The 57,671-nt window shown below is 56.9% G+C and carries 44 protein-coding genes; 28 read left to right on the top strand and 16 right to left on the bottom strand.

Features of this window, described 5'->3' with window-relative positions; translation table 11 throughout:
- Window positions 1–39: 39 nt before the first annotated feature.
- From AC2FEB_RS10035 to rfbA, 5 genes are all read left to right on the top strand, one after another.
- The gene (locus AC2FEB_RS10035; protein ID WP_496884012.1) at window positions 40–2,088 is read left to right on the top strand and encodes a dockerin type I domain-containing protein; all 2,049 of its coding nucleotides are present in this window, start codon (window positions 40–42) and stop codon (window positions 2,086–2,088) included.
- 378 nt (window positions 2,089–2,466) lie between these two features.
- The gene (gene rfbC / locus AC2FEB_RS10030) at window positions 2,467–3,036 is read left to right on the top strand and encodes a dTDP-4-dehydrorhamnose 3,5-epimerase (RefSeq protein WP_299901871.1); all 570 of its coding nucleotides are present in this window, start codon (window positions 2,467–2,469) and stop codon (window positions 3,034–3,036) included.
- Window positions 3,033–4,073 (top strand): dTDP-glucose 4,6-dehydratase, encoded by a 1,041-nt coding sequence (rfbB, locus tag AC2FEB_RS10025; protein ID WP_496672864.1) that lies wholly within the window; start codon window positions 3,033–3,035, stop codon window positions 4,071–4,073. Before rfbC ends, rfbB begins: the two co-directional genes overlap by 4 nt.
- The gene (rfbD, locus tag AC2FEB_RS10020; RefSeq protein ID WP_496672867.1) at window positions 4,070–4,933 is read left to right on the top strand and encodes a dTDP-4-dehydrorhamnose reductase; all 864 of its coding nucleotides are present in this window, start codon (window positions 4,070–4,072) and stop codon (window positions 4,931–4,933) included. The genes rfbB and rfbD overlap by 4 nt, the downstream gene beginning before the upstream one ends.
- Before the next feature lie 18 nt (window positions 4,934–4,951).
- Window positions 4,952–5,818, top strand: coding sequence for a glucose-1-phosphate thymidylyltransferase RfbA (rfbA, locus tag AC2FEB_RS10015; protein WP_117873695.1), 867 nt, complete (start codon window positions 4,952–4,954; stop codon window positions 5,816–5,818).
- A 73-nt stretch (window positions 5,819–5,891) separates the two neighbouring features.
- Here rfbA and AC2FEB_RS10010 read toward each other — a convergent pair whose 3' ends face one another.
- Entirely contained in the window at window positions 5,892–6,746 is an 855-nt protein-coding gene (locus tag AC2FEB_RS10010; RefSeq protein ID WP_496672872.1) for a glycosyltransferase family 2 protein, read from the bottom strand.
- A gap of 883 nt (window positions 6,747–7,629) precedes the next feature.
- Here AC2FEB_RS10010 and AC2FEB_RS10005 point away from each other — a divergent pair.
- The 3 genes from AC2FEB_RS10005 (at window position 7,630) to AC2FEB_RS09995 (ending at window position 11,216) form a co-directional block, all read left to right on the top strand.
- Entirely contained in the window at window positions 7,630–8,544 is a 915-nt protein-coding gene (locus AC2FEB_RS10005) for a class I SAM-dependent methyltransferase (protein WP_162896900.1), read from the top strand.
- Window positions 8,544–9,809: a glycosyltransferase WbsX family protein gene (locus AC2FEB_RS10000; RefSeq protein WP_117873687.1), complete on the top strand. Its 1,266-nt coding sequence runs from the start codon at window positions 8,544–8,546 to the stop codon at window positions 9,807–9,809. Before AC2FEB_RS10005 ends, AC2FEB_RS10000 begins: the two co-directional genes overlap by 1 nt.
- 129 nt (window positions 9,810–9,938) lie before the next feature.
- Window positions 9,939–11,216, top strand: coding sequence for a glycosyltransferase WbsX family protein (locus AC2FEB_RS09995; protein ID WP_496672877.1), 1,278 nt, complete (start codon window positions 9,939–9,941; stop codon window positions 11,214–11,216).
- 94 nt (window positions 11,217–11,310) lie between these two features.
- On the opposite strand, the gene AC2FEB_RS09990 is transcribed toward AC2FEB_RS09995, so the two are convergent.
- Entirely contained in the window at window positions 11,311–12,252 is a 942-nt protein-coding gene (locus AC2FEB_RS09990; RefSeq protein ID WP_496672880.1) for a LysR family transcriptional regulator, read from the bottom strand.
- A 103-nt stretch (window positions 12,253–12,355) separates the two neighbouring features.
- Between AC2FEB_RS09990 and AC2FEB_RS09985 the strand changes: the two genes are divergently transcribed.
- Both AC2FEB_RS09985 and AC2FEB_RS09980 read left to right on the top strand, forming a co-directional pair.
- Window positions 12,356–13,390, top strand: a complete 1,035-nt coding sequence (locus AC2FEB_RS09985) for a phosphotransferase family protein (RefSeq protein WP_496672883.1) — start codon at window positions 12,356–12,358, stop codon at window positions 13,388–13,390.
- Window positions 13,391–13,401: 11 nt separating this feature from the next.
- On the top strand, window positions 13,402–14,643 hold the full coding sequence (locus AC2FEB_RS09980) for an acyl-CoA dehydrogenase family protein (protein ID WP_496672886.1): 1,242 nt from the start codon (window positions 13,402–13,404) through the stop codon (window positions 14,641–14,643).
- 93 nt (window positions 14,644–14,736) lie between these two features.
- On the opposite strand, the gene AC2FEB_RS09975 is transcribed toward AC2FEB_RS09980, so the two are convergent.
- A complete protein-coding gene (locus tag AC2FEB_RS09975) occupies window positions 14,737–16,332 on the bottom strand; it encodes a GMC family oxidoreductase (protein ID WP_496672889.1) in 1,596 nt (531 codons plus the stop codon).
- A gap of 109 nt (window positions 16,333–16,441) precedes the next feature.
- Between AC2FEB_RS09975 and AC2FEB_RS09970 the strand changes: the two genes are divergently transcribed.
- From AC2FEB_RS09970 to AC2FEB_RS09955, 4 genes are all read left to right on the top strand, one after another.
- A complete protein-coding gene (locus AC2FEB_RS09970; protein WP_117873674.1) occupies window positions 16,442–17,680 on the top strand; it encodes a TRAP transporter substrate-binding protein in 1,239 nt (412 codons plus the stop codon).
- A gap of 64 nt (window positions 17,681–17,744) precedes the next feature.
- Window positions 17,745–18,410 (top strand): TRAP transporter small permease, encoded by a 666-nt coding sequence (locus tag AC2FEB_RS09965; protein ID WP_496672892.1) that lies wholly within the window; start codon window positions 17,745–17,747, stop codon window positions 18,408–18,410.
- Window positions 18,410–19,768: a TRAP transporter large permease gene (locus tag AC2FEB_RS09960; RefSeq protein WP_496672895.1), complete on the top strand. Its 1,359-nt coding sequence runs from the start codon at window positions 18,410–18,412 to the stop codon at window positions 19,766–19,768. Before AC2FEB_RS09965 ends, AC2FEB_RS09960 begins: the two co-directional genes overlap by 1 nt.
- Window positions 19,769–19,779: 11 nt before the next feature.
- On the top strand, window positions 19,780–20,559 hold the full coding sequence (locus AC2FEB_RS09955) for an IclR family transcriptional regulator (protein WP_117873668.1): 780 nt from the start codon (window positions 19,780–19,782) through the stop codon (window positions 20,557–20,559).
- A gap of 436 nt (window positions 20,560–20,995) precedes the next feature.
- Here the strand turns inward: AC2FEB_RS09955 and AC2FEB_RS09950 are convergent, their stop codons facing one another.
- The 5 genes from AC2FEB_RS09950 to AC2FEB_RS09930 all read right to left on the bottom strand — a co-directional run bounded on the left by AC2FEB_RS09950 (window position 20,996) and on the right by AC2FEB_RS09930 (window position 29,707).
- Window positions 20,996–22,732 carry a Mur ligase family protein gene (locus AC2FEB_RS09950; RefSeq protein ID WP_496672899.1) on the bottom strand — a complete coding sequence of 579 codons (1,737 nt, stop codon included), beginning with the start codon at window positions 22,730–22,732 and terminating at the stop codon, window positions 20,996–20,998.
- A 14-nt stretch (window positions 22,733–22,746) separates the two neighbouring features.
- The gene (gene cphA, locus AC2FEB_RS09945) at window positions 22,747–25,548 is read right to left on the bottom strand and encodes a cyanophycin synthetase (RefSeq protein ID WP_496672902.1); all 2,802 of its coding nucleotides are present in this window, start codon (window positions 25,546–25,548) and stop codon (window positions 22,747–22,749) included.
- A gap of 54 nt (window positions 25,549–25,602) precedes the next feature.
- Window positions 25,603–26,457 (bottom strand): cyanophycinase, encoded by an 855-nt coding sequence (locus AC2FEB_RS09940; RefSeq protein ID WP_117873661.1) that lies wholly within the window; start codon window positions 26,455–26,457, stop codon window positions 25,603–25,605.
- A 628-nt stretch (window positions 26,458–27,085) separates the two neighbouring features.
- Window positions 27,086–28,582: an L-piperidine-6-carboxylate dehydrogenase gene (gene amaB, locus AC2FEB_RS09935; protein ID WP_496672951.1), complete on the bottom strand. Its 1,497-nt coding sequence runs from the start codon at window positions 28,580–28,582 to the stop codon at window positions 27,086–27,088.
- Between the two features lie 18 nt (window positions 28,583–28,600).
- Entirely contained in the window at window positions 28,601–29,707 is a 1,107-nt protein-coding gene (locus tag AC2FEB_RS09930) for a saccharopine dehydrogenase family protein (RefSeq protein WP_496672905.1), read from the bottom strand.
- A 594-nt stretch (window positions 29,708–30,301) separates the two neighbouring features.
- Between AC2FEB_RS09930 and AC2FEB_RS09925 the strand changes: the two genes are divergently transcribed.
- The 3 genes from AC2FEB_RS09925 to AC2FEB_RS09915 all read left to right on the top strand — a co-directional run bounded on the left by AC2FEB_RS09925 (window position 30,302) and on the right by AC2FEB_RS09915 (window position 36,713).
- Window positions 30,302–32,776, top strand: coding sequence for a CoA transferase (locus AC2FEB_RS09925; protein ID WP_496672908.1), 2,475 nt, complete (start codon window positions 30,302–30,304; stop codon window positions 32,774–32,776).
- A gap of 241 nt (window positions 32,777–33,017) precedes the next feature.
- The gene (locus AC2FEB_RS09920) at window positions 33,018–34,268 is read left to right on the top strand and encodes an aminotransferase class V-fold PLP-dependent enzyme (protein WP_496672911.1); all 1,251 of its coding nucleotides are present in this window, start codon (window positions 33,018–33,020) and stop codon (window positions 34,266–34,268) included.
- Window positions 34,269–34,295: 27 nt separating this feature from the next.
- A complete protein-coding gene (locus AC2FEB_RS09915; RefSeq protein WP_496672914.1) occupies window positions 34,296–36,713 on the top strand; it encodes a GcvT family protein in 2,418 nt (805 codons plus the stop codon).
- A gap of 62 nt (window positions 36,714–36,775) precedes the next feature.
- On the opposite strand, the gene AC2FEB_RS09910 is transcribed toward AC2FEB_RS09915, so the two are convergent.
- Both AC2FEB_RS09910 and AC2FEB_RS09905 read right to left on the bottom strand, forming a co-directional pair.
- A complete protein-coding gene (locus tag AC2FEB_RS09910) occupies window positions 36,776–37,393 on the bottom strand; it encodes a UbiX family flavin prenyltransferase (RefSeq protein ID WP_496672917.1) in 618 nt (205 codons plus the stop codon).
- Entirely contained in the window at window positions 37,390–38,898 is a 1,509-nt protein-coding gene (locus AC2FEB_RS09905) for a UbiD family decarboxylase (RefSeq protein ID WP_496884059.1), read from the bottom strand. Before AC2FEB_RS09905 ends, AC2FEB_RS09910 begins: the two co-directional genes overlap by 4 nt.
- Before the next feature lie 137 nt (window positions 38,899–39,035).
- Here AC2FEB_RS09905 and ubiT point away from each other — a divergent pair, with 137 nt between their 5' ends.
- The 3 genes from ubiT to ubiV are packed head-to-tail and all read left to right on the top strand — an operon-like array spanning window position 39,036 to window position 41,477.
- On the top strand, window positions 39,036–39,578 hold the full coding sequence (gene ubiT, locus AC2FEB_RS09900) for a ubiquinone anaerobic biosynthesis accessory factor UbiT (RefSeq protein WP_496672920.1): 543 nt from the start codon (window positions 39,036–39,038) through the stop codon (window positions 39,576–39,578).
- Window positions 39,578–40,555 carry a ubiquinone anaerobic biosynthesis protein UbiU gene (ubiU, locus tag AC2FEB_RS09895; protein WP_496672956.1) on the top strand — a complete coding sequence of 326 codons (978 nt, stop codon included), beginning with the start codon at window positions 39,578–39,580 and terminating at the stop codon, window positions 40,553–40,555. The genes ubiT and ubiU overlap by 1 nt, the downstream gene beginning before the upstream one ends.
- 4 nt (window positions 40,556–40,559) lie before the next feature.
- Window positions 40,560–41,477, top strand: coding sequence for a ubiquinone anaerobic biosynthesis protein UbiV (gene ubiV, locus AC2FEB_RS09890; protein ID WP_496672924.1), 918 nt, complete (start codon window positions 40,560–40,562; stop codon window positions 41,475–41,477).
- A 48-nt stretch (window positions 41,478–41,525) separates the two neighbouring features.
- On the opposite strand, the gene AC2FEB_RS09885 is transcribed toward ubiV, so the two are convergent.
- The 3 genes from AC2FEB_RS09885 to AC2FEB_RS09875 all read right to left on the bottom strand — a co-directional run bounded on the left by AC2FEB_RS09885 (window position 41,526) and on the right by AC2FEB_RS09875 (window position 45,302).
- On the bottom strand, window positions 41,526–42,794 hold the full coding sequence (locus AC2FEB_RS09885) for an MFS transporter (protein ID WP_299901875.1): 1,269 nt from the start codon (window positions 42,792–42,794) through the stop codon (window positions 41,526–41,528).
- 178 nt (window positions 42,795–42,972) lie between these two features.
- Window positions 42,973–44,145: a diaminopropionate ammonia-lyase gene (locus AC2FEB_RS09880; RefSeq protein ID WP_496672927.1), complete on the bottom strand. Its 1,173-nt coding sequence runs from the start codon at window positions 44,143–44,145 to the stop codon at window positions 42,973–42,975.
- A 14-nt stretch (window positions 44,146–44,159) separates the two neighbouring features.
- Complete coding sequence (locus tag AC2FEB_RS09875) at window positions 44,160–45,302, bottom strand: amidohydrolase (protein ID WP_496672930.1); 1,143 nt, start codon at window positions 45,300–45,302, stop codon at window positions 44,160–44,162.
- A 108-nt stretch (window positions 45,303–45,410) separates the two neighbouring features.
- On the opposite strand from AC2FEB_RS09875, the gene AC2FEB_RS09870 reads away from it, so the two are divergent.
- Complete coding sequence (locus AC2FEB_RS09870; RefSeq protein WP_299637544.1) at window positions 45,411–45,872, top strand: Lrp/AsnC family transcriptional regulator; 462 nt, start codon at window positions 45,411–45,413, stop codon at window positions 45,870–45,872.
- Between the two features lie 132 nt (window positions 45,873–46,004).
- Here AC2FEB_RS09870 and AC2FEB_RS09865 read toward each other — a convergent pair whose 3' ends face one another.
- Together AC2FEB_RS09865 and AC2FEB_RS09860 are read right to left on the bottom strand one after the other, a co-directional pair.
- Window positions 46,005–48,023: a CocE/NonD family hydrolase gene (locus tag AC2FEB_RS09865; RefSeq protein WP_496672933.1), complete on the bottom strand. Its 2,019-nt coding sequence runs from the start codon at window positions 48,021–48,023 to the stop codon at window positions 46,005–46,007.
- Between the two features lie 88 nt (window positions 48,024–48,111).
- Window positions 48,112–50,151: an oxidoreductase gene (locus tag AC2FEB_RS09860; RefSeq protein WP_496672936.1), complete on the bottom strand. Its 2,040-nt coding sequence runs from the start codon at window positions 50,149–50,151 to the stop codon at window positions 48,112–48,114.
- Between the two features lie 523 nt (window positions 50,152–50,674).
- Here AC2FEB_RS09860 and AC2FEB_RS09855 point away from each other — a divergent pair.
- A complete protein-coding gene (locus AC2FEB_RS09855; protein ID WP_496884011.1) occupies window positions 50,675–51,019 on the top strand; it encodes a RidA family protein in 345 nt (114 codons plus the stop codon).
- Window positions 51,020–51,097: 78 nt separating this feature from the next.
- On the opposite strand, the gene AC2FEB_RS09850 is transcribed toward AC2FEB_RS09855, so the two are convergent.
- The gene (locus AC2FEB_RS09850) at window positions 51,098–52,024 is read right to left on the bottom strand and encodes a LysR family transcriptional regulator (RefSeq protein ID WP_496683900.1); all 927 of its coding nucleotides are present in this window, start codon (window positions 52,022–52,024) and stop codon (window positions 51,098–51,100) included.
- A gap of 157 nt (window positions 52,025–52,181) precedes the next feature.
- On the opposite strand from AC2FEB_RS09850, the gene AC2FEB_RS09845 reads away from it, so the two are divergent.
- From AC2FEB_RS09845 to AC2FEB_RS09820, 6 genes are all read left to right on the top strand, one after another.
- Window positions 52,182–53,198 (top strand): TRAP transporter substrate-binding protein, encoded by a 1,017-nt coding sequence (locus AC2FEB_RS09845; protein WP_117873631.1) that lies wholly within the window; start codon window positions 52,182–52,184, stop codon window positions 53,196–53,198.
- 68 nt (window positions 53,199–53,266) lie between these two features.
- Window positions 53,267–53,833, top strand: coding sequence for a TRAP transporter small permease (locus tag AC2FEB_RS09840; protein WP_117873629.1), 567 nt, complete (start codon window positions 53,267–53,269; stop codon window positions 53,831–53,833).
- Window positions 53,833–55,173: a TRAP transporter large permease gene (locus AC2FEB_RS09835; RefSeq protein WP_117873627.1), complete on the top strand. Its 1,341-nt coding sequence runs from the start codon at window positions 53,833–53,835 to the stop codon at window positions 55,171–55,173. Before AC2FEB_RS09840 ends, AC2FEB_RS09835 begins: the two co-directional genes overlap by 1 nt.
- 31 nt (window positions 55,174–55,204) lie before the next feature.
- Window positions 55,205–55,708, top strand: a complete 504-nt coding sequence (locus AC2FEB_RS09830) for a universal stress protein (RefSeq protein WP_117873625.1) — start codon at window positions 55,205–55,207, stop codon at window positions 55,706–55,708.
- A 21-nt stretch (window positions 55,709–55,729) separates the two neighbouring features.
- Entirely contained in the window at window positions 55,730–56,116 is a 387-nt protein-coding gene (locus tag AC2FEB_RS09825; RefSeq protein ID WP_117873623.1) for a nuclear transport factor 2 family protein, read from the top strand.
- 37 nt (window positions 56,117–56,153) lie between these two features.
- Window positions 56,154–57,557 carry an NAD(P)/FAD-dependent oxidoreductase gene (locus AC2FEB_RS09820; RefSeq protein WP_496677660.1) on the top strand — a complete coding sequence of 468 codons (1,404 nt, stop codon included), beginning with the start codon at window positions 56,154–56,156 and terminating at the stop codon, window positions 57,555–57,557.
- Window positions 57,558–57,671: the final 114 nt, after the last annotated feature.

Genomic DNA, 57,671 nt, shown 5'->3' with positions numbered 1-57,671 from the left:
CCGTAACTGCCAGGGGTGGCGTGTGAGGTGATGGCTGTGATGCTTCAGTTCGAAAGTGTAGTGGCAACGGGGAGCACGGCGCTCGATTCAGGTATCGGCGATACGGCTTTAAAAACGCTTAACGGGAATACGTATCTCTACACGGTGACCGGTCCGGGTGGCGGCGTCGCAGTCTGGCGGTTGGCCGAAGGTGCCCTGCCGCAGCTGGTTGACACAGAATATTACAGCGGTTCGATCACCTTCCAGGTGGGGCGCAGTGCCACGCCGATAACGCTGGCGGGAACCGAGCAGATTGCGCTCGATATCAACACTGCCGCGGGCCTGGTCGGGTATGACGTGAACGCGGACGGAACGATCGGTAGCCTGAAAGAAACAGGAACGCTCAACGGAGGCGGAGATATCTCGGCCATCGTACAGTTTTCACTTGGGTCTTCGGATGTCCTTGCGATGGCGCATGCGGATACCGACAATATCGGAACCTATCATGTTAACGCGAACGGGACGCTCAGTCTTGCGGATTTGATTGCCGGCACAGCGGATGCCATGCAGACATTGCGGTCGGGTTCGGAACATTTTCTGATCTCAAGTGACGCGGCAACAGACTCTGTCGCGACGTACCGCATCGACTCCGGCACGGGCACGTTAACCGAGATCAACAATGATTCGGCACTCGGAACCCTTGGTGTTTCAACCCCAACGGATGTCGAGACCGTAGAGGCATACGGTAAATCCTGGGTTGTGGTGGCGGGGTCCGGCAGCAACTCCCTCAGTGTTCTTCAATTGAACAGCGATGGAAGTTTGAAGGCGACGGACCATGTGCTTGATACGCTTCATACGCGGTTTGAATCGGTTCAGGATCTGGCGGTCATAGACGTGAACGGGCGAGTCTTTGTGGTTGCAGGCGGCGGCGATGATGGCCTGTCTCTGTTCACTCTGACACCCGAAGGTCAACTGGTTCATCTGGACAGTTTCGCGGACACGGTGGCGAGTGGGTTGCAGAATGTCGAATCGATCAGCGTTGCGCATGTGGGTGATGAGTTGCAAATTTTCGTAACATCGCAACAGGATGCCGGAGTGACTGTCCTGATTGTTCCGGTTGATGATCTGGGTGCGGTAAGAAAAGGGTTCGGTACGGTGAACGGGAGTGCGTCGGACGATATCCTGAGCGGCAGTATTCTGGACACGACCCTACTGGGAGGCGCCGGAGACGACATTCTCATCGTGGGGAAGGGTGCGACGACGATGTCGGGTGGTGCAGGGGCCGACATCTTCGTGATGCAGTCCGGTAGTGGTCTGACCACAATAACCGATTTTCAGGCGGGCTTGGATCGACTGGATATGTTCGACTACCTTCTGTTGCGGTCGCCTCAGCAACTGACCTTTACCAGCACGGCAAACGGGGCTCAGATCGAATATCGTGGCGAGACCGTGCAGGTCCAATCCGCCTCGGGCGGTGCTTTGACAAGCACGGATATCTTTGGCGCAGGCTTCGCCGGACCGGATCACATCCCGGTAGATTTCGGGGACCTGGGCGGGCAGACACCGGGCAGCTCTGATGGATTGGTCGGGCAGATTACGGTGGACAGCGAGGCCGCAAATCCGGGGCTGACGGACGCGGAAATCCGGTTCACGCCAGACGGCGGGGGTACGGTATCCGCTACCGCAGATGATCAGGGGCGGTTCGAACTGGAATTGCCGGATGGCACCTTTCCCGGAGTGCTGGACATCACCAAACACTATTCCACGGCAAGCGGGAGGATTGACGCGCTGGACGCTTTGCAAGTTTTGCGTATCTCGGTTGGTCTTGATCCGACATGGGGTCCAGCGACCTCGGAAAACCTGATAGCCGCAGACGTCAACAGGGATGGCACCGTCAACGCCCTGGATGCGCTTGCAATTTTGCAAGTCGCCGTCGGACAGCCCACGGCCCATGACCCTGAATGGGTATTTCTGGATGAAAACGCGGACCTTTCCGGAATATCCAAGGACAATGTAGCCTATCAAACGGGTATCGATGTTGTGGCCTTGGATGGGGTTATCAACGCGGACATGACGTCTATCTTATTGGGTAATCTCGAAGCGACCTGAACGTCGAGTGATGTCTCGGGTGAAGCAAGGTTTGTAACACTAAAAACGGGATGGCACTGGCTGGCTTTTACGGCCAAATTGACACGTCCCAGGCTCAGCGCTCGAATGCCATCCCACATTGTGGTGCTTTTGGTTTCGGCCCAAGCGTTGTCGCGCCTGCGGCTTCGTTATCTGTTCCATCCCTGTGTTTTCATGTGGAGATGGCCCAGTATTTTCAATGGATTCTACCAGAATCGCAATTTGCCTGTGATAATCGCCTGACCTTTAGAACCGATAAGCCGCTCAAATTGCTGATCGGACAACATAGGTCTTGGCGTCGGTGGAGCAAATGTGACATAGCAGGCCGAGACTTCAACACAGAGATGAAAACTAGTAACAATGGAAATATTGGCGCTTTCCATTCCGGAAGTGAAACTGATTACCCCGAAGCGTTTTGGCGATCATCGCGGGTTCTTTGAGGAAACCTACAATGCCGACGGCTTTGCGGCACAAGGGATTCATACGCAATTCGTTCAGGACAATCATTCCCTTTCGAGCACGGTGAACACGGTACGCGGACTGCATTTTCAAGCTCCGCCAAAGGCGCAGGCTAAACTGGTGCGCTGCGGTCGTGGGCGGCTGTTTGATGTCGCGGTCGATATCCGCAAAGGCTCGCCCACCTATGGTCACTGGGTCGGTGAAGAACTGAGTTTCGAGAATGGGCGGATGCTGTTGGTTCCGGTGGGATTCGCGCATGGGTTTGTGACGTTGGAGCCGGAGACCGAGATCGTCTACAAGTGTTCTGATACCTACGCGCCGGAAACTGAAGGTGCGGTTTGTTGGGACGATCCCGATATCGGCATTAAATGGCCACAGAACAATTCAGAACCCCAGCTGTCCGAGAAAGATCGGATCGCACCACTTCTGCGCGAAATTGAATCACCTTTCGTATTCGAGGGCACACAATGAAAATTCTGGTTACGGGCGGGGCGGGCTTTATCGGCTCTGCCGTTATCCGTCGCGCGATTGCCGATGGGCATTCGGTCGTCAATGTCGATGCCCTGACCTACGCGGCCTGTCTGGACAATGTTGCCGCTGTCGCAGATGTGCCGGAATACGTTTTTGAACATGCGGATATCCGGGATGCGGCCGCGATGTCGGCAATTCTGAACACGCACCAGCCCGACGCGATCATGCATCTGGCCGCTGAAAGCCATGTTGACCGTTCGATCGATGGCCCGGCAGCGTTCATCGACACGAACCTGACCGGTACTTATGTATTGTTGGAAGCCGCACGCACCTATTGGGTGGGTGCAGGCCGACCCGAGCATTTCCGGTTTCATCATATTTCAACCGATGAAGTCTTTGGATCCTTGGGTGAAACTGGGTTTTTCACCGAAGACAGCCCATACCAGCCGAACTCACCTTATTCGGCCTCGAAAGCGGGATCGGATCATCTCGTGCGGGCGTGGCGTGAAACATACGGCCTGCCAGTGGTTCTTACCAATTGCTCCAATAATTACGGCCCTTACCAGTTCCCGGAAAAGCTGATCCCCGTGGTCATCCTCAGCGCGCTGGCAGGCAAACCGATCCCGATTTACGGGAAAGGTGACAATATTCGCGACTGGCTGCACGTCGACGACCATGCCGAAGCCCTGTTGCTGGTTCTCGAAAAGGGCGAACTGGGCCGCAGCTACAACATCGGTGGCGAGAATGAGATGACCAATCTTGATCTTGTCAGAATGCTATGCGCAATTCTGGATCGCCTCAAGCCGGGTGAAACTCCCTATGCGGATTTGATCACGTTCGTCGCTGATCGCCCCGGTCACGATCAGCGCTATGCCATTGACCCGACCCGGATTCGCACGGAACTGAACTGGCGCCCTTCCTATACGCCTGAAACTGGTCTGGAACAGACAGTCCAGTGGTATCTGGACAACAGCGCGTGGTTAAACGCCCTGCAGGCCCGCAGCGGTGTGGGTGAGCGACTGGGTGTTGCCAAATGAAGGCGCTGGTATTCGGCCGCGGGGGGCAGGTGGCGACCGAGTTGCGACGTCGCGGACAGGCACATGATGTCTTGGTTGAATCCCTGGATCGCGCCGCGGCGGATTTGTCGGATCCGACGCAATGTGCAGAAGCCATCCGGAACACGGATGCGGACGTGATCATCAATGCAGCAGCCTATACTGCCGTAGACCAGGCCGAAGAAGAAAGAGAGCTGGCGAAGCGGATCAACGGAGATTCACCCGGAGCAATGGCGCGTGCCGCCGCGGCCCGAGACCTGCCCTTTCTGCATATTTCCACAGACTACGTTTTTGACGGTTCTGGAACGACCCCTTGGAGCACCGATAATCCGACCGGGCCGTTGGGAGCCTACGGTCAAACCAAACTGGACGGCGAACGCCAGATTGCAGCGGCTGGTGGACAGCACGCCATTTTGCGCACAAGCTGGGTTTTTTCGGCCCACGGAAAGAACTTTGTAAAGACCATTATCCGACTGGCAGCGACCCGTGACAAGCTGACCATTGTCGCAGATCAGATCGGTGGGCCAACACCTGCTGCCGACATTGCCGACACCTTGCTTGAAATGGCCAAGGCCGGCCCTGAAGCCAAAGGCGGCGTGTTCCACTATTCCGGTGCACCCGATGCCAGCTGGGCGGATTTCGCCCGTGAAATTGTTTCTCAATCCGGCTTGTCGGTTCAGATCGAAGATATTCCAACCGAAGCGTACCCAACGCCTGCGCCCAGGCCGCTGAACTCACGTATGGATTGTTCGCGGCTTGAAAATGTGTTCGGAATTCACAGGCCCGACTGGAAAGCTGGACTGGCCGAGATATTGAGCGAGTTGAAGTCAGCGACCAGCTGAACCTTGAAAGGACAGATTATGCAGCGCAAAGGCATTATTCTTGCCGGTGGGTCCGGAACCCGGCTTTACCCGATTACCATGGCGATATCGAAGCAGTTGCTGCCGATCTACGACAAGCCGATGATCTTTTACCCTCTGAGTGTTTTGATGCTGTCGCAGATCCGCGAAATCGCGATCATCACCACCCCTCAGGATCAGGATCAGTTTCAGCGCCTGTTGGGGGATGGCAGTCAATACGGGTTGTCCTTGACCTGGATTGTGCAACCGTCTCCTGATGGTCTGGCGCAGGCTTATACACTGGCCGAGGATTTTCTGGATGGTGCCCCGTCTGCATTGATTCTGGGTGATAACATTTTCTTCGGACATGGCCTTCCGGACCTGCTGCTCGAGGCGGATCAACTGGAGCGCGGCGGTACGGTTTTTGCGTATCGGGTCGCTGATCCCGAACGCTACGGCGTTGTGGATTTCGAAGGAAACAAAGCCCGCGCGATCGTCGAAAAACCAAAGGTACCTCCGTCGAACTACGCGGTGACGGGTCTTTATTTTCTGGATGGCGATGCTCCGGCCCGGGCGCTTGAGGTCAAACCGTCAGATCGCGGCGAGCTGGAAATCACGTCGCTGTTGGAGATGTATCTGGACGAAGGTTTGCTGGATGTGCAGACCATGGGGCGCGGTTTTGCCTGGCTGGATACCGGCACACACGGGTCTTTGCTGGATGCGGGAAACTTCGTGCGCACGATCACGGAACGTCAGGGTATGCAGACCGGCAGCCTGGATGAAATTGCCTGGGCGAATGGCTGGATCGACGACGAGGCTCTTGATACGCGCGCGCGCCTGTTCGCCAAGTCCACGTACGGCACCTATCTGAAGGGGCTTTTGAGCTAGGCCGGGAACTGTCTCATGGTTACGTGTTCAGGCTGGATTTAGCTTGGGCCGCAAACTGCTTCACGCTTTGTGATCAAGGTCTGAACGGGGCTGGTCGGGCATTCCGACCATGCCAAACGCCGCGCAAGAAGGCCCATTGTTTGGCGCGTTTTCTCGCTGAGAACAACACAACCGGTGACAGCATTTGCAGAAGCGCCGATGCCAGGGCTCGACCAAAAGCCATCGGGACTTCATGTTTGCGGGCGACATAAACTCTCGATTGCCCCATATACCAGCCTTTCAGGCCAGCGATGGCTGGGCTTCCTGGAGAAGACTTGCCTCTGGCGTGGCGCATCTGAGCGTTGTGAATATAGTACAGTGGACCGCAGACAGCCTTGAGCCGCAGGCTCAGGTCATCGTCTTCATGATACAGAAAGATCTCGGGATCAAACCCGCCAACCGCTTCGAATGCTTCGCGGCGGACAAGAAACGCGGCGCCGACGAGGACCGGCAATTCAAAGTCGGAATTGGCTGTTTTCCTGGGCAGGGTCTCATTTCGGGGAATGATCACACTGTAGCGCCTGAAACGAGGTGCCCCCTTCCGGTCGAGAATAGCAGGATTGAATGCTGACGCATCCGGATGATTGTCGGCCCCCTCTTGCAGAGCGTCTAACGCTCCGGGCAACAAATGAGAATCCGGGTTCAGAAACAAAAGCAGGTCCGAGGTTGCTTTGGCGGCACCAAGGTTGCAGGCGCGGCCAAATCCAATGTTTTCAGGGTTTTCGACCAGAGTTGCGCCGTGTGCCTTTGCCAATTGCCGCACCGTTTCAATATCATCCGACCCATTGTCGACTAGAATCGTGGGCACGCCTTCGGGGATCGAATTCAGCATCTCAGGCAGGACCCCGGTGCTGTTGTAGCAAACGCTTATGATCGTAATCTGTGACAATCCTGCCCGCCGTATCTGTGGAATGGACCTGATTGTTACTTCCTCTCAAACACAGTTAGGGTCAACCCCGGTTCCAGTGTGACAGGTCTGGGCTGCAGAGTGCACTCTGTGGCCTTGTCCGCTCAGCGACAACAATCTGTGAAGTATTTGAAGCGGTTTGAACCGGTGAAGCCAGGACATAAAACCGATCAACGAGGGTGGCAGGTTGGCGAAAACACGTTGGGAAGTGCTGGGCTTTTTGCTCTGAGCAGTGCGATGTACGTCTTTGTGGTTTTCCGATTTCCGACAAATGAGGTGAGTGAGCAGATTGTTGCCTGTCGTCTAGTTTGAAACCAGGAAGTAGCAGCACGCCTTGAAAGCGATATAGGAATCCCGGTGCAATCCATTTGCCAGAGTAATGCGCATGCGGTGCACCGTAGGTGTTGCAAATGGTTGCAGACGCAAGGGTGCGCGCTTTGTACCAAGCGCGCATCTGACAGACATCATACTGCCTAAACCGCAACCTTCCGCGATATCGGTAAGCTGCGGAAACTATGCAATTATTTCAAGCATGCCTCTGATGGAACGCGGCAGGAAACCACGAAATACGTCTCGACAGTCACGCGTATGTCGACTCTCCAAGGTGAACGGGTTTCGAACCACAATTCAGTCTAAAAGCGTTACTTTGGAAGTGGTTGCGGAGAATCTTCGTTGTCAATGGCCCCAGGCGAGGGGTCATTGCTGCCGGGGAAGTTTTGTGCAACAGTAACCGCCGAAACTGAGTATTATCTGGGTATAACATCTGAAGCCTCATGTATCGGTTTGGTATTGGGGATTGCTGAACCAGACCAAACTATATAGCAGCCGAATTGAAGCACGAAATAAGCATCACGGAAGAATTGCAGTGAGCGATAGACACACTTACGAATACGACATTGATATGAATAGTGATGTAGCACCTGCACGTGTGCTGCGCATGGTAAAGCCCGGGTCCAAGGTGCTTGAGATCGGGGCCGGGCCTGGTTCGATCACGCGCCATCTTTCCGGCACGTTGGAATGTGATGTTGTGGCGCTTGAGATCGACCCTTCGGCGATCGAGAAGCTAAAGCCGTTTGCCCGTTCGGTGTACCCGATGGATCTCAACGATGATTCATGGAGTGACATCGTTCGCGAAAAAGACGGGGTTTTCGATTACGTGATCGCAGCAGACGTTCTGGAACACGTTTACGACCCGTGGAGCGTTCTTTCAGGCATGAAATCGCTTTTGAACGACACGGGGTCGGTGATTCTTTCGCTGCCGCATGTTGGCCATGCAGCGATTGCTGGTTGTCTTGTCGATGAAGATTTCGAGTATCGTGACTGGGGCCTGTTGGATCGAACCCATGTCCGGTTTTTCGGCGTCAAAAATGTTCAGCACCTGCTGTCTTCGCAGGGTATGAGCATTGAACAAGCCGAGTTTGTGGTTCGTTCGCCAGAGATGACGGAGTTTTGCCACCGGTGGAGTCGTTTGCCTCAGGATGTTCAGGCTGCATTGCAGCGCAATCGCTATTCTCATGTGTTCCAAGTCGTGAGCAGATCGGTCCCGAAAGAACGCGCGGTAAATGATATCTACCTGATGGGTTTACCCGTCGAACAACCCGATGAAGAAACCAGACAGCATTGGACCAACATGATGGCTGGTTTGCCTCTGTCCGAGGACGTTGACCTGCAATCAACGATCGGTCCCGTTAACTCAGGTACAGGTTCGCGCGTTGATCCGGGCCCACTGGCCAAGAAGAAAAAAAAATCGCTTGCGCGGATGTTGGGGTTGAAGAAGTAATGTCCACGAGCATCGCCAATCGTGAATTTGGCAGTATCAGGACTATTGCCTTCTACCTACCTCAGTTCCATCCGATCCCGGAAAACGATGAGTGGTGGGGCAAGGGCTTCACCGAGTGGACAAATGTCGCAAAAGCCAAGCCACTTTTCACCGGGCACTATCAAACTCATCTTCCTACAGATCTGGGGTTTTATGACTTGCGGGTCCGTGAAACGCGGCTTGAGCAGATTGAAATGGCCAAAGCCAGCGGAATTGATGGATTCTGCTACCATTACTACTGGTTTTCCGGAAAGCGACTGCTCGAACGTCCCGTCGACGAAATGCTTGCGGATCCTGAAAGCGATATGCCGTTTTGTCTTTGCTGGGCGAATGAGAACTGGACGCGCCGCTGGGATGCGGCTGAACACGAGATCCTCATTGAGCAGAAGTACAAGCCCGAAGACGATCTGGAATTCATTAAGTCGATCGAGCCTTTTTTTCGTGACCCTCGCTACATAACAGTAGATGGCGCTCCGTTCCTGATTGTGTATCGTCCACAACATCTGAAGAACTCGCGCAAAACCGTTCAGGTCTGGCGAGACTATTGCGCGTCTGTTGGAATCCCCAAAATACATCTGGCCTGTGCGCTTACGCACCGTAACTGGGACTACGCGTCATACGGGTTTGATTCCGGTGTGGAATTCCCGCCCCACAGCATCAACGTGCCCAACCTCTCGCCAGAGGTGGATTTGTTCGACGATTTCCAAGGCCATTGCGTCGACTTTTCCGCGATCGCAGAACAGTACCTGGGTCACAACTATGGACCGGAAAACAACGTTCATCGATCGGTTTTTCCGTCCTGGGACAACACTGCCCGGCGGAAAGAAAATGCCATGATTGTTTTGAACGGAACGCCACAGAACTATGAATATTGGCTCTCGCAAGCCTTGCGCAAAACCGCTCAGGATTTCCCTGACCAGGAACGTTTCGTTTTCGTGAATGCATGGAATGAATGGGCGGAAGGATGTCATCTTGAACCGGATCGGGAGTATGGGCACGCGTTTTTACACGCGACTAAAGCCGCTCTACAGGGGTCAAAGCTGACCGACTGGACGCATGTGGGTGTGCCCGAGATCTCGCGCCGTCGCGAAGCCACCCAAGGTCACGCGCAACCCGTTCCATATGGTGCCAATAAATCATTGGCCAAACGGGCTTTCCGTCTTTTGCGCGATACGGTCAGCGGTCGGTTGCTGAAGCAATGGCTGTCCGCGGCCCGCACAAAATAGAAAACCACGCTGGATTGAGTTGCATGAAAGTTCCAAGTACTCGTCATGCAACTCTGTCTCGTGCTTTGCGTAGAAAAAAAGGTTTTCTTTGTCATAGTCGGCACGACGCGCCTTAGTACGAGAAACTGCATGTCCGTCAAAGATACCCTGCTTTACTATTTGCTGACCGCGGCGTCGAAACTCAGCCCACCTTTGTCGCCACGTACGGCAAGGCGGTTTAGAAATTCAGCCAAGAAAAGAGACCCCAAACGGGGTTGGGACAAACCGGGGCAATCAAACAGGCAGGGATTTGAAGCCGTTGGTCAGGCCGAAGAGTTCAAACCTTTCGACCCGCCTGCGAAAGCTGATCCCGCAGTACGGGCGATCGCGCATTACCTGCCGCAATTTCACCCATTTAAAGAGAATGATGAATGGTGGGGTAAAGGCTTTACCGAATGGACCAATGTCGGAAAGGCCGTTCCGAATTACCCGGGCCATTACCAGCCTCACTGTCCTATTCATCTGGGCTACTACGACTTGCGGTTGCCAGAGATCATGGTCGAACAGGCGCGGATCGCGAAATCTTACGGGATAGGAGGCTTCTCCTATTACTACTATTGGTTCGGCGGAAAGACCCTGATGGAACACCCGCTCGAACAAATGTTGGGCAATCCGGAGGTTGACATGCCTTTTTGCCTGACATGGGCAAATGAAAACTGGACGCGCCGATGGGACGGGCGGGCGCATGACGTTCTTATCGCGCAGAACCATTCGATCGAGGATTCCCTGAACCTTCTCCGCCATATACGCAAGTACTTTGATGATCCGCGCTACATTCGGATTGATGGGAAGCCGGTTTTCATCGTTTACCGTGCGAACATCATACCGAATATCGAAGAAACAACCGCAGCATGGCGAAAAGAGGCGCAGAGCTGGGGCGAATCGGACCTGTATCTCATCGCTGCCCAGACTTTCGATATTGGCGATCCCGAGAAACTGGGTTTCGACGCTGCTATGGAGTTCCCTCCGCATCAGGTAAAGCGCACCGACATCACGGATGAGATGGGGATCTACAATCCAGAGTTCACAGGAGCCGTTCTGGATTATCAAGCCGTGGTCGAGGCAGAGCTTCAAAAGCCGGAACCTGAATACAAGTTGTTTCGGTCCTCCACGCTTTCCTGGGACAATACCGCGCGCAATCAGGATGCTCCTCGGATTATGGGCCGGTTTTCAATCGATGCCTACAGGCGCTGGACGGAACATTTGTGTCGTCAGGTTCTTGCGCAGGAAAAATACAGTGCTGACGAAAAAATCGTTTTCATAAACGCATGGAACGAGTGGGCAGAGGGGACCCATCTGGAGCCTGATCGAAGATACGGCTTTGCTTATCTTCAGGCAACGTATGACGCATTACCCAAAAAAGTCTGAGAGTCAGATCAACACGTGAAGTTTTCGACTTCCCGGTTTCGAGGATCGGAAGGCAAGCTCCTCTGATATCCTGCCGACTCATGTTGCTTATAGTTCAGTCACTACTCTGATCGACCATTTGATGCTGTTCCCAATCGTTTGGTCTGCCAGTGCGACCTGCGATTTGGTCGAACATCCATTGCACTGCTTCGTCGCCGTCAGAACGGATATGCCGATAAAGGCGGAGTTCGATCGGAGGTACTTCAACCGGCAACCTCAACATGCGAAGCCCCATTTCACGCGCGCTGCGTTCGGTCAGCGTGGCAACCATGTCGGTCTTGTGCAGAATGTCCTGGATGTTCTGATAGCTTTGCATCTGAAGCCCGAGTTTTCGCCGCGCGCCCAATTTGCGCAGGACGATGTCGACCGGACTCGCCCCCTGAGGTCGAGAGGAAACATGCAGGTGAGTCAGCTGAAGATAACTCTCCAGCGTCAATGGGTCACTGCCCAGCGGGTGGTCGGGTCGCATGGCACAGACATAACGGTCCTTCATGATGGTCTGGCTGATCAGATCCGAACTGTCCGGCATCGGAATGTCCGACGCGATGTCGATCGTGCCCTGCTGCAACGCCTTGCGCGTATCCCGGCGGGGAATGCGCACGAGGCTGAGTTCGACCTGCGGTGCCGTGCCTTGAAACCCGGACAAAAGCCCGGGCAGGATGATGAGGCTGTGAAGGTCGACCAAACTGACCCGGAACAGCCGTTTGCTGGTAAACGGGTCGAACCGTTCACCCTGTGCCGATGCGGCTTGCAACTGGTGGAGAGCGGCTGAGATCCTGTCCGAAATGCTCTCTGCCAGGGCCGTGGGTTGCATCCCCGTGCCGGTTTTCACGAAAAGCGGGTCGTTCAGTGTCTTGCGCAACCGGGTCAGGGCGTTGCTGACGGCCGGTTGCGTGATCGACAGGCGTTCGGCAACACGGGTCAGGTTTCGCTCGGTATAGATGGCGTCGAAAACAACAAAAAGATTCAGGTCGATCTTGTTGAGCTTGGTCGTCATGTCATTCACCAGATTTATGCTGACGATCATGCAAGTAAATTTCACAAATGTCATTGGTGGCGGTAAGCTGTAAGACATCCTGGCGGAAAACGGAGATTTGTGCATGACATCATCCGGCCTCGAACTCGATACCGAGCGGCTTTCGACATATTTGGGGCGCCACATCGAAGGTTTCGCCGGTCCGTTGTCCTATCGGAAGTTTTCAGGTGGGCAGTCGAACCCAACCTATCTGCTGAAGGCCGGTGGTTCGAAATACGTGCTGCGCCGCAAACCGCCGGGCGACCTGCTGCCTTCGGCCCATGCCGTGGATCGGGAATATCGTGTTCTCAAGGCACTTCATGGCACTGCGGTTCCGGTCGCCAAACCTTACGTGTTGTGTGAGGACACGGATGTCATCGGTTCCATGTTCTATGTCATGAGCTTCCAGGAGGGTCGGATCTTCTGGAACCCGGCGCTTCCTGAGTTGGACGTGACGGACCATCGCCCGATTTTCGACGAAATGATCCGCGTTCTGGCTGCGCTGCATTCGGTTGACACAGGTGCCGTCGGCCTGTCTGATTTCGGCAAACCGGGGAATTACTTCGAACGCCAGTACAGCCGCTGGACCAAACAGTACCGCGCTGCGGAAACCAGTAATCTTCCAGAGATGGAACAGCTTATGGGCTGGCTGGCCCGCAATTTGCCGGATGGTGACGGTTCGGTCAGTCTGATCCACGGCGATTTTCGCATCGACAACTTTATCTTCACTTCGGATACCCCGCAGATTACTGCGATTCTGGATTGGGAACTGTCGACGCTGGGCCACCCGATGGCTGACCTGGGCTATTTCTGTGTCTGTCTCCGGTTGCCGCCGACCGGTCTGATCCGGGGGTTGCAAGGGCTGGATCGCGCTGCTTTGAACATCCCTTCCGAAGCCGAGATGATCGAGCGGTATTGTTTGCTGCGTGACCTGCCGGAGATTGAGAACTGGACCTTCTATCTGGCGTTTTCCTTCTTCCGGATGGCTGCGATTGCACAGGGTGTTTACAGCCGTGCGCTGGCGGGAAATGCATCGAACGAGAACGCGATGGCGTTCAAGGATCTGGTGGCCCCTCTGGCGCAAATGGCGCTCGACGAAATCGCCGCTGCAACGCACTGAAGAGGATCACAATGGATTTTGCCCCATCGCCACGCGCCGAGGAAATGCACGACCGGCTAAAAGCCTTCATGCAGGCGCATATCTATCCGCGCATTCGCGACCACAAAGAGGAAATAGAAGCCGGCCATTTCCCGGTTTCGTTCATGGAAGACCTCAAGTCGCTGGCCCGCGCCGAGGAGCTTTGGAACATGTTCCTGCCCTCCTTGCGGGATGATGAGCCCGGTACGCGGCTCAGCAATCTTGATTACGCGCCCCTGGCCGAGTTGATGGGGCAGGTGAGCTGGTCTTCGGAAGTGTTCAACTGCAACGCGCCGGATACCGGGAACATGGAATTGCTGCACATGTTCGCCACGCCCGAGCAGCGCGAAGAGTGGTTGGTGCCGCTGTTGAACGGCAAGATCCGCTCGGCCTTTGCCATGACCGAGCCGGATGTGGCGAGTTCGGACGCGACCAACATAACGACATCCATCCGGCGCGCGGGGGATGAATACGTCATCAATGGCCGCAAGTGGTTCATCACCAATGCGTGCCACCCCAACACCAGACTGTTCATCGTCATGGGCAAAACCGACCCGAACGCCGATCGCCATAAACAGCAAAGCATGATCATCGTTCCAAAGAATACGCCCGGTTTGGAGATCGTGCGCAATCCGACGATCCTGAACATGCACGATCCCGAAGGGCATGCTGAACTGGTTTTCAAGGACGTGCGCGTCCCGGCCGGCAATCTGCTGGGTGAAGAGGGCAGCGGCTTTGCACTGGCTCAGGCGCGGCTTGGGCCGGGGCGTATTCATCATTGCATGCGTTCGATCGGGGCGGCGGAAATGGCGCTGAACCTGATGGTGGAACGCGCCCAGGAACGGAAGACATTTGGCAAGCAGCTTTCGGAACAAGGCGTGATCCGTGAATGGATCGCGAAATCCCGGTTAGAGATCGAACAGGCCAGGCTGTTGACCCTGAAGGCGGCCTGGAAGGTAGATCAGGTGGGCGCGAAAAAGGCGTTCCGCGAAATATCTCTGATCAAGGTGGTAGCGCCCCAGGTGCATGCAACGGTTACGGACCGTGCAATGCAGGTTTTTGGCGCTATGGGCATGACGCCTGACACGCCTTTGGCCGACAGTTACACTTGGGCCAGGGCGTTGCGCTACGCCGACGGTCCTGACGAGGTTCATCTTCAGGCTATTGCCAAACAGGAGTTGAAGAATTCCAACTATGGGATGTCCGCGCTATGGCTGACGCCGCCTCCGAGGTAAGTCAGGGCAGGGATGGTATCATCCGAATATCCCGAAGATATGCAAGCCGAGTTGCCCGGATTGCCCGGGCATTTGGACACGGAGCGTGTTGCGCTATGTTCCGGCGGCAAGTAAGTCACTCGCCTTTTCTCCGATCATGATCGCGGGGGCGTTTGTGTTGCCGCTGACGATTTCGGGCATGATCGAACAATCCGCGACCCGCAGGTTTCCGATGCCGTGAACCTTTAGCGCAGGATCTACGACTGCGGTTTCATTCGTACCCATCGCGCAGGTCCCCGTTGGGTGATAGATCGAAACGGAATTCGACCTGACCCAGTCCAGAGTGCCCTCGTAATCGTCGACAGATAGTTGAGATGTCGGGCGGAACTCTTCGGAAATCTTTGATGCCAGCGGATTGTGCTGTGCGATTCTGCGGGCGATGTTCACGCCGTCGACGATGGTCCGGCAATCCGTTTCCGTCGACAGATAGTTCGGAATGATCTTTACATGCTGTGACGGGTCCGGGCCGTTCAGATGCAGTTCACCCCTGCTTTCCGGCCGCAGCTGGCACACGGACATGGTAAAGGCGGAAAACGGGTGTACGCCTTCGCCGGGGCTGTCGGCGGACCATGGTTGTACATGGAACTGAATGTCGGGCGTTTCCACGTCCGGGCGTGTTTTCATGAATCCAGTTGCAAGGCTGGCTGCCATGGTCATCGGACCTGCGCGGAACAACGCGTATTTGAGCGCAATGCGGGCCTGATTGATCAGGCTGCGCACCTCGTCATTCAATGTGGGCTCATTGCATTTGAAAACGAGACGGGCCTGCAAATGATCTTGCAGTCTTTTGCCGACACTGGGCAAGGCATGTACCGGATCGATCCCGTTTTTCTTCAGGTGGTCAGGATCGCCGATACCCGACAACATCAGAATTTGAGGAGAGTTGATTGCACCACCGGACAGGATGATTTCGCGCCGTACTTTGAGGGTTATCTCATTGCCTGCGCGATCCCTATAGACAAGTCCGGTCGCCCGTTTCCCATCCAGCTTTATGCGTGTCACCAGTGCGTTCGTGATGATATTCAGGTTTTGCCTGTTTCGAATTGGTTTCAAATACGCCACGGCTGAACTGCACCTGCGACCATTGCGGGTGGTCAGCTGAAAGTACCCTACGCCTTCCTGATCTGCGCCGTTGTAATCTGGATTGAAAGGGTATCCGGCGGCTTGTGCTGCCGCGACCCATGCGTCGCAGATCGGTCGCTGAATGCGCATGTTCGACACCGATAGCGGCCCGCCGACACCGTGATACGGGTCTTCGCCGCGCTCTTGATCTTCGCTGCGTTTAAACAGCGGCAGCACGTCGTCCCAACCCCAACCGACATTCCCCATCTGGCGCCAGCGGTCATAATCTTCCTTTTGGCCGCGCACATAGAGCAAACCGTTCAGTGAGGATGAGCCGCCGAGCACTTTCCCGCGCGGCCAGTCGATCGAGCGCCCGTTCAGACCTAGATCAGGCTCGGTCCTGTAACACCAGTCCACCGAAGGGTTGTGCATGGTCTTGAAATAGCCAACCGGGATGTGGATCCAGGGGTTGGTGTCGCGGCCGCCGGCCTCCAACAGCGCGACGGTCGTGTTGGGGTCGGCGCTGAGCCGGTTGGCGATGACACAACCCGAAGACCCCGCGCCAACTACCGCATAATCCACTTCCATGACCGCCTCCTTCCAACGTCGTTGAAAAAAACTCTATGCAAGATGCAAGAATTATACTAGTCTTTTTTGATACAAAACGTCTCAATAATTGCGAACAGGGAGGTAAGCAATGGAGATTGGTCGAAAACTGAGTGGTATTTCGCGGCGGGATTTTTTCCGGGTGGCGGGTCGTTACGGCATGAGCTCGACGCTACTTGCGGCAGGAGGATTTGGCGGGGCGATGAGCCTGGCAAATCTGGCGCAAGCGGCAGAATCCACTTACGAAAAACGCTTTTCTAAAGAACCAAAGCACACGTTGAAATTCGGTGCTTCGGGCTTCAACACCCGCAACCTTCTGATTGAACGCGCCGGAGCCATCGAATTCGCGCGCGATCTGGAAGAGAGGACCGATGGTGAGATTCGGATCGAGTTCATCGGCGACAACCAGATCTGCGGACAACTCAGCTGCGTTGAGAAAACGCAGCAGGGAATCGTCGATATATACGCAGCCTCGACCCAAAACTCGGCCGGCGGTGCGCCTTATCTGAACGTTCTGGACTATGCCTACATGTTCCCGAGCCGTGCGGCGCAGTATCATTTCTTCTACAGCCCGGCCAGCCAGCGCATCCTGCGCGACCCGCTGGAAAAGCGGCACGGGTTGAAATTCCTGTTCACCCACTGCGAACTGCGCGGACTGCAAATGGGCTCGACCTTTGCCGACAAGCCGACCGTGACCAAGCTTGAAGAGTTGTTTGGCACCAAGAACCGCGTGACGGGCACGCAGCTGGGTCGGATCGCAATGCAACTGCTGAATCTGAACCCTGTGCCGGTAGCATGGGAAGAAACGCTGGATGCGCTCAAAACCGGTCTAATCGACGGGGCGGAAACCTGGGCTTCGGCGGTGGCGTATGCGAACATGGCACCTGTGGTCTCGCAATCCGTGAACCTGAAGTTCTTCTGCGGCACAGAACATACCTCGATGTCTGCCAAAGTATTCGACGGGCTGGGCGGCGAGTTGCAGGATGCTGTGATGGAGTCGTCCTACTTCACGCAAGCCCTGATCCAGGGCGCGAACGAGGCGGCGCTGCTGAACACCGTTGGTTTCTCGGATCCGCAACTGCCGCATACCATATTTGCGGAAAACGGCGTACGCCCAGCCTTCCTTCCGGATGACCAGATCAAGCTGGCCGAAGAAATGTGTGCCCCGAACTTTAACCCAGAACCGTGGGCGCAGTGGCGCGAACGGCTGAACAAGTGGGCCGGTGGCATCGATACCTACCAGGAGATCTACGACATCGCGCGCGAGATTCCTGCGGACACGCTGCCAGAAAACGTCGAGCCGCGCCGCTGGTGGAAGGGCGAGGCCTGATTAGACTGCCAGAACCGGCCCAAACGGGCCGGTTCAAACAATACCGACTGGGAGGACGGGCTTCATGTCACTTTGGGCAGACATTGGCGCAATTTTCAGCGCTTTTCTCAGCCAGGATTCATTTGAGATACAAATTGCTCTGGAATCCGACGCCGCTTGGATCGTTGGTGCGGTCGTTGCCGCGATCGGGGGTTCGCTGGTCATGCTGATCTATCGAAAAGTCCCGTTGATCGAGCGTCATCTGGAACGTTCGGTCATGGTGTACTCTTATCTTGCTATTGCGCTGATCATTTTCTGGGGCGTGATCGACCGGTTTGTTTTCAACGATCAGGAACCCTGGTCCACTACCATTCCTCCGCTTCTGTTTATGGTAATGGCTTGGTTCGGTGCTTCCTACAACGTGCGACTACGAACGCATCTGAGTTTCAGCGAATTCCGTACGGCCATGCCCCGTGGCGGGCAACTGGCCTGCCTGTTCCTGGACGCCGTGCTGTGGTTCATCTTTGCGGTGATTGTCATCGTGACCACCTCGCGGCTGGTGGCGCTTTCGGCCTCGAACTTTCAGATCGTTCTGGGCACGGACAATATCATGCAGTGGTGGTTCCTGCTGGCAGCACCATTGTCATTCTTTTTGATGGTCGGTCGCGTGTTTCAAAACCTCGCGGATGACTTGCACAACTGGAAAACAGGCGAGCCGCTGATCAAGCAGGCCGTGATCGGGGCAGACTGATGACAGACGGAACACTTGTTACACTAATCTCGCTGGGGGTCACCTTTCTCTTCATGCTGGGCGTGCCGGTGCTGCTGGTCATCGGCTACTGGGTCATCGGATGTTCCTTTGTCCTTGGTCTGACACTGGACAATATGGGGGCCGAACTGCTGAACGTCTTCAACAAGGGCTTCGCACTGTTGGCGATGCCGTTGTTCATCCTGACCGGAGACCTGATCAACAAATCCGGTATCGCGCGACGGCTCAGTGATTTTGCCTATGCCTGCCTGGGCTGGATACGTGGTGGACTAGCAATGGCATCGCTGGGTGCCTGCGGGCTTTTCGCGGCGATTTCCGGGTCGAACTCAGCCACAACGGCGACCATCGGGTCGATGCTTCACCCCGAGATGGTAAAAGGCGGCTATGACGAACGGTTCAGCGCAGCCACCGCTGCTGCGGGCGGCACGGTCGGTATCATCATCCCCCCTTCGATCATCTTCATCGTCTATGGCTTTCTGATGAACCTCCCGATTTCCGAATTGTTCGTCGCCGGTATTCTGCCCGGTGCGCTGATGGTCATCGGGATGCAGCTGGCGTGCTGGATCATCTGCCGCATGAACGGGTGGGGCTATCTGATCCCACTGCAATTGAACCGGGTGCTGAAGACCGCCTTTGGTGCCTGGCTCGGCTTTTTCGCCATCGGTCTTGTGCTCTGGGGCATTTATACTGGCAAGTTTTCTCCGACAGAGGCCGCGGGTGTGACCGTGGGCTTTTGTGTCATTGCGGGGCTGGTCAGCCACCCTATCAACCGGATCATGGGGGCCCGGAACGATATTCCGCCAACCGAAAAGAGTTTCGCCGAAATGTTTGTGGTCGAAGGGTTCACGATTCCTGAGATCCCCTCAATCGTTATCAGGTCTGCCCAGATTACGGGTATCCTGGCACCTTTGATCGCAATTTCGGTGGTGATGCAGCAAATCCTGTCGCTGCTTGGTGCTCAGGAAACAATCGGAAACTTCGTGACCTCCATGGGGGGGTACCATGCGGTTCTGTTCACATCGATGGTGATTGTCTTCTTCTCGGGCATGGTGCTGGAAAGCCTTCCGGTCACGATCATCCTGGCCCCGATCCTCGCGCCGATAGCGGCCTCGGTCGGAGTCGACCCGATTCACTTCTCGGTGATATTCCTTGTCGGGGCATCCATCGGATTTATTACGCCGCCATATGGGCTTAACCTATATGTAGCTTCGGGCGTGACGGGTGTGCCGTACTTCCGGTTGCTGCGCTACACGGTGCCTTACTTGGTGGCCCTGTTATCAGTCTGGATATTGGTGTCGCTGGTCCCCGAACTGGCCTTGATCCTACTGCCAAATAACTAGAATGTGAAGGAATGGCCGAGACGGATACAAAAGACCGAGAACCTCAGATACCCACCAACCTGCGCCTGTTGCTGATCCTTGAAGAGGTGGCACGGCGCGGGGTGGCGGTAAAACCCTCGGACCTGATCGACGCATTGGGATTGGCCAAGCCAACAATCCATCGTTTGCTGCAAACGGCAGAGGCAGAGGGGTTTCTGCAACGTGATCTTGACGGACGGTCTTATGGTCCGGGCAGACGATTGCGGCTGTTGTCCGTGAATACCATGTCCGCCGAACATCTGCGGACCGCGCGTCTTGCCATCCTGCGCGGTGTGGCGGACGAAGTGGGCGAAACATGCAATCTGGCCATCCCGGATCGAGAAGGCATGATCTACCTCGACCGTGTGGAAACCAAATGGCCGTTACGGATCCAATTGCCAATCGGAACCCAAGTGCCGTTCCACTGCACGGCCAGTGGCAAGATGTACCTTTCCACCTTGCGCCCCAAAACTCTGAACGGGTTCTTGTCGGCGGGAAAACTGAAACAGCAGACCACCCGTTCGTTGACAGAGCCGGAGTCTTTGCTGAGCGAAATCAAGATGACGGCCGAGCGGGGATTCTCCACCGACGACGAAGAATTCATGGCAGGTATGGTTGCAATCGCGGTGCCAGTACAGGACGCGCAGGGCAGGCTTGTCGCCACGCTTTCAGTTCATGCCCCAACGCAACGGCATGATGTTGGCAGTCTGATGTCATTTCTCGACACCTTGCGCAGGGGTTCAGAACACCTGTCGCGTCTGTTGGGCGAGTAACTGCGCAGTGGGAAAACCTGCAATCGAATAATGTCAGGATTGAGAAGTTGAACCTGCACGGTGAAGGCTATTCAGCAGCTTTTTCTGCAGAGATAAGCACCTCACGACATTGTCCACCCAAACCGGATCATATCTGTTGAGGGTAAAGGTAGGACGACACCACCCATGCTTTACCGGCCTGATCGATCTGTTCCGCAATGTCTCGGATGATTGTGAAGAGATCACCATTGGCGCCAAGGGTTTGACAACGTCGGCGAGTGAATTGGCTCAGCCTCCGCCGGCGAACTCGAACGATGGATTAAGTCCTCACAATCTGAGAAAATCAATGACCGGGCTGACAGTCCCTCATGGCGGTGATTTCCTGGCCGCCGCAAGCCGATTGTCAGCTTGGTTTGCTTTTCAATCGATCACCGGGATACTCCAACGGGCGTTGCACCTACGCGCCCAGCATCTCAAGTACAGCGTCGCGTTCTGATAGGACAAGCAACAAGGCAAGATCCCCGGGCTCGAGTTGATCCAGAATATTGGCGGCCGCCTGAGAAGGGGATCGGACCCTTTGGATCTGATCAGCCCTGTATCCGTTCTGCAAAGCCGTCCCTTCGATCAGGTCCGGGATTTCGCCCAAGGCCCGGCCTCTCAGATAGCCTTCCAGTTCAGCGGCAACGATCACGTCGGGTTGGAACTTCAAAGCCGTCGCGGTGACGTCCCGAATGTCCTGATCCGATCTGTCACCTGCATGGCTGAGCATGATAAAGCGGCGTTTTGCCGGAAGGCCTGACAGCGCATCGCACACGGCGGAAATCGAGTGAGGGTTATGTGCGAAGTCTACAAAAACACGCGCGTCATTACGATTGAACTCGTTGCAGCGCCCCGGATTGTCCTGTGCATCAGGTTTGAAACCCGCCAGCCCATCCCGCACCGCCTGAAAGGGTAGATCCAGCGCCAGAGCAAGGCACATGGCTGCCAATGCGTTCAGGATATTGTATTTCGCCACCCCGCCCATTGTCAGGGGCACACCTGACACGGCAATAACGTTCCTTTCGGAACTGCCATCAAAATAGATGATGTTGCCTTGGTGCAAATAGGCGCAGCGCCGGCCCGCTTCTCGGGCCTGACGTATCAGATCGTTCTGCCTGTCCAGCGAAAACCACCAGATATTCGCCAACGTGTTTTTTGCCTCGGCCCGAACATACGCGTCGTCAGCGTTCAGGGCCAGCACACCGCCTTCGACCAGCGTTCGGTGAACGGCAAATTTCGCCTGCGCCAGTTCCGGCACGGTATTGACGCCGTATTGGCCCAAATGGTCATTCGCGACGTTGGTGACAGCCGCCGCCGTGGCCGCACGCGTCGGCAGGCCGCGGCGCAGTATCCCCCCACGGGCCACTTCGAGGCATGCGATCTCAAGCCGCTTGTCGCGCAGCAACATCCGGCCGCCCCCGGGGCCCGAGTAATCACCACGGTCCAGAATATCGTCGCCCACGCGCACAAACTCGGTCGAGGTCAACCCTGCGACTTTGCCCGAGGCGCGCGCGATCGCTTCAAGCAATCGGGTCGTCGTGGTCTTGCCATTGGTTCCGGTGATGAACGCAACGGGAATGTTGTGAAGGCTGGACCAGTCCACGTCACCGGGGGCGGGCAGCGCTTCGACCGGCCAGACCTGACTGCCTGTGCCGTGGCCGATTGAAATCTCATCATCGTCACACAGAATGTCCACGCCATGCGCCTCGGCCGCTGTGATCAGCTCGATCAGGCGGGGATTGGCTTCTTTGGCCATGACAGCTTTGACATCCGCCACCATTTGATCAAAGTCACCGGAAGTTGCGCCCAACAATTCGGCGGCACAGAAGTGCCATGCCGTCTGCGCCGCGAAGATCGCAGAATACAGCTGATCCATCGGTGCGGATATCACCAGATTGATGCCGCCGGTAAAGGTGCGATATGTCAGGTCCTGATCCTGCCATCCCAGCGCGTCCAGCACGCGCCGGGCATTTTTCTCCCACAGCGCAGAGACCCGAGATGGGTCAATCTCGGTGAAAAATACATCCATCACTGCCCCGGGTTTATTCCATAGCAGGCCGGGCCCAGTCAGACGCCGGGCGTCATCCACCTGAATATGATCAGCGGTCGCGCTTGCAATGGTCAGCGCGGTTTCAAGCTCTTCAATCCGGTCCATTCCGGCGCCTCCGCTCAGTCGGCGTCTTCGCTGATCTCACGAGCTAAACGCACGCCGCGCTCGTCTCGGATCAGGTTTTGATCGCTTTCGAACATGTCCTCGAACGAATTGTCGGCGGGACTGGTCCTCGGTGCATCCTCGGTATCTGGGGCTTTACTGTCAGAGTTGAAATAGATGATTTGTTTCCAGCAGCGTGTCGTTTCGTCGCCGAAGATCACCAACAGATCCCCCGGCGCTGCTTGCTCCAGCCCGGCTTTTACGGCCTCAACCTCATCCGGGATGATTGTAATGGATGCATCGTCGACTCCGTTGTCGATCAGTGCCTGACGCATCATTTGTGGCACTTCGTCGTGCCCCCGACCCCTGCGGCGGTCATCGGCCTTGCAGATGAAATGGTCAAAATGTCCGGCCAGCGCGGCTGCTCCGTCTACAATATCTTCATTGCGCCGGTCGCCAGGCATGGCAACCACGCAAAGTCTGCGACCCTTGATCTCCAATTGATCGGCCAGCGCAGCCATCGCTTTGAGTGCGGCGGGGTTATGGCCGTAGTCCAAGATCACCTTGAACGAATGCTCGTCATAGACGTTCATGCGCCCCGGAGCCTGGAAATAACTGGTATCGAAGGTGCGCAACCCGTGCCGGATGTTGTCCAGATCAACCCCAAAACTATACGCCATCGCTGCAGCGAACATGGCGTTTTGAACGTTGAAGATTGCCTTGCCTTCCAACGTGGCAGGGATCAGATGCGACCATAGTACCGGAATATGCAGCCCGTTGTCATAAATCGTCAGCATGTCGCCGCTCATGCCCTTTTCCAGCACGATAGCCTTTCCGCCCGCCTTGATATGTTCCTTGACAAGGCCGTGGCCGGGGTTGGTTGTGACATAGAAGATCTGATCTGCCCCGGCATAATCGGCCATTTTCAGACAATTGATGTCATCGGCATTCAGAACCGCTGTATCCGTGGCGCTTTCCACCACCACGCGTTTCACCACAGCCAGTTCCTCGACCGTGTTTATGCCGCCAAGGCCAAGGTGGTCGGCCGAGACGTTCAGGCATGCCGCCACGTTCGAACGCTGGTATCCCAGACCAGACCGCACAAGCCCTCCGCGCGCGGTTTCCATTACGGCGAAGTCAACCATCGGGTCGCGCAAGACGATCTGTGCGGATTTTGGCCCGGTCATGTCACCCTTGACGCTCAGTTTTCCGTCTACATAGACACCGTCGGTAGAGGTCATGCCAACGATCTTGCCGCTGGTCTTCATGATATGCCCGAGCATCCGTGACGTTGTCGTCTTGCCATTTGTGCCGGTGATCGCGGCGATCGGGATGCGGGTTTCCTCATTGGCCGGAAAAAGCATGTCGATCACTTTGCCTGCCGCATCGCGTGGCTGTCCTTCGGACGGGGCCACATGCATTCGGAACCCGGGTGCCGCGTTCACTTCGACAATTGCACCACCAATGTCCTTGTAGGATTTGGTGATGTCGTCGATCAGGAAATCGACGCCGCCCACATCCAGCCCAACCGCCATGATGGCACGTTCCGCCATGTCGCGGTTGTCGGGGTGGACCACATCTGTCAGGTCGATTGCAGTGCCGCCCGTCGAAAGGTTCGCGGTCGAGCGCAGATAGAAAACCTCACCGTCTGGCAATACGGTTTCTTCGGTTACGCCCGCGGCTTCCATTAGACGTTTGGCCTGATTGTCGATCTCCAACATGGTCAGCACTTTTTCATGCCCGATGCCCCGGCGCGGGTCTTCGTTCACGATATCGACCAACTCGGCAATCGTGTGTGTGCCGTCACCGACCACATGGCCCGGAACCCGTTTGGCCACTGCAACCAGCTTGTTATTTACCACCAGCATCCTGTGATCGAACCCGGTGACAAAGCTTTCCACCAGAATGGCGCGGCTGCGGGAATGTTCCTTGGCCTCGGCGAAGCCAGCCTCGACCTCTTCATCGGAGTTCAGATTGATCGAAACCCCCCGCCCATGATTGGCGTTCAAAGGTTTGACGACCACCGGATGGCCAATACGCCGTGCAGCGCGCACTGCTTCGCGCGCAGAGTAGACCATGCGCTGTTGCGGTACCGGAAGGCCAAGGTCGTTCAGCAGGTTGTGGGTATCTTCCTTGTCGCAGGAAATCTCGACCGAGATATGTTTGGTCTCGGATGTAATCGTCGCCTGAATGCGTTTTTGATATTTGCCGTGCCCGAATTGCACCAGCGAGCCAGAGTTGAGCCTGATCCAAGGTATGTCGCGTTCTTGCGCCGCCTTGACCAGCGATCCGGTCGACGGGCCGAATTCCTTGCGCTGCGCGCGCAGAACAAAACTGCGCAGCTCATCGTCCCAGTTGAAGTCCGGGTCGAAATCGCAATCCACCTGTTCTTTCAAAGATTGCGGCAACAGGTGCATTAGTAGTCGCATCGCAAGTTTGCCTGCATCCAGACCAACGTCGCGCTGACGGTATTCGTACACCATGTTGTACTGGCCCGGTTCGCCTGTGCCGCGCGTCCGGCCAAAGGTCACATCGGAGCCGGCTACGTTCTGAACCTCGATGGCACAATGTTCCAGAACGTGACCCAGCCACGTGCCTTCGTCTTCGCGCAGGCGGCGGATGAAACCGCCGGGTTCGCGATAGGAACAGCCATGTTCGGCAAGACCAGGAAGCGCCTCGATCAATGCATCGATAAACTCGGAACCAATTTTCGCCGAGGGCCACTCTTCCAGAACGCCAAGATCGATGACGTGGCGAATAACCGGGAAACTTGCCCAGACATTCGGGCCGACAAATACATTGGTCGAGATTATTTTCATGAGGCTCCTCGTTGGTTAACTTTAATTTCCCCCGCTGGCGGCCTCTTAACCGGATTAATCCGGCAACGTGCAGAACGCCATATGCTCATCTGGCGGAAAAGCCTGGCGAGCCGTCAGATCATAACGGCACCCTTCGCCCAGAACGTCAAGCCGAAGTCCCAGCAGGCTCAGCGCTTCGCCCCGCCGGGCGTCCCACATTGATGAATGTGTCAACTGGCTGGCGTCGACCACGGTAACCGAACCGCTGCCGATGACTTCGAAGACGTTGTCGGGTCCGATGAAGGCGGCCGTGTCTTCGTCAATGCCAAGGCCGATCAGAAATGGGTTGAAAGATGAAGCTGTTAGCAGCCGACCCAAACGGTTCCGCTGCGTGAAATGCTGATCGATGATGACAGCATTGGTCAGGCCCATGCCCGGTGCAAGTGTGATATTGCCTTCGGCAGGTGCCGAGTTGCCGCTTCCACCGGCCACCATATGCTCGGACATGATCGAGGCGCCCGCCGAAGTTCCGGCAACCGGTACACCGGCTGCATTACGTCGGCGTATTTTTTGGGCGACCAGAGTTCCTCCAAGAATCGCAGAAAGGCGCAACTGGTTTCCACCGGTCATGAAAACTCCGGTCGCCCGGTCAAGCATCTCGGCATACTCGGGGTTGTCACAATCCGCCCTGCGCGAGATAGGCAGGAACTCAACCTTGCCCGCGCCCAGCTCGGAAAAGATGCGGTTATAATCGGGTCCTGTTTCTTCCAGCATCGAGGCCGTCGGGATTACGACGATGTCAGCATCTTCGCCGCCAGAAAGCTCAACGAATTTGCGATGGATCTGCATTTCCTTGACGCGATCTTCGCCGCCTCCGATCGGGATAATGAACCCGCGTGGGGTCTCTGCATCAACGGGTGCAGGGCACATATCTTAACTACCTTCCGGTGCTGAAGCGGGCAGTCACCGGGGACCGCTCGGACGCTTAAATCTGTTCTTACATGCCGCGTCGGGCTACCTGGCCATCGCGGACATGCCATTCCCCCCGGGGCCATCTCATGCCGTACAGCAAGGTTTTCGTCAAGAACCACCGGATCGGCGCCCATTCCCGCTTTCCGGCGACCTGCGCGATGCGGCTTCAGCGCATGGGCCACGTATGAGGTGAACAGCGCCAGCGCATCGGACAGGACCATCCCCTGATCAATGAGGTCGCGCAAAGCCCCGGACAACCCCTCGCCGAAAGGTGTTGGATTGCCGTCATGAAAAGAGGCGGGCAGTCAGCCGCCACCCCGGCGATAAACGCATGGCAATCAATCAGTCCCGGAATGACCGCCGCTGTGTCGGCATCCGAACCCCTGGCCTGAAACAGGTCTGGTTAGTCTGGTGCCGGATCTATGCTCCCCGGTGGATAACCGCGTAAACGAAGCTGACCTTGCCTGTGCTTTGGTTGCCGCCTTAACATGCTGGAATGAAATTTGAAAATCACCCGGGACTGGTTGTCCCGGATGATGTATTCGCCAGCTTTGCGAGGTTTTGCCCAACGGCTTTCCAGTGATACTCAGATGTCGAATTTGACGCCCTGAGCCAGTGGGAGTTCGGCAGAGTAATTCACGGTATTTGTCTGGCGACGCATATAAGCTTTCCACGCGTCCGAACCGCTTTCACGCCCGCCGCCGGTTTCTTTCTCTCCGCCGAAAGCGCCACCGATCTCTGCTCCTGAAGGTCCGATATTGACGTTGGCAATGCCGCAATCGGACCCGGCCGCGGTCAGGAACTGCTCGGCCTCGCGCATGTTCAGGGTAAACACGCAGGATGAGAGGCCTTGCGGTACGTCGTTCTGAAGCTCTACCGCGTCGTCGAAATCATCATAGCCCATGACGTAGAGGATCGGCGCAAAGGTTTCGGTTTTCACTGTTGAAGTCTGATCGGGCATTTCGACAATCGCAGGTTCCATGTAGACGCCTGTCGGAACGCCTTCGGTAACGCGGTTGCCGCCGAACACCGAACCGCCTTCTGCTTCGGCTGCTTTCAAAGCTGCGGTCATCGCCGCGCCCGCCGCTTCGTCCACAAGCGGACCAACCAATGTGCCCTCTGTCAGAGGATTGCCAACGGGCAGACCCGAATAGGCTTTTTTCAGACGGCTCACCAGTTCTTCCCGGATCGAGTTGTGCACGATCAGCCGACGCAGCGTGGTGCAGCGCTGACCAGCGGTGCCTACTGCCGAAAAGACAATCGCGCGCACTGCCATCTCCAGATCAGCCGAAGGGCCGACGATCATTGCGTTGTTGCCCCCCAGTTCCAGAATGCACTTGCCAAAGCGCTGTGCGACGATGGGGGCGACAGCGCGGCCCATGCGGGTCGATCCCGTGGCCGAGATCACGGGAACATCTTCGCTAGCCACCAGCCTTTCCCCAAGACCTGCGCCACCGATAAGCGTTTGCAGCAGACCGTCCGGCGCATCGCCAAATCGGGTCAGGGCGCGTTCGAAAATCTTCTGGCAGGCTAGTGCCGTCAGCGGGGTTTTTTCGGACGGTTTCCAGATCACCGGATCACCGCAAACAATTGCCAGAGCGGCGTTCCACGACCAAACCGCGACCGGAAAGTTGAAGGCCGAGATCACGCCGACCGGTCCTGCAGGGTGCCAGGTTTCCATCATCCGGTGGCCAGGACGTTCGGATGCGATAGTCAGACCATAGAGCTGACGCGACAGACCGACGGCAAAGTCGCAGATGTCGATCATCTCTTGCACTTCGCCCAGACCTTCCGAGGTGATCTTGCCTGCTTCCCAACTGACCAAAGCGCCCAGGTCATCCTTGGCCGCGCGCAACTCCTCGCCCAACAGGCGGATCAGTTCACCCCGGCGCGGGGCAGGGACCACGCGCCATTCCTTGAACGCAGCCTTGGCACGGGAAAAGATGGCGTCCATGTCAGAGATCGGCGTCTCATGCACTTCGGCCAGCAGGCTTCCGTCAATCGGTGACGTGACCTTTAGCGTGCCGCCTCTCAGTTGGGCCTCGGTCAGATCAAGATTTGCGAGCGTGGTTTGGGCTGTCATAACGATGTCTTTCATATCTCAGGCCGCCTTGTTCTGCTCGGTGACGTCACCAGCGCGATACAGCTGGCCGAATTCAGTGTTGAGGAAATCATCCAGCTTGACTTGTTCCTGCCGGACAAAGCCTTTCGAGGGCAGCGCTCCGATCCGCATCAGATCGACCACTCCCAGCACGCCTGCGGCGGTCGTGACCTGAATGGCGCTCCAGACCTGTCCGTTGATGCTGCGGGCAAAGGATTTGTTGATCAGGGACTTTTCGCGCAGCGCACCGTCGATCTTGCCCTTTGCGGTACAATATACCAGCACCACATCCTGATCGGTGCGGGGCAGGGCCGCCTCGAATATCTCCTTCAGCAGGTCGCGGCGGCGTTCCAGTCCCAGATCGTTCAGAAGCAGTTTAAGGATATCGCAATGGCCCGGATAGCGGATCGAGCGATAGGACACAGCGCGCGCCTTGCCTTCCAGCGTTTCCGGCAAAGTGCCCAGACCGCCCGAGGTATTGAAGCATTCGTATTCCACACCGTCATGGCCCAGCACTTCGTAGTTCTCCAGCGGCGCGGTCTTGACCAGCTTGCCATTCACGATGGCATCGCATGAGTTGCAGTATTCGTTGATCAACCCGTCGGTGGACCAGGTCAGGTTGTATTTCAGCGCGTTGGTCGGATAAAGCGGCAATGCCCCCACCCGCATATGCAGGCTGTCAATCTCGTCAAACTCCGACGCCAGCGAAGCCCCGGCGATGCCGACAAAACCTGGTGCCAGACCGCACTGAGGCATAAATGCAGTCGCGCTGTCCTCGGCAAGTTCACGTACTGCGCTTGTGGCCGCGACATCTTCGGTCAGGTCAAAATAATGCGCGCCGGCCGTTTTCGATGCTTTTGCAATCGTAGGGGTCAAGAAAAATGGGGCCGCAGAGATGACTGCATCGAACCCGTTCAGTTCCCGGGCCAGACCGTCCGCGTCTTTGGCGTCAATCTGCTTGGTTCCAACGCCCATTTTTGCGATATCGCCAAGAGCTTTCAGATCATTATCTGCCACTGTCACAGAGTAATTCGGCGACCCTTTCAAAAGGGTTGCGATCATCTGCCCGATCTTTCCAGCGCCGACAACGCACACATTCCAGGACATAAAAATCTCCGCTTCTTCCTATCCTGTGCCAAGCGTGACAAGTAGCCGTGACATTTCATAGGTGTGAATTTGACGAATTGATGTACAAGTATGTCATAATGACAAAAAAAACGACACTATGACGAAATTGCGATTGCCGCTGGTGTGCCGCGCCGTAACCATATTTTTTGCGCCGTTTGGTACCTTGGAAGGTCCACTTTCATCGGCCGTTCAGCGAGCCCTCGTTCTGGTTTTTGGCCTCAATCTTCTGGTGGTCTCGTATAGCGACCGATCCGCATCCATCCGGACCTCGGAACGCTACTCAATATGCGACAAACGAGCAGTTTTGAGCTATGTTTCTCGTTTGCGACATCCCCTGGTCAAATCGGACAACTCCTTGGCTTTGCTCGGCTGCATGGTACGCCCAGTTGTCGCAGGAGGAGGCTTTGACTCTCAATAGGGACAACTCTATCGCGCGGGATAAGGACAGGTGTTGCATTGATAAACTATGTTCCAAGCTTGGCAATTCAGCCTGCTCCGGGAAGGGCATGGCGAACACCTGCCAACAACCCACGCTACAAATGTCAATCTATCATTCTGGATGAGTAGCAACGAATGACTGCAAGGCCGCTCGATCATATTCGTGTCCTCGATTTTGGCCAATACCTGGCCGGTCCACTGGTTGGCATGATGCTTGCCGATTTGGGGGCAAAAGTAATCCGCATCGACCCGCCCGGTGGCCCGCGATTGAAAGAACCGGCCACTGATATGCTGTCACGTGGCAAAACCGCTGTGACGATCGACCTCAAATCGGACGCGGGTTTGAAGGTCACACGCGAATTGGTGGCCCGGGCTGACGTGGTGATCGAGAACTTCCGGCCCGGCGTGATGCAGAGGCTTGGCCTGGGTCCGAAAGCTCTGCGCGACATAAATCCGCGCATCGTGTCATTGTCACTTCCGGGGTTCGCCTCAACCGATCCCGCGCTGGCACATCTTCCCGCGTGGGAAGCCGTGATCGCTGCCCGTACCGGGCAGTTCACGGATATGGGGCTGAACCGGCGCTTGATGGGCATCAACCCATCCTTTTCGCCTTTGACGCTGGCATCGGCCTATGGCGCTTCATTCGGCGCGATGGCCGTGCAGTTCGCTTTGGCTGCACGTGATCGGAACGGAGGCGATCACATCGAGGTGCCTCTGGCTTCGGCGTTGCTTGAAGGGTTGGTCTATAATTGTGAACAGATTGAAGACTATCCCGAACGCTACAAGTCTCCTCGCGAAGTGGAACTTGACAGGCGCGCAGCCGAAGGCTTGCCAACGGATCTGAGCTTTGCGGAACTGGAAGAGTTCCTGGACCCTTTCTATCGAACTTATACCTGCGCCGACGGGCGCGGGTTCTATGTGGTCGCGGGCAGTGTGAAAACACATCCGCGGCGGGTGTTGGAGACGCTTGGCCTCAAAGATCTTGCCGATCAATTGCCGGACTTCGACGCCTATCTCGATGCTGCAGACTGGCCAGACGAATGGTCGCTGCGCAACTACCCCGTCGGAGCAAGGGATCGCGCGCGTGTGTCCAGCGCGATGAAGAAGGCCTTCCTGACAAGGCCCTCTCATGAGTGGGAAGCGCTTTTCGGGTCTGCCAAGGTGCCCGGAACGGCGCAACGGTTCAGCAAGGAATGGCTGGCCGATCTACATGCTTTGGCCTCGGGTCTGGTGTTGGAGGTAGAGGACCCGCGTCATGGGAACATGAAGCAGATGGGAAATGTTGCTTGGCTTGTGGATGATGGCGCTGCGCTGGTCAAAAAACCGGGCCCGGATCCCGATGACGCACCCGTTTCAACAATACTTGCTGAACCGCCGCGCAGCGGACGGCCAGCCGCAAGCGGCCAAGGCTGGCTGGAGGGGTTAAAGGTGCTGGACCTGACCAACGTGATCGCCGGTCCGACGATTGGGTCCACGCTGGCGCGATTTGGCGCAAAGGTGACTTCCGTTCAGCCGGTGGAGCCTTCGGTCGATCCGTGGAATACCGTGGTTTTCGGCCTGCACGCACATCGTGGAAAACAAAGCGTTTTGCTGAACTTGAGCTCGGATGACGGAAAGCAGGCGTTGCGGCGGCTCATCGAATCCTCGGATGTCGTCACCATGAACGGCACGGATGAGCAGCGCGATGCCTTGGGGTTGAGCGAGGAAGAGCTGGCGGCGATCAACCCCCGCCTCATACTTGTGCAACTCGATGCCTTTGGCGGTCCTGCGCGCGGACCCAAGTCGGACCATCTGGGGTATGACGACCTGGCGCAGGCGGCGACAGGGGTCATGGTGCGTTTTGGCGGTGGCATGGCGACACCCGAAGAACACGCGCATTTCGGTACGATTGACGTGCTGACCGGTTATTGCGCATGTGTTGCGCTTGGTGCGGCCTTGCTGAGATTGCAGAAAACCGGCAAAGGCGGGATTGCGCGGGCTGCGTTGGCGGCGGCCGGGAATCTCATTCAGGCGCAGTTGATGTATGATTTCGAAGGCCGCGCGCCTTTTGACGAACCTTCCGGGCGCGAGGCAATGGGCTGGGGACCATTCTACCATTGCTATCGCGCGGCTGACGGGTGGATGTTCTTTGCCGCACCCGCCGAACAGCGCGAAGCCCTGCGCCGTGTCTCAGACCTTGCCACCATGGCCGATGTGCCGGAACAGGAATTGCAGGCCGCTCTTGCGGATCGTTTTGCCAGGCAACCTGTTGAATACTGGCAAAAGGCGTTTTCTGGTTCCGCCAGCACCGTCATGCCTCTGGGATCGCTGCATGACACGCGCGACGCCGTGTTGCAGCCGGAAAATGCCGGGAATATCGACCTGACGCGGGGAACGTTCAGTGTCATTCGGCATGACATGCATCCCATGGGCCGGTGGTGCGATCTGGTTGCCCCAAATGCCGTGCGACCCGAACGTGCCCGGATCGTCATTCCCGGACCGATGCCGAAATACGGCGCGGATACACGCAGCATTCTGCGAAGCGTCGGGTATGCAGATGAGGATATCGATGCGATGATCTCTGCTGGATCGGCCGCAGTAAGCTGGTCGGAAAAGTACTTGCCCGAGTAGCCGACCAGCCACAGACGGTTCGGAAATCAAGGAGATATGCCATCCGCCGCCGCAGGCGCGGAGTCTCGGCACCGGCGACGGGTGGTATCTGTCGTGACAAGCTTTGGTTTGGTGCCCGCGCGACTTGCACAGAATATTCAACCGCTTTGCCACAGTTTTTTTTGCATGTCTTGCGGCAGGAACCGTCCTAGGTTCGTCAAAGCACTGCTTTGCATACACAACGAAACAAGAACCACTGACCATGAGCCAAATATCAGAGAGCCTGCTTAAACAAATCCGCAGCCGCTTTGCCCAGATCGATCATTGCCCCGAACAGGGTGAGCGGATCTTTTTCGAGAATGCCGGAGGCGCACTGACATTGAATTCAGTGTTGGATAGTTCGGTGCGCTATGCCGCCATCCCGGACAACCAAGGGCGCGACAATCCGGGATCTCATGCGCTGGTTGCCACGATCAACGCGGCCAAGGCGGATTTGCGGGATTTCATGAACGCACCCGGCGGGCAGTTCTTTGTGGGTGAAAGCGGTACAGAGCTGCTGTTCCGGCTGATCATGAACGCATGTCTGGGAACAGGTCCGGGCGTTGTGCTGGGATCCACATTGGAACACCCGGCCACGCGTTCGGCCTGTGATCGTTGGGCGCGCATTTCCGGGCAAACCCACGTTTTGCTGCACCATGTTGACGCCGCCGGCACCGTCTTTGCCGAAGCCTATGCCGCGGCTGTGACACCGGATACCAAAGTGGCGACGATCCTGCATACCTCTCCGGTGACAGGAATGGGCGTTGATGTCGCTGCCGTTTCTCAGGCCATCCGAACCGTGGCTCCGGACTGTTTCATCATCGTCGATGGCATCCAGCACGCAGCGCATGGCCGGATCGATCTGACCGCCTATGACGTCGATGGTTATGTGATCTCACCCTACAAGGTATTTTCGCGCCATGGTTACGGTGTCGCCTGGATTTCGGAACGGCTGACCGCGCTGGACCACGACGCCTTGCTGGATGGCCCAGCGGACAACTGGGAAATGGGCACGCGCGACACCGGAGCTTATGCCACTATGTCAGACGTCGTGTCCTATTTCGAATGGCTGGGCAGTCAGGTCAGCGATGCCGAAGATCGGCGCGGCAAGTTTCTGGCGGCGGGTGATGCTATCCATGCGCAGGAAAAGGCGCTGACCGACGCGATGATCCACGGCACCGGCAATCTGAGCGGCCTGGCCGAGATGGAGAAAGTCACCATTCTGGGCGGGGCCGACAATCCCGCGCGAGAAGGTCTGGTATCGCTGCGTGTCGAAGGCGTGGCCTCGTCCGAGGTCGTCAAAAGGCTGAACGAACAAGGTATTCGCACGCATCTGCGCAAGGCGGATCACTATTCCGGCAATATCCTGACGCCGCTTGGCTATGACGCCTGTGTGCGGGTCTCGATGTGTCACTACAACTCGATTGGCGAAGTCGCCAAATTCCTTGCTGTCATGAAAGAAATCGCCGCCTGAGCCGCGCCATATCCAAGGACATATCTCATGAAAACCCATGCACAAGCTGTTGTCATCGGCGGCGGCCTTGCCGGTACGTCGATCCTGTATCACCTCGCCAAGCTTGGCTGGACGGACTCGATTCTGCTGGAACGCAACGAGTTGACGAGCGGCTCAACCTGGCATGCGGCGGCGAATATTCACGGTCTGCATGACAACAACAATATCACCCGTATCCAGCACTATACGATGAACCTGTATAAGGAGTTGGAGAAGGAAACCGGCCAAAGCTGCGGGGTGTTCCAGCCCGGATCGCTCTATCTGGCCCAGACCGAAGAGCGCGAGCAGCAGTTGCGCCTGCAAGAGGCGAAGGCCCGGTTCTATGGGCTGAATTTCCACGAGGTCAGCCGGGAAGAGGCCAAAGAGCTGCACCCGCTGGCGCAGTTTGATGACATCCGCTGTATCATGTACGAACCCGATGGCGGCAATGTGGACCCGTCGGGTGTTCCACATGCCTATGCCGCCGGGGCCCGTGCGATGGGGGCCACCATCGAGCGGTTCTGCCCGGTGATCGCCACGGAACAGCAACCCGATGGTAGTTGGATCGTTCGTACGACCAAGGGTGACATTCATACCCAATGGGTGGTCAACGCGGCGGGTCTTTGGGGGCGCGAGGTCGGAGCGCTGGCAGGCTTGACCCTGCCACTGCAACCGACCGAACATCAGTATTTCGTGACCGAGAGCATCGACGAAGTGGCCAGCCTGGGCCGCCGTCTGCCGTCTATCGCCGACCGGGACGGCGAGTATTATTTCCGACAAGAGGGCAACGGCTTGCTGATCGGTGCCTATGAAAAAGATATGAAGTTCTGGGCCGAAGACGGCACGCCGCTCGACTTCGCTCATGATCTGTTCCCCGACGATCTGGACCGGATCATGGAAAACGTGATCCGCGCCACCGAACGTGTACCGGTCGCTGCCACAGCCGGGGTGAAACGGGTGATAAACGGCCCGATGATCTGGTCGCCCGATGCCAACATGCTGTGGGGACCGGTGCCCGAGCTGAAGAACTATTTCCTCTGTGGCGGTCTGATCCCTGGCTTCTCGCAATCCGGCGGGCTGGGGCTGCTGGCGGCGCAGTGGATGATCGAGGGAGAGCCTCAATACGACATGTTTGCCTGGGATCTGGCGCGGTTTGGCGACTGGGCGGACAAGAAATTTACCAAGGCCCGGGTTGAGGACCAGTATACCCACCGGTTCGCCATCCACTTCCCCAACGAGGAACGCAGCGCAGGCCGTCCGGCCCGCGTGCGCCCGGCCTATGAAATGCAAAAGGACATAGGCTGCGTCTTTGGTCTGAACTGCGGCTGGGAGCATCCGCTGTGGTTTGCCGATCAGCCCGACACGGAAGAAACGATCGGCTTTACCCGCCAGAACTGGTGGGACCCGGTGGGCCGCGAGGTGAAAATGCTGCGCGAGAGCGTCGGCGTGATCGACATTTCGAACTTCGCCAACTACGTCATCAAGGGGCCGGGTGCCAATGAGTGGCTGGACAAGCTGGTTGCCAACCGGGTGCCGACCGTGGTCGGGCGGTCCTGCCTCACGCCGCTGATCTCGGTGCGCGGGGGTGTGGCCGGCGACTTTACCATCACCAAGGTGGCCGAGGACGAATACATGATGATCGGCTCGGGTATGGCCGAGCGCTATCATCAGCGGTTCTTCAACATGATCGACCTGCCCGAAGGCACCACGTTCGAGGTGGCGACGGACCGGATTGCGGGCTTCAACGTCGCAGGGCCCAAATCGCGTGACCTGCTGCAGCGGCTGACCAATGCGGATTTGACGAACGAGGAGTTCCGCTTCATGCGCTCGGCTACGATCGAGGTGGCCGGCGTCACCTGCCTTGCCATCCGCGTCAGCTTTACCGGCGATCTGGGGTGGGAGTTGCACTGCGCGGAAGAAGATCAGATCAGGCTCTATTCCGCGCTTATTAAGACTGCGAAGGAGTGCGACGGTGGTCCGGTGGGCGGCCGCGCGTTGGGGTCACTGCGGATCGAGAAGGGTTATGGCTCCTGGGGCCGCGAGTATTCTCAGGAATACTGGCCGCAGGAAGTCGGGCTAACGGGTCTGATCAAGCTGGACAAGGACTTCCTGCACAAAGACGCCTATCTGTCCATAAAGGACAATGCACCCCGCGAGGTCCTGTCCGTCTTCGAATTGTACGTCACCGAGGATGCCGACGCCACCGGCAGTGAGCCGATCTTTACACCTGATGGTACGCCTGTCGGCCGCGTCACATCGGGGGCGTACGGTTATTCAGTCGGGAAATCTCTGGCATTGGGTTTCCGCAACCCCGAGGTGGCACAGCCCGGAGATGAAGTGGTGATCCAGGTGATTGGCAAACCACATAAAGCACGGGTGCTGACAGGGGCGCCGTTCGATCCTCAGGGTGGCAGGCTACGCGGCTGAAGCAACCGGCCACGCCCGATCAAGGTCATCCCATGGCCGCAGATCTCATCCGCGATCTGTGGCTATGGAATATGAAATTCGCTTTCGGACGGTTCGACAAGGTCCACCTCATTTTTGGGATGCCACTGTTTCGCCGCCGGGTCACAAACCTTCAGACAATCAACTGCGCGCGCTGCGATCTGATCTGCGATTTCGGTTATGTTGGCTGGATTCAAATAGAAAGCAGGCACAGGGGGCAGGATGATGGCTCCCATTTCTGCGGCGGCTGTCATATTGCGCAAATGCGCCAGTGTCAGCGGCGTTTCTCGTGTCAGCAGAACCAGTGGGCGTCGTTCTTTGAGCTGAACTCCGGCCGCGCGTGTCAACAGGTTGTCGTCCAGGCCATGCGCGATCGCACCCAGTGATCGCATGGAACAGGGCGCAACGATCATCCCGGATACCGGCACCGAACCGGACGCTATACTGGCCCCAACATTCGCGGACGCGTGATGACGGGTTGCCGACTGCCGCAATTCCTTCAGAGCATCCGGGCCGCATTCCTGCGCAAGCGTCAGACGGGCAGCTGGACTGACGACCAGATCGATTTCGATATCCGCCGATTTCAAGTGTCGTGCCACCGCAAGGCTCAGAACCGCACCGGAAGCGCCTGATACGCCTAAGACTACACGGGTTTTCGTCATGTTCTCAGCTCCGGCATCAATCTGTTTATCAGGTCTTCCGCAAATGCGTAATCAACATTGTCGGTACGCATGACCGTCCCCCATTCCCGCAGTGTTTCACTGCCTGTTTTTGTCGTGGCGTCGATTCCTATCTTTCCGGCCAGACCGGGTTCGGGTGAGGCGAAATCCAGATAATCCATAGGCGTCCTGTCTAGGGTCATCACATCACGGCTTGGATCCATGCGCGTGGCAAGCGCCCAAGCGATATCGTCCCAGTTTCGGGCGTCGATATCAGCGTCGACCGCAACGATCATCTTTGTATAGCTGAATTGCGGCAGCATTCCCCAAAGCGCCATCATCACACGTCGGGCCTGGCCCGGATATCGCTTGTCGATGGCGACGATGGCGATGCGATAGGAACAGGCGGCAGGCGGCAGCCAGAGGTCGTGGATTTCGGGAATTTGAGCGCGAATGGTCGGCAAGGCAAGGCGATTGAACACTTCGCCAATGATGGCAGGCTCGTCCGGGGGGCGTCCGGTATAGGTTGACAGGTACAAAGGTGCTTCGCGATGGGTCACGGCCGTGACATGCATCACCGGAAAAGGCTCGGCGGGATTGTAATACCCGGTATGATCTCCGAACGGACCTTCGGGCGCTGTCTCGCTTGGCGAAACCCAGCCTTCAAGAACGATCTCGGCATCTGCTGGAACCAGCAGTGGGACGGATTTGGCTGGAACCAACCGTGGCCGGTTCTGGTTCAGGGCCCCGGCAAATGTCAGTTCAGACATCATTTCGGGCAGGGGCAGAGCCGCTGACAACAAGGTCGCGGGGTTTGCGCCCAGAACAATTGCGACCGGCGTCTTTTCGCCGTGCTGCGCCCAACTGCGATGATGAGCGGCCCCGCCGCGATGTGGCAACCAGCGCATGATCAGACGGTTCCGGTCCAGCACCTGAACGCGATAGACGCCGGCATTGTAGGTCTGTGCCGCGTCGGGGTCGCTGCCACGGGGCCGGGTGATGACAACAGGCCAGGTGATCAGAGGCCCCACGTCCTGGGGCCAGTGCGTCTGGATCGGCAGCGAAGAGAGATCAACATCGGCCCCGCGGTGGCAAACCTGCTGAACAACGGCGGTTTTGACCTGCTTCGGTCGCGTGGACAATGCGGCCTTCAGCATCGGCCACCGGGACAGCGCATCCCGCAACCCGTCCGGGGGCGTCGGGGCCCGAAGCGCGGCCAGAAATGCGCCAAAATCGTCCAGCCCTTCGGAAGAAACGCCCAGTCCGGCGGCGACGCGTTCCGAAGTTCCGAACAGGTTGACCACAACCGGTATGTCGCACTGCCCCGAGGGTACACCTGTCGGTGTGTCAAACTGCAACACCGGCCCATTGGCCTCTAACACAGCGAAGTGGACGGCGGTCATTTGATGGCACACGGAAACCGGGTCAGGGATGCGCCTGAACTGTCCTGTTTCCTGACACCATTTCAGAAAATGCCGAAGGCTGGGATATGGCGGCAGAGTTCGAATGGGTTTGCTCCGGCGGTGGTACTCACCCTCTAGCAGCGAAAGAGGCAGGTCGAATTGACAACCGTCAAGTCCCGGGCACCGGGGCGGCTTTAGGAAGGCCGCACCGGTTCACTTTGTTGAGACAGCAGGAGGTCTGTTTGTCCGATCCCCAAAACCAGATACCGCGATGCCCTGCCGCTCTGGCAGCGACCCTGCGGTTTGTTCCGCTTGCACCTTTGTCGCTGTCACTGACGGCGTTTTCCCGAAAGATAACCGGGAAACACCCGGACCTGCTCAACCGGCTCGGTGATTACAGCCGGGTCGCGTTTGTGCTCGATCCAACGGATCTGCCGGTTGTCCTTCTCCTCGAACCGAATGGTGGCACGCCAAGGATAAGGTTGAGTCGGGGGCGCGTGGTTGGGGCTGCGCGAATTTCCGGCCCACTGGCCGCGCTGCTGGGGCTGGTGCACGGCGCGTTTGACGGTGATGCCCTGTTCTTTTCACGCGATCTGGTGATCGAGGGCGACACAGCCGCGGCACTGGCGTTGCGCAACGCAATCGACGACGCAGAGCTGGATCTTGCGCACGAGGCCGCAACCCTTTCCGGCCCGCTTGCACGCCCACTGAAGCAGATCATCGCATTTGCAGAGCGTCGAACCGGTCTTTGCCTGACCCGACCCGAGGACGCTGTTTTATGGTAATGGAGATCGTTTGCCCGGCGGGAACGCCCACCGCCCTGCGTGCAGCTGTCAAGGCCGGGGCTCACACTGTTTACTGTGGTTTCAATGATGAAACCAATGCGCGCAACTTTCCGGGTCTCAACTTCGATCGCGCTGAAATGCGGGCGGGAATTGCCTTTGCCCACGATCACGGATCGAAGGTGTTGGTTGCAATCAATACCTTCCCGCAGGCGGGCAGCGAAGAGATCTGGAAACGGGCAGTAGCGGATGCCGAAGCCTGTGATGCGGATGCTGTAATTCTCGCCGATCTGGGTTTGCTGGACTACGCCGCGCGACACCACCCCGGATTACGCAGGCACCTGTCCGTGCAGGCCGCGGCGGCCAATGCTGACGTGATCAATTTCTATGCCGAAACCTTCGGTGTGAAACGGGTGGTCTTGCCACGCGTTTTGTCCGTGCCGGAAATTGCCGCGATCAACTCTGAAACCGACGTCGAAACCGAAGTCTTCGTGTTCGGCGGCCTTTGTGTCATGGCCGAGGGGCGATGCTCGCTGTCCTCTTATGCCACCGGGTTGTCTCCCAATATGAACGGTGTCTGCTCTCCTGCCAGCCATGTGCAGTATCAAGAAGAACAGGGCGCGTTGAACGCGCGCCTTGGCGGTTACCTAATCCACCGCGTCGAACCGGATGAGCCCGCTCCTTATCCGACATTGTGCAAAGGGTGCTTTTCCGCCGGTGAAAAAACCGGGCACCTGTTCGAGGATCCCGTCAGCCTGAACGCAGAACGGCTGATCCCGCAATTGCAAAAGGCAGGTGTGACAGCCTTGAAGATCGAAGGGCGCCAACGGTCCAAATCCTATGTTGCACAGGTCGTTCGGAATTTTCGCATCGCGGTCGATGCGCTGGAGTCAGGCCAGCCGATGCCGGAAGGAATGCTTGCGCGATTGTCCGAAGGTCAGGCCATGACGACCGGCGCGTACAAGAAGACGTGGAGATAATCCGATGGAACTGACAGTAGGCCCGAACCAGTTCTTCTGGCCCGCCGAAACCTGGGCTGCGTTTTACGATGATCTGGCCCGATCGCCCGTCGACCGCGTCGTGCTCGGAGAACTGGTCTGTTCCAAGCGCTTGCCATTTTATCAGGATCGTATCCCCGAGGCGATTTCCCGATTGGTCGAAGCGGGCAAAGAGGTTGCGCTGACAAGCCTGGCCCTGGTGACTCTGAAACGCGAGCGCAAACTCACGGCTGAGCTTGCAGAAATGGGCGTCATGGTCGAGATCAACGATCTGACCGCGTTGGCACATTTGCCCGGCACCTGCACGTTCACCGTTGGCCCGTTGGTGAATGTCTACAACGAAGGCACTTTGAAATGGTTGGCCGCTCGGGGTGCGCGCCGGGTTTGTTTTCCGCCGGAACTGCCCGTCGCTTCGGTCAAAACGCTTGCGCAAGTTGCCTCGGACTTGGGTGTCGCGATCGAAATATGGGGGCATGGCAGGTTGCCGCTGGCCATTTCCGGGCGCTGTTACCACGCGCGATTGCATGGGCGCAGCAAGGACAATTGCCAGTTTGCCTGCGAAGGCGATCCGGATGGGTTGGACGTTCTTACGGGTGACGGCAAGCCGTTCATGGCAATGAACGGGGTGCAGACCCTGTCAGACAGCTATGCCTGTACGGACCATCAGATCGACCTGCTGAAACAGGTTGGCATCTCGGCATTGCGCCTGTCACCGCAATCTGGCGGCTTCCATCAACTGTGCGAACTGTATCGAAAGCGTATCGACGGCGATCTTCCCCAGGGCGAACTGGAGCGCGCCCTGCGTGGTGCTGATCCTGATATTCGGTTGAGCGACGGATTTCTGACGGGGTCCTGTGGTGCAGAATGGTCCGGTGCTTCAAAGGCGGCTTCGATCTCCGTTTGACCGCCACATTGGCACGACTTCCGTCGCGCTTGACGCGAATGAAACAGCCTATGCTTTGAACCCGTGGGATGAGTCCGGGTCTGCCTTGGTTTCTTCTTCCTGAACCCAAGTTTCGGCCTGCAAAACCCCGGGTTGCCCGGTGCCGATAATCCCCACGACCTGCACATCGCCGGTGTCGGTGGGCGCGGCCACCTGAACACGCCGGATCAATGCGAAAAGGGCGACCGCAATACCGATAGCCGCCAGAAGAAACTGAAGACCGCGCCCGCCGAACAAAGAGATAGAGTTCGGTCCCAGCATGGTTCCCACCAGCAGGCCGACATTCAGTAGCAGCACCATCGTGCCACTGGCCGGAACGATCTGAGACAGCTTGAGTTGATCATTGGCATGCGCCGTCAGGATCGAATACGCAGGGTACAGCCCGATTGCGATCAGTACAAAACCATAGACGATATGAGACGGTGATGTATCGATGGTCATCCAAAGACTGGACAGGGTCGTTATAACGCCCAGCCCAATGACCACATAGCGTCTGTCCGTGTGATCAGACAGCCAGCCGATCGGGTATTGTACCACCGCACCGGCGATCAACGCCGCCACCAGCGCCCCTGACGCCTGCGCCGTCGTAAAGCCGTTTTGCAACGCATAAAGCGGCAACGAGATGTAGGACGCTGCGACACCGATGCTGACCAGAACGATGCCGATGACTGCGATGGGCGAAACCTTGTAAAGCACGGGAACCGACATGCGTTCTGGTGCGGCATATTCCGGTGCCCTGTTGCCCGACAGAAGAAGCGGCACGATCGAAAGCGAAATCAGGATGGAAACAAGGCCGAACAGTAGGTTTCCGGTGGGGTCGGGGAAACCGACCATGGCCGTTCCGAGGGCTGGGCCGGCAAGCTGAATAATGAAATACAGCGACAGAACCTGAGCACGCATGCTGTTTTCGCTTTTTGCGTTCAGCCAGCTTTCGGTGATGACGTAAAGCCCTGGATAGCAAAACCCTCCCAGCAAGCGCATCACGCTCCAGCTGATCGCGTCGCTGGTCAGCAGATGCACAATGGCCGCAATTGAAACCAGCGAGGCGAGGGCCGAAAATGCCCGAATATGCCCGACATTTTCGACCAGCCTTGGGGCAAGCGCCGTCCCCGCAAGCGCGCCCAAGGGATAGCTTGCCTGCATGACGGAAATCGTGAAGTCACTAAAGCCCAGGCTGGCCCCCCGGATCGTCAGCAACGTCGCCAACAGACCGTTGGCAACCATTAGCATGAACATCCCCAGGAACAGCGCCCAGTTTTCATTTAACGCGCGTATCATAGCCAACGGCTACTCATGCGGGGCAGGCCTGTATACAACTCCTACGACATCGAAATGTCGTTTGATGGAACTTCTCCGTTGCAGGCTGATATGTCGGATTCAATCGTCTTGGGACCCATTGCAACTGGGTTTTGGACTAAGCTGATTGGCATCTGCGACCGCAAGAAACGCGGCTGAGCTACACGTCGCCTTGCATGATCAGGGCATAGATATCGGGATCCGTCACACCTTCGGATCCGATAGTCAAAACACGAGACTGCGCCGTCAAACCAAGCTTCTGGAAAAGCTTCTGGTTGTTTGCCGCTTCAATCAATGCAGCCAATCCGGCAACGCCGCTCTCTCCGGCTTCGATCACCGGATCTGCGCCTTGCGGACGCGCCAGGCGGCGGACGGTTGGCGGTATCAGCTCATCGCCGATTGTCAGAAAGTCCGAGGCTTCACTGCGCAAAATCTCCCATGCCATCGGAGACGGTACACCGCAGGACAAACCCGCCATAATGGTCTCTTCATCGATTTCTACAGACGCGGCTTGCCCCTGCCTTGCGCTTTCGAACAAACACGCGGCCAGATGCGGTTCCACAACCACGACGCGCGGAGAGGCATCACCCCAGGCCTGACGCAATGCTGCCGCAACTGCCGCGGCAAGCCCTCCGACTCCTCCTTGCAGAAAGACATGCGTCGGCGCCGCGTCCATTGCATTCACGACTTCTTTGACCATGACGCCGTAGCCCGACATCACGTCGCGCGGCGGGTCGGTGTAACCTGGCCAGGATGTGTCCGAAACCACGAACCAGCCATTCTCTTCGGCTTCCCGCCGACATTGATCCACCGAGGCGTCATAGTCACCATCGATGCGCATGACATCAGCCCCCAGATCACGCATGGCCTGCGCGCGGCCTTCACTGACTTCGGCGTGAATGTAGATCCGGCAAGGCGCGCCGAACCGTTTGCACCCCCACGCGAGGGACCGACCATGGTTGCCATCGGTCGCCGAAACAAGCGTGATCCCGGCAACTTCATCAGCGCAGCGGCCAGTGCGGATATCTTCCAAAGACACATCCTGGCCCGTCCGGCGTGATATTTCACGTTGCAGAACACGCAACGCGGCAAATGCACCCCCCAATGCCTTGAAACTGCCAAGCCCAAACCGGGGACCTTCATCCTTGTAGTGGACCTCCGCGACGCCAATCTCGGCTGCCAACGCGGGCAAAGAATGCAGAGGCGTGGGCGCATACCCCTCCCATTGGGTGATTTCCTTAGCCGCGCGATCGAAATCCTGTTTTGTCAATACGGTTTCGGCAGCGGCGCCAAAACCCGGCCTGCCTGCCTGATGAGCGATGATTTCTGTCATGGTCATGTGTCCTGTCAGGGGTTCAGCGGCAGGCGCTGCCGCACCAGCTCTGCCCAGAATTTTGCGCCCAGCGGGAGCAGTTCGTCGTTGAAATCGTAATCAGCCGAGTGCAGCGGACGACCATTTGATCCTTCGGTCCCGTTGCCAATAAGCAGGAAACACCCGGGCACGACGGCAGCAAACTCAGCGAAATCTTCCGAAAAAGACATGGCAGAGCGGTCTCCGTCCACTTCAAGGCCAATGGCTGCTGCCGCTGAAATGACGTGCGATGCGGCATCGCGATCGTTGTTTGCCTCGATGAACTCTGTGCGGAAATCCACAGTCACTTCGACGCCATGGCTTTCGGCCACACCGGCTGCGATCTGGCGCATATTGCGCTCTATCAACGTACGGTCTTCCGGTGACATGGCCCGCGCGTCACCTTTCAGAACCGTGTACCCCGGAAGCACATTTCGCTGCCCGTCGGTGATGAACTCGGTTACTGACACAACCGCGCCGGATGAAGGTGCAAGCTTGCGTGAAACTATGGTTTGCAGGGCCAATACCAGTTCCGCCGCAGGCGTGATCGTTTCGCGCCCGACATGGGGCATCGAGGCATGACCGCCCTGACCGGTAATCGTGATCTCGAACAGGCTTTCACTGCAACAGATCACTCCGGCACGGGTTGAAACCCGGCCAACAGGCTCACCGGGCAGATTGTGTGCGCCGTAAACCTCTTGAATCGGGAAGGTCCGCAAAACGCCCTCATCGATCATCGCCCTTGCCCCAAGCCCATGCTCTTCATTGGGCTGAAACAGGAAGACAACCGTGCCGTCAAACGCCGGATCTTTGGCCAGCAATTCGGCGGCCCCAAGCAGCATCACCGTGTGGCCATCATGTCCACAGGCATGCATGACACCTTCGTTCTGCGACTTGTGGGCAAACGTATTGACCTCGGTGATCGGCAGCGCGTCGAAATCCGCGCGCAGCCCGATGGCATGGTTGCCGTTGCCCGACTTCAAGACACCCACAACGCCGACACCTTCGTATACCTCGATGCCCAAGCTTCGCAGATGCCCGGCAATCCGTGCTTTGGTCCAGTTTTCCTGAAATCCAAGCTCGGGGTTGCGATGAAACTCATGGCGCAACGCAGGCAGGCTTTCTGTCAATGCGGTCACGGCGACTCTTTCCCTTCGATGCATTGTGAACGTGGTCGAAACAATTTTATTGCAACTGACCTGAAAAAAGGGCTCTAGTTTGATGCATATCATGCAAGTTTCTTTCACATGACACAATTAGACGAGTTCGACCGCGCGATCCTGCGGATCCTGCAGAAAGACAACAAAACCACGCAGCACAAGATTGGCGAGGCCGTAAACCTGTCTGCACCCTCTGTGCAGCGCCGTATCCGCCGGATGGAGGCCGAGGGCGTGATCCGCGCCAATGTCGCCATTGTTGATCCGGCAGCCGTTGGTCTTCAGCTTACCATCTTTGTCGAACTTGAACTGGTCAGCGAAACCCCTGACGAGATTGATGCCGTCAAGAAAACCTTGCTGAATGCTCCGGAAGTCCAGCAATGCTTTTATGTGACCGGAGAGGTAGATTTCATGGTTGTCGTGGTCGTCGAAAGCATGGCGGTTTACGAAGATTTCACCCGCCGGATGTTCTTTGAAAACGGAAATATTCGAAAGTTCAAAACCTTCGTTTCAATGGATACCATCAAATCCGGCAGCGCTTTGGGTTTCTGACCGGCACATGGTGCAACGACAGACCCGTCCAGACATTCCCGCGCAGGCTTGAACCATTCGGTTGGATTGACAGGACTGCAAAGGCAAGTCCCGTCAAAGGGTTTCAACGCAATTGTTCTACAGTGTTTTCAACTACATTCCGTTGCGCGGAATGACATGCGAATTCTCTTCTTCAAAGATCAGCTCCTCCCCCGACCATGCCTTCAGGCGCGAGATCAAATGAAACTCGGTGGCCGTTGCTCGTTGTTCGGAATAGGTCCAGATCCTGGCTGACCAGCCTTCACGGTCGAAACCGGCGGTCTGCTCCATCGTGGCAACACCCGAAAGCGGGTCGCCCGGACGGATTGTATATCTCCGATCTGACACGTCGCTGAGCACCGTCCCTATATCGTCGAGACGGAAATCACCCACCGGCCCGAAGACGCCTCCGTCAAGGAAAAACCTGTGAGTTACCTCGCCATTCGTCAGGTCCGTGTGGACCGAGCGCTCCATCGAGCCCGATCTCACTTTGGTCTTTCTGGGCCGGGCACCGGACGCTATCGGTTCGGGCAGCGGGCGTGGTTCTGTTGTTTCAATGCCCTGGTTGCGGATGGGAAGAGACAGGTACGAGCGACCCGGCCTTATCGAAAGCGTTACAGGTTCGGGGGTGGGCCAAAGAACAGGCCAATAAGCCGAAGCAATCTGCAAAACGATGCGATGACCTGACAGAACCCGATATCCTGTTCCATACATCGGGACGGTTACTGCCATCTCCTCTCCGGGTGTGATCGGTGTGGGTTCTGTATCGCTGAGCCGGTGGTTGAGGTTGCAGAATCCCCGTGCAATCAGCGTCTGCGCACCGTTCGGGGCTTCGTCCACCAGCAATGCAACGACAAAGCCCTGAGCCTGATCTGCTGAAACCTTCAGATCGACGGACGGTTGCCCCAAAATATCAAGTGCGTCTTCAAGTGGTGCCGCTTTGAACTGCAATGCGCCTGCGGCGTCGATCCGGCAGTCTGCCGCCATGTCGCCGGGTATGGCGAAAGAGCACATATCACCTGCGGCTGCCCCAAAGCTTTGCGGCGAGCAAATCGCAAGCTCTGCTCCGGAAACGGGGTCTGCCTCAAGCGTCAGCTCATTCAGCCACAGGGACGTATTGGTGATATTCGGTGACGGCCAGCTCGGCTCTTCGACCCAGCGCCCCGTGCGTTCCAGATGCGTTCCGGTCGGCGCTGTGCTGTCTTGAAGGAAAAACCGCAAGGGCGGTTCGTCCATCAACCCTGTGTCTTTTCCCTTCAGCCAGTGATCCCAGAACCGGATGACCTCTCCGACGAAATCAGCCTTGGGGCCGGGCACCCCTTCATGCGGGTAAAGATGCGCCCATGGCCCCATCAGGATCTTGACCGGTCCGCTGAGGTGTTCGGCGATGCGGAATGGCGTATCCCGGTACAGATCCATCCAACCGCCGAAAAAGTAGACCGGCACATCCACGTCGGCATAATTCGCGCAGATCGAACCGCGCCGCCACATCTCGTCATGGGTCTGGTGCTCCAGCCACATGGCCGGCCAGAACTCAGCGCCTTCCAACCGCTCGCGCCACATGTCAAGCCAGCGGTCCGCGCCGACAATCTCTGGGTCTGGTGGCATGGCGTTGTACAGCTGCATGATCGAGCCCCACCAGAAATTGTCGTTGGCCAGACATCCGCCGTAAAAGTGAATGTCCTCGCGCCACCGGTCGTCTGTGCCCATAACCGGGGCTATCGCCTTCAACGCCGGAGGACGTGTCGCCGCCACCTGAAACGCGTTATATGCCCCCCAGCTTTTGCCGAACATTCCGACATTTCCATCGCACCAGTCCTGATCGGCAATCCACTGGATGACGTCGTGACCGTCCTGAATTTCCTGATGCGAATACTCGTCTTCGGAGACGCCGTCACTGTCACCGTAACCCCGGATATCAACGCGGATTGATGCATAGCCGGCGTCCGCAAAATGCGGGTGCATGCTTTCATCCCGCATCCGTGTTCTGTCCCGACGACGATAGGGGATGTATTCCAGGATGCAGGGCACAGGGACGATTTTCGTGTTTTCCGGCAGCCACAGGCGCGCCGCGAGTTTCGTGCCGTCAGGTAGCGGTATCCAAACAGTCTCGATGACCTCAATATTGCTCATGTCCGGTCCTTTTCGTTCGGGCGCAAAAGTGGTTTCATGCCGTACAGGTAATCGGTGGTACGTGTTCAAAGCGCTTTCTCTGACGGCGTCACCACCGAAGGCCAAGCCGCAGCGCATCATAGACTGCTGCGTGTATGTTGCGCGAGGAAACGGCGTCTCCGATTCGATACAGATCAAAGTCAGCCTTCGGGTTCACCAGCAGAAACACGTCACCCGAATTCGCGACAAGAGCGTCGTGATCCACAGCGCCAAGATTTCGCGAAAGCGGCTTGAGTTCGAAATAGAGATCGTCCAGAGGCAAGGTGCCCTGATTGACGATCACCTGATCATACATGCGCTTTTCAACAAGATCCGAGTAATCCGTTCCAATGGCGGCTTCCAGTTGATTGCCTGAGCGTACCAACGATTTCAGCGTCCGGGTTACGGTGAACAGCGCTCCCGTTTTTTGCAGCGCACGCATATATGGCACCAGATTCATGCCCATGATTTCAGGCGCAAAGCTGCGGTCGCGGGTCATGATCTCAACCCGCGAACCGGACTCGGCGATGATTTCGGCCGCCATAAGGGCCGGGTGGTCGCCCGCATCATCGTAGATCAGCACGTTTTCGCCCGGGTGCACGTCTCCGGACAGGATGTCCCACGCCGAAACCGCCAGATCGTTGCCGGTTTCCAATATCGTCGTCTCGGGCAACCCTCCGGTCGCGATAACCACAATATCGGGCGAAAATGCTTTTAGGTCACCCGCGTCTGCAAACGTGTTGAATTGGAACCTGACATCGCGTGCAGCGCATTGCGCCATGCGCCAGTCGATGATCCCGATCATCTCGGCCCGGCGTCGGGACTGCGCGGCCAGACGAACCTGACCGCCGGGTTCAGAGGCCGCTTCCAGAACGGTAACGTCATGACCGCGTTCTGCCGCAACCCGTGCCGCTTCGAGCCCTCCGGGCCCTGCGCCGACGATGACCGCCCGGCGGCGGGACTTGGCCGCGGTGATCACGTGCGGCATCGACAATTCGCGCCCGGTAGCAGGGTTATGAATGCAAAGGGCTTCACCGGCCTGATAAATCCGGTCCAGGCAGTAGGTTGCGCCGACGCAGGGGCGGATGTCATCTTCCCGACCGGCCTGAATTTTGGACACTATCATCGGGTCGGCCATGTGTGCGCGGGTCATGCCGACCATATCCAGCAACCCGGACGCCACTGCATGTCGTGCGGTTGCCACATCGGGAATGCGTGATGCATGGAAGGTCGGCATCCCGATTTCGGCTCGTACGCGCCCGGCAAAATCCAGATGTGGTGCGCTTTTCATGCCCTGCACCGGGATCACATCCGTCATGGCAGGGTCTGTATGAATACGGCCGCGAATGACGTTCAGGAAATCGACCTGACCGCTGTCGCGCAGCCTTCGGGCGATTTCCAGCCCGTCTTCTTCGGTGATTCCGCCTTTTTCAACCTCATCTGCTGTGTAGCGGACGCCAACGATGAAATCCGTCCCGACACGGTCGCGGATCGCATCCAGAACCATGAAGCCGAACCGCAACCGATTGTCGAGACTGCCGCCATAGGGCGCGTCCATCGTATTGGTGAGCGGTGACCAGAACTGATCGATCAGGTGGCCATAGGCTTGCAATTCGATTCCGTCGAGACCTGCGGCCTTCATACGTTCGGCTGCATCGGCATAATCGCTCACGATCCGCTCAATATCATGGTCTTCCATCTTCTTCGCAAAAGCCCGGTGGGCCGGTTCACGATAATGCGACGAAGAGACGGAGGGCAGCCAATCGCCCTTGTTCCAACCCGTGCGTCGCCCCAGATGGGTCAATTGGATCATCACTGCGCAACCATGAGCATGGCAGGCATCCGTCAATTCAGCCATCCAGCGTACGACCTCGTCCTTGTAGGCAAGGATGTTGTTGAATACCGGCGGGCTGTCGCGGCTGACGGTGGCAGACCCAGCTGTCATGGTCATGGCAACACCAGCTTTCGCACGTATCTCATGATAGGCGCGATAACGCTCCTTGGGCATGCCGTCTTCGGGGTAGGCAGGTTCATGACTGGTCGTCATGATCCTGTTCTTCAGCGTCAGATGTTTCAGCTGATACGGTTGCAGCAACACATCGCGGATCATGACCACCCGTCCTTTTTCAAAACCAATGACATCAGTTGACCAACCTCGCTGTCCCGTAGCGGCAATGCAAAAAGTACTGTGGTGGCAGTGTCGGGTGGCATATGGCGCTCCGAGTTTAAGGCGAGCGGTGGAACTCTGTGCCGATTGAAAACAGACTGGGAATTCTCCGTCAAACTCCTTGTCATCCAACACCGGGATGTTTCATCCAGATCGTTGGCGGATGACTGCAAGACAGGACAGAAAGAACCCCGGTGAAAACGACCTGTCTGCAGGTCGCTGACCGACTGGCTCACCACGCACTACAACACCTGGGGAAGAAGAGCGACAAAGAGGTTCGGTCACTTGTCGAACCTCCAAACCGCACGAAATATTTGATCAACCAACATAAGTGCGCTGTCGGGTTGAATGATCCCGCACGGCAGGTTGGCGTTTATTCGATGATTGATTGTCCGGGGTGGCAGTTGGCATCGTTTCACTCTATCGCCCAGCTGGAAGATACCTTTCGTGACAGGAGACAGCAGTCGTGACCATCACTCGCATCGAAACCGGCCAGCGCATGAGCCGCATCGTCAAACATAACGGAACCGCCTATCTGTGCGGACAGGTTTCGGATGCCGCAACGGTTGCGGATCAAACCCGTGACATCCTTGCCAAGGTCGAGGACCTTCTGGCCAAGGCCGGCAGTGACAAGACGCGCATCCTGCAATGTGTGATCTGGTTGTCGGACATGGCCGATTTTGCCGAAATGAACGCGGTCTGGGATGCCTGGGTGCCAGAGGGCCACGCCCCGGCCCGTGCCTGTGGCGAGGCGAAACTGGCCCGTGATGTTCTGAAGGTCGAAATGATCGTTACCGCAGCCTGCGATTGATCCGACCGGCCTCGCGTCGTGCGCTGCTTCCAGGCGGGCGGGTTTGGGCTTGGAAAACAAGACGCCCTGAGCACGTTCTTACTGCACCTGAGAATGCACCTTTTCCAATGTTTCCAGAAACAACTTGGCCACGCGTGTTGGCGCAGGTTGTTTCCTGGCTACGGCCGCGAAACGGGTTCTGTATTTGATTTCCCGCGGTAAAACCTGCTTCATAATCCCCTGTTCGACAAATTCCTGCGCCAGATGGTCCGGAAGAAACCCAAGGTAGCGGCCTGAAAGTATCAGGATAACCAGTGCCTGCTCGTTTTGCACCTTGGCGGCACGTCGAAACCCCAGTTGTTGACCAACGATGAGGTTCGGAGAGTTTACGTTCAAGCCGGCGTAGTTGAACTTGCGAAGATCACTCAAATGCAACTCCGGATCTGGGCGATCAAACAGGGGGTGTTCCTGCCCACAGTACAAGAACATGTTTTCCCCGTAGAGCGGTGTGTAGTCCAGGCTTGCCGATGGTCTGTGCAACGCGATGATGCCGACATCCAGATGCCCGCTGATGACCATTGTTTCGATCACGTTGGGAGGTTCCAGCGACAGTTCAATGTGAACCGCCGGTGCGGCCTCATTGAACTTGTGAATGGTGCGGGCAAGTTGGGCCTCAGGGTTGGTCGTACATTGATCAAACAGAGCCACGCGGATACTGCCGGCCAATTGCTGTTTGACTTCGTTGACTTCGGTTCTGAACTGCGCCACGGAAATAAGTAGGTCTTCTGCCGCCGCCAGCACCTTCTCGCCGTCTTCCGTCAGTGAAAATCCTGACGGTCCCCGGTTGCACAGCTTCAGGCCAAGCCTCAGTTCCAGGTCAGACAAGTGTTTCGAGATCGTCGATTTTCCGATGTTCAGCTCGATCTCGGCGGCAGTAATTCCACCACTTTCCGCGACGGTTTTAAAAACGCGCAGAAGACGGATGTCGGTGTCCCCGATCCGGGTATCAAGTTTGTTCTGTTTCATATCGTATGTTTGATATTTGTGAAACCTTTCGCGCAAATATTAACAACGACGAAACCATGTTGGCAAGTTAGCTTCGTGTCGCCGAGGTAGAATCGGACTGGCCTATCTCTCCCCGGGTCAGCGCGCACCTCGAAACACGACAAATGGGAGGAAATCCATGTCATTTATCAAGAAGCTAGGCACCATCAGTGCAGCCGTATCCGTTGCCGCACTGATGGTCGCAGGCGCGGCTGACGCGAAGAACTTCAAAATCGCAGTTGGCGACAGCGGGGGTTCCAGCCAAGAAGCAACGGGACTGGGCTTCAAAGCTGCCCTTGAAGAGCTATCGGGTGGCAATCATACGGCAACTCTTTTCCTGAACGGTCAGCTCGGATCCGAGCAGGATACCGTCAACGACGCGGCCATTGGCACGCTCGATATGTCGCTGCTGGCGATCAACAACATTACCCCGTTCTCGCCGACTGTTGGCGTGTTCACCCTGCCTTACGTGATCCTCAGCCTTGAGGACGCCGAAAAGCTGACCCAGGGCCCAATCGGTCAGGAACTGACTGAGAACACAATCAACGACGCCGGTGTTCGCATCATCGCTTGGACTTACACAGGTTTCCGCGTTCTCACCAACTCAAAAAAGCCGGTCAAGTCGGTTGCCGATCTGGAAGGCCTCGTGATCCGCGTTCCCAAGAACGAGATCATGATCGACACGTATAAGTCTTGGGGTATCAGCCCGACGCCGATGGCATGGTCGGAAACTTTCGCCGGACTGCAGACCAAAGTTGTTGACGGTCAGGACAACCCTTACACCACCATCAACGCGATGAAGTTCTACGAAGTTCAGAAGTATGTGACGAACATCCGATACATCTTCTCGATCGAACCGCTCATCATTTCCGAGCAGGTATTCCAGGAACTGTCCGCCGAAGATCAGGCGATCATTCTTGAAGCCGGTAAAGCCGCGACACAGGCGTCTGCCGACTTCTTGCGCGAGAAGGAAGCTGAGATCAAAGAGATCCTGATCGAAAAAGGCATGGAAATAGTCGACCCTGAGAACGACGAGGCCGAATTCATCGAACTGGCAACCACCGCCGTGTGGCCGAAGTTTTATGAAAGCATCGGTGGCGTCGAAAAGCTCAACGCTGTGCTGGCTGAAATCGGCCGCGAGCCGGTTTCGCAATAAGCAAGGACCAAAAGGTCAATGAAATGGGGGGTGCCTGACGGTGCCCTCCTACAAAAAGGGAGGGTCAGATGTCGAAATTTTGGGGATTTGTAGACAACATCGAAAGCTATATCTGTCGCACGTTGTTGGCGATATTCGTTTGTCTGTTGTTTCTTCAGGTTATCGTGAGAACGCTATTTGCGTTCTCGTTTTCCTGGGTCGAAGAACTGTCGATCTACATGTTCGTCTGGTTTGTCTTCTTTGGCGCCAGCTACGCGGCAAAGATGGGCGCCCATAACCGGGTGACGTTTCAGTTCAAGTTCCTGTCGCCCCGCGCGATCAAATACATCGAGGCATTCGCGGATCTCTTCTGGATCTTCTTCAATGTCGTTTTCGTCTATCTGGCGATTGATTTCATCTTCAACAAGATGAATCGATTTCAGTCGTCGCAGACCCTCGGGTTCCACCTGAGCTGGGTCTATATCGTCTTGCCTATCGCATTCACCCTTATGACCATCCGCGTGATCCAGGTGAACTACCGAAAACTCGTGCTGGATGAAGAGATAGTCGATCCGGATTCGATTGATCTAGATGCTGTCAAAGCCGAGGCCGAAAGCCATAGCCACACCACTTCCAGCTCTGAGGGAGAAAAGTAATGGGCGCTGAAATTATCCCACTGCTGTTCGGCGGATTTCTCTTTCTGCTGTTCATCGGTGCTCCGATCACCGTGGCGCTTGGCGTCTCAACCTTGATCACCTTTCTTTACTTGGGTGAAAACCCGATCAAATTCGTACAGATCGCCTTTACCTCGGTTGGGTCCTTCCCGCTGATGGCGTTACCCGCTTTCATTCTGGCTGGTGCTTTGATGGAGGCCTCGGGGCTGTCGCGACGGCTTATCAATGTCGCCGAAAGCTTCGCGGGTCCGTTCACAGGCGGCATGTCGGCTGCAACCGTCATGGCTTGCCTGTTCTTCGGTGCTATCTCTGGTTCTGGCCCGGCAACGACTGCCGCCGTTGGCATGCTGATGATCCCGGCCATGATCGATCGCGGTTATTCGAAGGGTTTTGCATCGGCCATAACTGCCTCGTCAGGTGGTCTGGGCATCGTTATCCCACCGTCGATCCCGCTGATCATTTTTGGCATCGCTGCATTGGGCATGCCGCCCCCACCTGAAGCTGTAGAAGAATTCGGCCAGTTCCAGACCGTTTCGATTCCGAAGCTCTTTATCGCTGGATTTATGCCCGCCTTCCTGATCGCAGGCAGCCTGCTGCTGATGAACTACATTCTAGCGAAAAAGAACAACTACACCGGCAGTACGGATGGCTGGTCTGCACGCCTTATGTGGTGCGAGATGTATCGCGGCTTCTGGGCGCTGATGGCACCGGTGGTGATCCTTGGTGGCATCTATTCAGGCTACTTCACACCGACAGAAGCGGCCATTGTTGCGATCTTCTACACGCTGATCGTGGGCGCGTTCATCTATCGCGAGCTGTCGTGGAGCAGTCTGTTCGGTGCATTGGAAACCACCACTTGGCTGACCGGTCGGGTTCTTCTGATCATGTTCACGGCAACAGTATTCGGGCGTCTATTGGTTGAAAACCAGGTGCCGGCTGTGATCGCGCAGGGTATGTTGTCTTTTACTGACAACATCTATGTGATCTGGACACTTGTGATCCTGTTCCTGCTGTTCGTCGGCATGTTCATGGAGACACTTGCAACCATCCTGATCCTGGTTCCGGTGATGCTGCCCGTAGCTTATAGCGTGGGCATAGATCCGATCCACTTTGGTGTGGTTATGGTCTGTACGCTGGGCATCGGGTTCCAGACACCACCGCTGGGTGAAAACCTGTTCATCGCGTCGGGGATATCGAAGATCTCGATTGAAGAGATTTCGTTACGCGCCCTGCCGTTCGCCTTCATCAACACGATTGCGATCTTCATCATTGCGTTCTTCCCCGAGATCTCGCTCTGGCTGCCGCGCGTGTTCGGTTACTAGGCGCGAATGAACGGAAAAGGGAACTGAAACCATGAAACAAACAATTACGCAGATCCTTTTCGCGACAGATCTGTCGCGAAATTCCACCTATGCCCTAAAGCACGCGGCCAGCTTGGCCGCGTCAACAGGGGCAAAATTACATGTTCTGCACGTCTCCGAGCCCCTCAGCGACGACGCGCTGATAACTCTTCGCATGTTCATGCAAGATACAGGCTCGCGCAATGAAGCTCTGAAAGCGCGTCATGACCACGTCAAGGCGGTGCTGACCGAGCGGCAAAAGGCATTCTGGGCTGCATTACCCGAAGCTGATCGCGGTATCCAGGATCAGATCGAAACGATCGAAATCATCGACGGACACCCCGCCGAAGTGATTCTGCGACGCGCACATCAGCTCAATTGCGACCTGATCGTTTTGGGCGCCCACGATCACGGATTCTCGCACACGTTCCTTGGCACAGTCGCCAAGCGTGTGCTTCGCCGTGCAGATATCCCCACGCTCGTCGTTCCATACCGGGACGACGAAACATCCAATTGAAAAACCACGAAAGACAAGACCATGAGCAATACCCTCACTGCGCAGGACCTGGCAGACACGTTCGACGCGTTCAACCGTCACGACATCGAAGGTGTGATGACCCATTTCGCCAATGACTGCGTGTTCTACACCGTGGCTGGTGACGAGAAATACGGCAACAAAGTCGAAGGTTCTGAAGCTATCGCCGCTGCCTTCTCAGGCGTCTGGGCAGGCATGAAGGACGCACACTGGGATCACCACAGTCATTTTGTCCACGGCGATCGCGCCGTGTCCGAGTGGACCTTTTCGGGAACCGATGCCGACGGTATGCGGGTCGAAGCTGAAGGCGCAGACCTGTTTACCGTGCGTGACGGGAAGATCGTCGTAAAACAGGCGCTTCGCAAGACACGCCCAATGTTCAAAGCCTGATCCGCCGCCTTGCGCGCAGCCTCGGAGAAAAACAAGAATGGTGGACCACAGCATCCCGCGTCACTGGCCCAAAGCCAGCTATGATCCAAAGTATGACCCCATCATGGATGCGGGTCCGGGTCACAATCGCGACCATGCGCCAACATATTGGATAGGAACAGCCGGAACACCTCCGGCTGATGACGGACCGATCTCCAGTGATCTGGATGCGGATGTCGTGGTGATCGGGTCGGGATATACCGGCCTGTCCACTGCCATTCACCTTGCCAAGGAACACGGTATCCAAGCGGTTGTTCTTGAAGCAAATACCGTGGCCTGGGGATGCTCGACCCGCAATGGCGGGCAGGCCCAGATCTCATCCGGGCGGCTGAAACGGTCGCAATGGATTCAGCGCTGGGGCACAGATGTGGCCAAAGGCATGCATGCCGAAGTCACTGAAGCTTTCGAGTTGTTCAACGATCTGATCTCGTCGGATGAAATCGATTGTGATCCACAGCCGGGCGGCCACTACTACATCGCACATCGTGAAAAAGTCATGTCGTCGCTCAAGAAAGAGAGCAAATTGCTGAACGATGTGTTCGGCTATGGTTCGCGTATCCTGTCCCGAGATGAGCTGCATGAAAAACATGTGCGGGACATGGAGGCCGCAGGCGCGATGTGGGAACCAGACGGAACCTGCATCCACGCCGGCAAGCTGGCCTTCGGTTATGTCAACATGGCGCGCAGGCTGGGCGTGAAAATCCACACCGGCAGCCCGGTCATGGGATGGCAGACCAAAGGCGGAGTACATCACTTGCGTACACCGGGTGGTATTGTGCGCGCGAAATCCGTTGCCTTAGCAACGGCGGGCTATACTCCGCCGGGTCTCAACAACCGCACCAGGCACCGCCTGATGCCAATCCTGTCAAACTCGATGGTGACACGACCTCTGACACAGGCCGAGCTGGATGAATGCGGTATCCAGACCAAATCCCCCCTGACGGACACCCGAACGCTGCGCCACTATTACCGCCTTTTGCCGGACAATCGGATGCAGATCGGCAGCCGCAGCGCGGTGACAGGGCGTGATGCCGAGAACGGCAAACATCTGGACATGCTGAAGAAGGGACTTGCCCGCAAGTTCCCGGCGCTAAAGGATATCAACCTCGACTATTCCTGGTGGGGCTGGGTTGATGTCAGCCACGATATGATGCCGCGCATTTTCCGGCCGGATCCTGAGCAGAGCGTGTTCTACGCCATGGGTTACGGCGGCAATGGCGTGATGTACTCGGCCCAGGCCGGACGACGCATGGCGCAGCTGGTTGCAGGCAAGAAGGACAAGGCATTTGAGCTGCCGATCTTCACGTCCCCTTTGCCGAGCCACGGCATCCTGACGCCGTTTCGCCGTCTGGGACAACGCATGGCGTATGTCGGCTACTACCTCAAAGACGAAATACTGTAACTCACAGGGGCTTCAGCGTCCTGAAAAGATAAGGAATCACCCACATGAAGATGACGACGGAAGAGGCGTTTGTTAAGGTTCTGCAGATGCACGGGATTGAGCATGCGTTTGGGA

The organism is Ruegeria sp. YTSC106, assembly GCF_059609765.1.
This window is presented reverse-complemented; position numbering and strand designations above follow the sequence as displayed.

Bases quoted from the DNA above. Each gene is read 5' to 3' on its own strand.
- AC2FEB_RS10035 (WP_496884012.1), top strand. From the start codon at position 40: ATGCTTCAGTTCGAAAGTGTAGTGGCAACGGGGAGCACGGCGCTCGAT.
- rfbC (WP_299901871.1), top strand. From the start codon at position 2,467: ATGGAAATATTGGCGCTTTCCATTCCGGAAGTGAAACTGATTACCCCG.
- rfbB (WP_496672864.1), top strand. From the start codon at position 3,033: ATGAAAATTCTGGTTACGGGCGGGGCGGGCTTTATCGGCTCTGCCGTT.
- rfbD (WP_496672867.1), top strand. From the start codon at position 4,070: ATGAAGGCGCTGGTATTCGGCCGCGGGGGGCAGGTGGCGACCGAGTTG.
- rfbA (WP_117873695.1), top strand. From the start codon at position 4,952: ATGCAGCGCAAAGGCATTATTCTTGCCGGTGGGTCCGGAACCCGGCTT.
- AC2FEB_RS10000 (WP_117873687.1), top strand. From the start codon at position 8,544: ATGTCCACGAGCATCGCCAATCGTGAATTTGGCAGTATCAGGACTATT.
- AC2FEB_RS09995 (WP_496672877.1), top strand. From the start codon at position 9,939: ATGTCCGTCAAAGATACCCTGCTTTACTATTTGCTGACCGCGGCGTCG.
- AC2FEB_RS09990 (WP_496672880.1), bottom strand. From the start codon at position 12,252: ATGACGACCAAGCTCAACAAGATCGACCTGAATCTTTTTGTTGTTTTC.
- AC2FEB_RS09985 (WP_496672883.1), top strand. From the start codon at position 12,356: ATGACATCATCCGGCCTCGAACTCGATACCGAGCGGCTTTCGACATAT.
- AC2FEB_RS09980 (WP_496672886.1), top strand. From the start codon at position 13,402: ATGGATTTTGCCCCATCGCCACGCGCCGAGGAAATGCACGACCGGCTA.
- AC2FEB_RS09975 (WP_496672889.1), bottom strand. From the start codon at position 16,332: ATGGAAGTGGATTATGCGGTAGTTGGCGCGGGGTCTTCGGGTTGTGTC.
- AC2FEB_RS09970 (WP_117873674.1), top strand. From the start codon at position 16,442: ATGGAGATTGGTCGAAAACTGAGTGGTATTTCGCGGCGGGATTTTTTC.
- AC2FEB_RS09965 (WP_496672892.1), top strand. From the start codon at position 17,745: ATGTCACTTTGGGCAGACATTGGCGCAATTTTCAGCGCTTTTCTCAGC.
- AC2FEB_RS09960 (WP_496672895.1), top strand. From the start codon at position 18,410: ATGACAGACGGAACACTTGTTACACTAATCTCGCTGGGGGTCACCTTT.
- AC2FEB_RS09955 (WP_117873668.1), top strand. From the start codon at position 19,780: ATGGCCGAGACGGATACAAAAGACCGAGAACCTCAGATACCCACCAAC.
- AC2FEB_RS09950 (WP_496672899.1), bottom strand. From the start codon at position 22,732: ATGGACCGGATTGAAGAGCTTGAAACCGCGCTGACCATTGCAAGCGCG.
- cphA (WP_496672902.1), bottom strand. From the start codon at position 25,548: ATGAAAATAATCTCGACCAATGTATTTGTCGGCCCGAATGTCTGGGCA.
- AC2FEB_RS09940 (WP_117873661.1), bottom strand. From the start codon at position 26,457: ATGTGCCCTGCACCCGTTGATGCAGAGACCCCACGCGGGTTCATTATC.
- amaB (WP_496672951.1), bottom strand. From the start codon at position 28,582: ATGACAGCCCAAACCACGCTCGCAAATCTTGATCTGACCGAGGCCCAA.
- AC2FEB_RS09930 (WP_496672905.1), bottom strand. From the start codon at position 29,707: ATGTCCTGGAATGTGTGCGTTGTCGGCGCTGGAAAGATCGGGCAGATG.
- AC2FEB_RS09925 (WP_496672908.1), top strand. From the start codon at position 30,302: ATGACTGCAAGGCCGCTCGATCATATTCGTGTCCTCGATTTTGGCCAA.
- AC2FEB_RS09920 (WP_496672911.1), top strand. From the start codon at position 33,018: ATGAGCCAAATATCAGAGAGCCTGCTTAAACAAATCCGCAGCCGCTTT.
- AC2FEB_RS09915 (WP_496672914.1), top strand. From the start codon at position 34,296: ATGAAAACCCATGCACAAGCTGTTGTCATCGGCGGCGGCCTTGCCGGT.
- AC2FEB_RS09910 (WP_496672917.1), bottom strand. From the start codon at position 37,393: ATGACGAAAACCCGTGTAGTCTTAGGCGTATCAGGCGCTTCCGGTGCG.
- ubiU (WP_496672956.1), top strand. From the start codon at position 39,578: ATGGAGATCGTTTGCCCGGCGGGAACGCCCACCGCCCTGCGTGCAGCT.
- ubiV (WP_496672924.1), top strand. From the start codon at position 40,560: ATGGAACTGACAGTAGGCCCGAACCAGTTCTTCTGGCCCGCCGAAACC.
- AC2FEB_RS09885 (WP_299901875.1), bottom strand. From the start codon at position 42,794: ATGATACGCGCGTTAAATGAAAACTGGGCGCTGTTCCTGGGGATGTTC.
- AC2FEB_RS09880 (WP_496672927.1), bottom strand. From the start codon at position 44,145: ATGACAGAAATCATCGCTCATCAGGCAGGCAGGCCGGGTTTTGGCGCC.
- AC2FEB_RS09870 (WP_299637544.1), top strand. From the start codon at position 45,411: ATGACACAATTAGACGAGTTCGACCGCGCGATCCTGCGGATCCTGCAG.
- AC2FEB_RS09865 (WP_496672933.1), bottom strand. From the start codon at position 48,023: ATGAGCAATATTGAGGTCATCGAGACTGTTTGGATACCGCTACCTGAC.
- AC2FEB_RS09860 (WP_496672936.1), bottom strand. From the start codon at position 50,151: ATGATCCGCGATGTGTTGCTGCAACCGTATCAGCTGAAACATCTGACG.
- AC2FEB_RS09850 (WP_496683900.1), bottom strand. From the start codon at position 52,024: ATGAAACAGAACAAACTTGATACCCGGATCGGGGACACCGACATCCGT.
- AC2FEB_RS09845 (WP_117873631.1), top strand. From the start codon at position 52,182: ATGTCATTTATCAAGAAGCTAGGCACCATCAGTGCAGCCGTATCCGTT.
- AC2FEB_RS09840 (WP_117873629.1), top strand. From the start codon at position 53,267: ATGTCGAAATTTTGGGGATTTGTAGACAACATCGAAAGCTATATCTGT.
- AC2FEB_RS09835 (WP_117873627.1), top strand. From the start codon at position 53,833: ATGGGCGCTGAAATTATCCCACTGCTGTTCGGCGGATTTCTCTTTCTG.
- AC2FEB_RS09830 (WP_117873625.1), top strand. From the start codon at position 55,205: ATGAAACAAACAATTACGCAGATCCTTTTCGCGACAGATCTGTCGCGA.
- AC2FEB_RS09825 (WP_117873623.1), top strand. From the start codon at position 55,730: ATGAGCAATACCCTCACTGCGCAGGACCTGGCAGACACGTTCGACGCG.
- AC2FEB_RS09820 (WP_496677660.1), top strand. From the start codon at position 56,154: ATGGTGGACCACAGCATCCCGCGTCACTGGCCCAAAGCCAGCTATGAT.